The 57,671-nt window shown below is 58.4% G+C and carries 44 protein-coding genes and 1 tRNA gene (2 of these 45 only partly in view); 20 read left to right on the top strand and 25 right to left on the bottom strand.

What is annotated here, in order from left to right:
• On the bottom strand, positions 1-522 hold the 5' portion of the coding sequence (locus tag GEI7407_RS05925) for a metal ABC transporter solute-binding protein, Zn/Mn family (protein ID WP_015171231.1). Its footprint begins 492 nt before the window's first position; 522 of the gene's 1,014 nt are visible here — the first part of the coding sequence; its start codon is at positions 520-522; the stop codon falls past the left edge of the window.
• A gap of 407 nt (positions 523-929) precedes the next feature.
• Between GEI7407_RS05925 and GEI7407_RS05920 the strand changes: the two genes are divergently transcribed.
• Complete coding sequence (locus GEI7407_RS05920; protein ID WP_081587351.1) at positions 930-2,450, top strand: iron uptake porin; 1,521 nt, start codon at positions 930-932, stop codon at positions 2,448-2,450.
• Here GEI7407_RS05920 and GEI7407_RS21315 read toward each other — a convergent pair.
• Entirely contained in the window at positions 2,440-2,586 is a 147-nt protein-coding gene (locus tag GEI7407_RS21315) for a hypothetical protein (RefSeq protein WP_190274178.1), read from the bottom strand. The two genes, GEI7407_RS05920 and GEI7407_RS21315, sit on opposite strands and share 11 nt — an antisense overlap.
• Before the next feature lie 174 nt (positions 2,587-2,760).
• Between GEI7407_RS21315 and GEI7407_RS05915 the strand changes: the two genes are divergently transcribed.
• Complete coding sequence (locus GEI7407_RS05915) at positions 2,761-3,663, top strand: phosphate/phosphite/phosphonate ABC transporter substrate-binding protein (protein WP_015171229.1); 903 nt, start codon at positions 2,761-2,763, stop codon at positions 3,661-3,663.
• A complete protein-coding gene (locus tag GEI7407_RS05910; RefSeq protein WP_051030692.1) occupies positions 3,626-5,518 on the top strand; it encodes a sensor histidine kinase in 1,893 nt (630 codons plus the stop codon). The genes GEI7407_RS05915 and GEI7407_RS05910 overlap by 38 nt, the downstream gene beginning before the upstream one ends.
• A gap of 272 nt (positions 5,519-5,790) precedes the next feature.
• Here GEI7407_RS05910 and GEI7407_RS05905 read toward each other — a convergent pair whose 3' ends face one another.
• Positions 5,791-7,530, bottom strand: coding sequence for an NFACT family protein (locus GEI7407_RS05905; protein WP_015171227.1), 1,740 nt, complete (start codon positions 7,528-7,530; stop codon positions 5,791-5,793).
• A gap of 483 nt (positions 7,531-8,013) precedes the next feature.
• On the opposite strand from GEI7407_RS05905, the gene remA reads away from it, so the two are divergent.
• Positions 8,014-8,280: an extracellular matrix/biofilm regulator RemA gene (gene remA, locus GEI7407_RS05900; protein ID WP_015171226.1), complete on the top strand. Its 267-nt coding sequence runs from the start codon at positions 8,014-8,016 to the stop codon at positions 8,278-8,280.
• A 124-nt stretch (positions 8,281-8,404) separates the two neighbouring features.
• Complete coding sequence (gene gmk, locus GEI7407_RS05895) at positions 8,405-9,001, top strand: guanylate kinase (protein ID WP_041268287.1); 597 nt, start codon at positions 8,405-8,407, stop codon at positions 8,999-9,001.
• 269 nt (positions 9,002-9,270) lie between these two features.
• Here gmk and GEI7407_RS05890 read toward each other — a convergent pair whose 3' ends face one another.
• The 3 genes from GEI7407_RS05890 to GEI7407_RS05880 are packed head-to-tail and all read right to left on the bottom strand — an operon-like array spanning position 9,271 to position 10,471.
• Positions 9,271-9,753, bottom strand: a complete 483-nt coding sequence (locus tag GEI7407_RS05890) for a photosystem I reaction center subunit XI (protein WP_015171224.1) — start codon at positions 9,751-9,753, stop codon at positions 9,271-9,273.
• Positions 9,754-9,807: 54 nt separating this feature from the next.
• On the bottom strand, positions 9,808-9,936 hold the full coding sequence (gene psaJ / locus GEI7407_RS05885) for a photosystem I reaction center subunit IX (RefSeq protein ID WP_015171223.1): 129 nt from the start codon (positions 9,934-9,936) through the stop codon (positions 9,808-9,810).
• A gap of 49 nt (positions 9,937-9,985) precedes the next feature.
• Entirely contained in the window at positions 9,986-10,471 is a 486-nt protein-coding gene (locus GEI7407_RS05880; RefSeq protein WP_015171222.1) for a photosystem I reaction center protein PsaF subunit III, read from the bottom strand.
• Positions 10,472-10,735: 264 nt separating this feature from the next.
• On the opposite strand from GEI7407_RS05880, the gene tsaD reads away from it, so the two are divergent.
• Positions 10,736-11,776 carry a tRNA (adenosine(37)-N6)-threonylcarbamoyltransferase complex transferase subunit TsaD gene (gene tsaD, locus GEI7407_RS05875; RefSeq protein ID WP_015171221.1) on the top strand — a complete coding sequence of 347 codons (1,041 nt, stop codon included), beginning with the start codon at positions 10,736-10,738 and terminating at the stop codon, positions 11,774-11,776.
• Here the strand turns inward: tsaD and GEI7407_RS05870 are convergent.
• Entirely contained in the window at positions 11,764-12,702 is a 939-nt protein-coding gene (locus tag GEI7407_RS05870) for an alpha/beta fold hydrolase (RefSeq protein ID WP_015171220.1), read from the bottom strand. The genes tsaD and GEI7407_RS05870 overlap by 13 nt on opposite strands.
• 90 nt (positions 12,703-12,792) lie before the next feature.
• Complete coding sequence (locus GEI7407_RS05865) at positions 12,793-13,518, bottom strand: hypothetical protein (RefSeq protein WP_015171219.1); 726 nt, start codon at positions 13,516-13,518, stop codon at positions 12,793-12,795.
• Between the two features lie 73 nt (positions 13,519-13,591).
• Here GEI7407_RS05865 and GEI7407_RS05860 point away from each other — a divergent pair, with 73 nt between their 5' ends.
• Positions 13,592-14,116 (top strand): GNAT family N-acetyltransferase, encoded by a 525-nt coding sequence (locus GEI7407_RS05860; RefSeq protein WP_041268286.1) that lies wholly within the window; start codon positions 13,592-13,594, stop codon positions 14,114-14,116.
• A 564-nt stretch (positions 14,117-14,680) separates the two neighbouring features.
• Here GEI7407_RS05860 and GEI7407_RS05855 read toward each other — a convergent pair.
• Entirely contained in the window at positions 14,681-15,121 is a 441-nt protein-coding gene (locus GEI7407_RS05855) for a DUF4332 domain-containing protein (protein ID WP_015171217.1), read from the bottom strand.
• A gap of 278 nt (positions 15,122-15,399) precedes the next feature.
• Between GEI7407_RS05855 and GEI7407_RS05850 the strand changes: the two genes are divergently transcribed.
• A tRNA-Pro gene (locus GEI7407_RS05850) sits at positions 15,400-15,473 on the top strand.
• 71 nt (positions 15,474-15,544) lie between these two features.
• On the opposite strand, the gene GEI7407_RS05845 is transcribed toward GEI7407_RS05850, so the two are convergent.
• Positions 15,545-16,876 (bottom strand): ABC transporter substrate-binding protein, encoded by a 1,332-nt coding sequence (locus GEI7407_RS05845; protein ID WP_015171216.1) that lies wholly within the window; start codon positions 16,874-16,876, stop codon positions 15,545-15,547.
• A 584-nt stretch (positions 16,877-17,460) separates the two neighbouring features.
• Between GEI7407_RS05845 and GEI7407_RS05840 the strand changes: the two genes are divergently transcribed.
• From GEI7407_RS05840 to GEI7407_RS05830, 3 genes are all read left to right on the top strand, one after another.
• The gene (locus GEI7407_RS05840) at positions 17,461-18,243 is read left to right on the top strand and encodes a Tic22 family protein (RefSeq protein ID WP_015171215.1); all 783 of its coding nucleotides are present in this window, start codon (positions 17,461-17,463) and stop codon (positions 18,241-18,243) included.
• Positions 18,244-18,425: 182 nt separating this feature from the next.
• Entirely contained in the window at positions 18,426-19,376 is a 951-nt protein-coding gene (gene prmC, locus GEI7407_RS05835) for a peptide chain release factor N(5)-glutamine methyltransferase (protein ID WP_015171214.1), read from the top strand.
• 77 nt (positions 19,377-19,453) lie between these two features.
• Positions 19,454-20,287: a carbohydrate ABC transporter permease gene (locus GEI7407_RS05830; RefSeq protein WP_015171213.1), complete on the top strand. Its 834-nt coding sequence runs from the start codon at positions 19,454-19,456 to the stop codon at positions 20,285-20,287.
• Between the two features lie 9 nt (positions 20,288-20,296).
• Here the strand turns inward: GEI7407_RS05830 and GEI7407_RS05825 are convergent, their stop codons facing one another.
• Together GEI7407_RS05825 and GEI7407_RS05820 are read right to left on the bottom strand one after the other, a co-directional pair.
• Complete coding sequence (locus GEI7407_RS05825; RefSeq protein ID WP_015171212.1) at positions 20,297-22,870, bottom strand: HD family phosphohydrolase; 2,574 nt, start codon at positions 22,868-22,870, stop codon at positions 20,297-20,299.
• A gap of 389 nt (positions 22,871-23,259) precedes the next feature.
• The gene (locus tag GEI7407_RS05820) at positions 23,260-24,210 is read right to left on the bottom strand and encodes an ADP-ribosylglycohydrolase family protein (protein WP_015171211.1); all 951 of its coding nucleotides are present in this window, start codon (positions 24,208-24,210) and stop codon (positions 23,260-23,262) included.
• Between the two features lie 240 nt (positions 24,211-24,450).
• On the opposite strand from GEI7407_RS05820, the gene GEI7407_RS05815 reads away from it, so the two are divergent.
• Positions 24,451-25,260, top strand: a complete 810-nt coding sequence (locus GEI7407_RS05815; RefSeq protein WP_015171210.1) for a peptidoglycan-binding protein — start codon at positions 24,451-24,453, stop codon at positions 25,258-25,260.
• Positions 25,261-26,057: 797 nt separating this feature from the next.
• On the opposite strand, the gene GEI7407_RS05810 is transcribed toward GEI7407_RS05815, so the two are convergent.
• The 6 genes from GEI7407_RS05810 to dnaK form a co-directional block, all read right to left on the bottom strand.
• Positions 26,058-27,281: an aspartate aminotransferase gene (locus GEI7407_RS05810; RefSeq protein WP_015171209.1), complete on the bottom strand. Its 1,224-nt coding sequence runs from the start codon at positions 27,279-27,281 to the stop codon at positions 26,058-26,060.
• On the bottom strand, positions 27,278-28,510 hold the full coding sequence (locus tag GEI7407_RS05805; RefSeq protein WP_015171208.1) for an iron-containing alcohol dehydrogenase family protein: 1,233 nt from the start codon (positions 28,508-28,510) through the stop codon (positions 27,278-27,280). Before GEI7407_RS05805 ends, GEI7407_RS05810 begins: the two co-directional genes overlap by 4 nt.
• 141 nt (positions 28,511-28,651) lie before the next feature.
• Positions 28,652-29,170, bottom strand: a complete 519-nt coding sequence (locus tag GEI7407_RS05800) for a Ycf51 family protein (protein WP_015171207.1) — start codon at positions 29,168-29,170, stop codon at positions 28,652-28,654.
• A gap of 14 nt (positions 29,171-29,184) precedes the next feature.
• Entirely contained in the window at positions 29,185-29,667 is a 483-nt protein-coding gene (sufU, locus tag GEI7407_RS05795; RefSeq protein WP_015171206.1) for a Fe-S cluster assembly sulfur transfer protein SufU, read from the bottom strand.
• 93 nt (positions 29,668-29,760) lie between these two features.
• Positions 29,761-30,744: a J domain-containing protein gene (locus GEI7407_RS05790; protein WP_015171205.1), complete on the bottom strand. Its 984-nt coding sequence runs from the start codon at positions 30,742-30,744 to the stop codon at positions 29,761-29,763.
• A 93-nt stretch (positions 30,745-30,837) separates the two neighbouring features.
• Positions 30,838-32,832 carry a molecular chaperone DnaK gene (gene dnaK / locus GEI7407_RS05785; protein WP_015171204.1) on the bottom strand — a complete coding sequence of 665 codons (1,995 nt, stop codon included), beginning with the start codon at positions 32,830-32,832 and terminating at the stop codon, positions 30,838-30,840.
• Between the two features lie 409 nt (positions 32,833-33,241).
• Between dnaK and pds the strand changes: the two genes are divergently transcribed.
• Genes pds through GEI7407_RS05770 form a run of 3 tightly spaced genes read left to right on the top strand, consistent with a single transcriptional unit; the run spans position 33,242 to position 36,022 of the window.
• The gene (pds, locus tag GEI7407_RS05780; RefSeq protein WP_015171203.1) at positions 33,242-34,690 is read left to right on the top strand and encodes a 15-cis-phytoene desaturase; all 1,449 of its coding nucleotides are present in this window, start codon (positions 33,242-33,244) and stop codon (positions 34,688-34,690) included.
• Positions 34,674-35,624, top strand: coding sequence for a 15-cis-phytoene synthase CrtB (crtB, locus tag GEI7407_RS05775; RefSeq protein ID WP_015171202.1), 951 nt, complete (start codon positions 34,674-34,676; stop codon positions 35,622-35,624). Before pds ends, crtB begins: the two co-directional genes overlap by 17 nt.
• Before the next feature lie 11 nt (positions 35,625-35,635).
• A complete protein-coding gene (locus GEI7407_RS05770) occupies positions 35,636-36,022 on the top strand; it encodes a hypothetical protein (protein ID WP_015171201.1) in 387 nt (128 codons plus the stop codon).
• 309 nt (positions 36,023-36,331) lie between these two features.
• Here GEI7407_RS05770 and GEI7407_RS05765 read toward each other — a convergent pair whose 3' ends face one another.
• The 3 genes from GEI7407_RS05765 to prfC form a co-directional block, all read right to left on the bottom strand.
• Entirely contained in the window at positions 36,332-36,784 is a 453-nt protein-coding gene (locus GEI7407_RS05765; protein WP_015171200.1) for an RNA-binding protein, read from the bottom strand.
• Positions 36,785-37,509: 725 nt separating this feature from the next.
• Positions 37,510-40,032 (bottom strand): M48 family metallopeptidase, encoded by a 2,523-nt coding sequence (locus tag GEI7407_RS05760; RefSeq protein WP_015171198.1) that lies wholly within the window; start codon positions 40,030-40,032, stop codon positions 37,510-37,512.
• A 38-nt stretch (positions 40,033-40,070) separates the two neighbouring features.
• Complete coding sequence (gene prfC / locus GEI7407_RS05755; protein ID WP_015171197.1) at positions 40,071-41,699, bottom strand: peptide chain release factor 3; 1,629 nt, start codon at positions 41,697-41,699, stop codon at positions 40,071-40,073.
• Positions 41,700-42,144: 445 nt separating this feature from the next.
• Here prfC and GEI7407_RS05750 point away from each other — a divergent pair, with 445 nt between their 5' ends.
• Complete coding sequence (locus GEI7407_RS05750; protein WP_081587289.1) at positions 42,145-44,757, top strand: EAL domain-containing protein; 2,613 nt, start codon at positions 42,145-42,147, stop codon at positions 44,755-44,757.
• 7 nt (positions 44,758-44,764) lie between these two features.
• Here GEI7407_RS05750 and GEI7407_RS05745 read toward each other — a convergent pair whose 3' ends face one another.
• A complete protein-coding gene (locus GEI7407_RS05745; protein WP_015171195.1) occupies positions 44,765-45,235 on the bottom strand; it encodes a pentapeptide repeat-containing protein in 471 nt (156 codons plus the stop codon).
• A gap of 968 nt (positions 45,236-46,203) precedes the next feature.
• Between GEI7407_RS05745 and GEI7407_RS20670 the strand changes: the two genes are divergently transcribed.
• Complete coding sequence (locus GEI7407_RS20670) at positions 46,204-46,812, top strand: SH3 domain-containing protein (RefSeq protein ID WP_015171194.1); 609 nt, start codon at positions 46,204-46,206, stop codon at positions 46,810-46,812.
• 142 nt (positions 46,813-46,954) lie between these two features.
• Here GEI7407_RS20670 and GEI7407_RS05735 read toward each other — a convergent pair whose 3' ends face one another.
• The gene (locus GEI7407_RS05735) at positions 46,955-50,950 is read right to left on the bottom strand and encodes a magnesium chelatase subunit H (RefSeq protein WP_015171193.1); all 3,996 of its coding nucleotides are present in this window, start codon (positions 50,948-50,950) and stop codon (positions 46,955-46,957) included.
• 756 nt (positions 50,951-51,706) lie between these two features.
• Here GEI7407_RS05735 and GEI7407_RS05730 point away from each other — a divergent pair.
• Positions 51,707-53,626: an ABC-F family ATP-binding cassette domain-containing protein gene (locus tag GEI7407_RS05730; protein WP_015171192.1), complete on the top strand. Its 1,920-nt coding sequence runs from the start codon at positions 51,707-51,709 to the stop codon at positions 53,624-53,626.
• Between the two features lie 149 nt (positions 53,627-53,775).
• Here GEI7407_RS05730 and ilvN read toward each other — a convergent pair whose 3' ends face one another.
• Both ilvN and GEI7407_RS05720 read right to left on the bottom strand, forming a co-directional pair.
• Positions 53,776-54,294, bottom strand: a complete 519-nt coding sequence (ilvN, locus tag GEI7407_RS05725) for an acetolactate synthase small subunit (protein WP_015171191.1) — start codon at positions 54,292-54,294, stop codon at positions 53,776-53,778.
• A gap of 96 nt (positions 54,295-54,390) precedes the next feature.
• Positions 54,391-55,347: an alpha/beta fold hydrolase gene (locus tag GEI7407_RS05720; RefSeq protein ID WP_015171190.1), complete on the bottom strand. Its 957-nt coding sequence runs from the start codon at positions 55,345-55,347 to the stop codon at positions 54,391-54,393.
• A 339-nt stretch (positions 55,348-55,686) separates the two neighbouring features.
• Here GEI7407_RS05720 and infC point away from each other — a divergent pair, with 339 nt between their 5' ends.
• Both infC and GEI7407_RS05710 read left to right on the top strand, forming a co-directional pair.
• On the top strand, positions 55,687-56,220 hold the full coding sequence (gene infC / locus GEI7407_RS05715) for a translation initiation factor IF-3 (RefSeq protein WP_015171189.1): 534 nt from the start codon (positions 55,687-55,689) through the stop codon (positions 56,218-56,220).
• A 358-nt stretch (positions 56,221-56,578) separates the two neighbouring features.
• Positions 56,579-57,671, top strand: partial view of a HEAT repeat domain-containing protein gene (locus GEI7407_RS05710; RefSeq protein WP_015171188.1) — the start only. The gene runs 1,937 nt beyond the window's last position; the window shows 1,093 of its 3,030 coding nt (coding positions 1-1,093); it begins with the start codon at positions 56,579-56,581; the stop codon falls past the right edge of the window.

Raw genomic sequence — 57,671 nt, 5'->3', positions numbered from 1 at the left:
GTGGGGGTTGCCTGCCGTGTGGGAATGGGCTTCCGCCGTGGCCTCCCCTTCATGGTCATGGTCATGAGCTCCAGAACTGGCATCAGCCACTAGCACTGTCGGCGATATCTCGCCGAGGGCCTGGATGCCTTCGCTGGCCACCACCGTTTTGAGGTTGGCGTTTTGGGCATTGCGCAGGGTGGTTTCCAAAAATTCCTCTAGGCCGAGACCGTTGGTCACCAGCACATCGGCCTGGGCGATCGCCTGGACGGCGGCCGGGGTGGCCTGATACTCGTGGACTTCGGCTCCCGGCGGCACGATCACTTCGACCTCCGCCGCATCGCCAGCCACGGCCTTGGTGAACCAGTACATGGGCGGAAAGGTGGTCACGACCTTGAGGCGATCGCCCGCTGCGGATGCCTGAGTCTCAGACTGAGCTTCTGGGGTGCCGGTGCTGGCTGAAGGGGGAGTCGCCTGGCTACAGCCGACAGCAGTCAGCGCTAGGCCCAGGGAAATCAGCGGCAAAAGTCGAGAGCAGGTCATGGCAGAGCAGCAAGAAAGGGGTGCAGACGCGTCAACCCAGCGATCGACTCTAGGAAGCATTCGCAAGGTGACCAGAAACAAAATTCAGAAAAATTTTGAGAACAAGTCTCATTCTAATAGAATCATTCTCATTGCACGATGAGAATCCTGAGAATTTTCTGATTTGGCGGGTCATCGGGCAGCGATCGCCGCTGCCAAAAAGCTTCAAAACGCCGCAGAAAGAGCTTTTCAAAGGGCTCAAGACGCGATCGCTAGGCAGCTCGTTTGATCTCAGATTCACAACTCGACAAATATTTATTGCAACTCAATTGCAATAAGACCTAAACTTTGAACTTTGTGTGTGAGGAACTTTGACCGTGGAACACTCCTATCCACTGCGTCGGCAGCTCGTGGGATCTGCCGTCTTGATGACACTGGGTCTCGCCAGTGGGGCGATCGCCGCTGAACCCCCCGCCCTCGAGGCAGAGAGCGCCGCCCTCGAGCAGGTCACCTCTGTCTCGCAGCTTTCGGACGTGCAGCCCACCGACTGGGCCTTTCAGGCGCTGCAATCGCTGGTTGAGCGCTACGGCTGCATCGCGGGCTACCCGGACGGCACCTATCGCGGCAACCGGGCCATGACCCGCTACGAGTTTGCGGCCGGTCTCAACGCCTGTCTCGATCGCGTCAACGAACTGATCGCCGCCGGGACCGCCGACCTGGCCACGCGCGAAGATTTGGCAACCTTGCAGCGCCTCCAAGAAGAATTTGCCGCTGAGCTGGCGACGCTGCGGGGCCGCGTGGACTCCCTGGAGGCGCGCACCGCTGAGCTGGAGGCCAACCAGTTTTCCACCACGACGCGCCTAGAAGGGGAAGCCATCTTCGCGCTGACCAGCGCCTTCGACGGGGAGGACGCCTTTGGCAACTCCCTGAGCGACAACCCAACCTTCAGCGATCGCCTCCGCCTGAATCTCGAAACCAGCTTCACAGGCCGCGACAACCTGCGCACGCGTCTGTCCACCGGCAACACCCAGGGCCGGGGCGATCTCCTCGAGGGCGCCTTGGCCTTTGAGCAAGACGAAGCGAATGACATTGGCCTAGAAGTCCTGCTCTATACCTTCCCGCTGGGCGACAGCACCGAAGTCACCGTGGCCGCAGCTGGCGGCGCTTCGGACGACTTCGCCAGCACGGTCAACGCCCTTGACGGGGACGGGGCTTCGGGCGCTATTTCGGCCTTTGGGACCCGCCACCCCATCTACTACCCCGTGGCCGGAGCCGGAGTTGGGGTGCGGCACGCCTTCGGAGACAAGCTAGAGCTGAGCCTGGGCTATTTGGCCGGCGACGCCAACAGTCCCGCTTCGGGCAGCGGCTTGTTTGACGGCTCCTACGGCGCGCTGGCCCAGCTCGTGGTCAAGCCCCTCGATCGCCTGGACATCGGCCTGACCTACGTCAATGCCTACAGCAACAACCCGGACGCACCGGCGGAAACGGGCACCGGCAGCTTTTTATCTAACTACGCCAGCTTGCTAGACGTGCCGGTGGTGACCAACTCCTACGGGGTTGAGCTGTCGTGGCGCCTGAGCGATCGCTTTGTGGTGGGCGGCTGGGCTGGCTACACCAACAGCCGCAACCTTTCGACTCTGAATGGAGCCATCGATCGCGGGGCGCTGGACATCTGGAACTGGGCCGTCACCCTTGGCTTCCCGGACCTCGGCAAGGAAGGCAACCTGGGCGGCATCATCGTGGGGATGGAGCCCAAAGTGACAGACAGCAGCATTGAGGGCTTCGGCGAAGACCCGGATACATCGCTGCACCTAGAGGCTTTCTATCAGTATCAGCTCAACGAAAATCTCTCGATCACGCCGGGGGTCATCTGGCTGACAGCGCCCAATCACAACAGCGACAACCAAGACGCGGTGATTGGCACTTTGCGCACCACCTTTAGTTTCTAGGCGTTGCGCACCGCAGCAGCTCGCTGCTGACAGCAGCCATCCCCGGGGCGATCGCGCGATCGCCCCGGGGATGGTTGCTTTTGGGCCTTTCACCCCGGATGGCCAAAGGGCGATCGCCCCTGATGTCAGCTAGCAAACATTAACAATTCCCTTTCAGCGATTAGTCTAGGAGCAACCACTCTCCCGCGCAGGTTTGATTCCCCCAAGTCTACGCACCGCATCCTCAAGGTGCCCCCGACCTGCCTCGCTTCAGTACCCTGCCCTTGCAAAGTTTCAGCCCCCATTCAATTCTTGAATCTCTGAACACGCCATGCAGCGGCGCAATTTTTTAGCCTACTTGTTGCTCTTTTTGGGCGGATGCAGCGCAGCCCGCACCGCCTCCGATCGCCCTAGCGCTTTGGCGGGACCAGAGACGATTCAGTTTGCCGTCACCGACATCCAGGGGCTGGAGAATCTCGAAGAAAACTACGGAGCCTTCCGAGATGCGCTCGCCCAAGCAACCGGCAAGAAAATTCAGTTTTTCCCGGTCGAGAGCTACACCGCAGCGGCGATCGCCCTCCGACAGGGAGACGTGGATCTGGCCCTGACCGGCCCCGCAGAATATGTCTTGATCCGCGCTCGCACCAACGCCCAGCCCGTCATCGCCATCACCCGGCCCAACTATCACTCGGTGATCGTGGTGCCTGCGGGGTCGGGCATTCAGAACGTGAGCGACCTGCGCGGCAAAACCCTCGCCCTCTCGAGCATTGGCTCGACCAGCGGTCACCTCGGGCCGACCAAACTACTCATGGAGGCAGGTCTGGACCCCCGCCGCGATCTCACCTTGGCCATGCTGGGAGACGAGGGCGTCGAGGCGCTCCAGGCTGGTCGGGTCGATGCGTGGGGCGGATCGGCTGTCGACTACCAAACGTTTTTGGCCCCCGAGGCTTCTCAGTTTTCCACGATCGCCCAAGGCCCGCCGCTGCCCAGCGATGTCTTTGTGGCCGCCAGTGGCCTGGAGCTGGCTTGGGTCGAGGCTCTGCGCGATCGCATGGTGGCCGCCCAAACCCCGCTCATCGCAGCACTCGTGCGGGGAGAGGAAACCCAAAAGTATCAGGGCTCGCAGCTTGTGACCGCTGACGACACCGACTACAACATGATTCGGGATGTGTATGAAGCCATTGGACAGGGGAATTTTGTCTCACAACGAATCTCCTCTCAAGGAGGGGCTTAGACGCTTCAAGCAGACAAAGCTTTCACTTCTCAAGCTGCTGGCCCAGCGCAGTATTCGCCAAAAAATTAGCCATAGCTATGCCTTGGTGATCGGCGTGGCGATTTTGGGCACTTCGACGGGGCTGTGGGTGGGGGACGTGCTGCAAGGCCAGGCCCGCCAGCAGTTGCTGCTCGCCAACCAGCAAAAAGATTTGCTCAAAAATCTTGAGCTGACGGTCCTGGAGGTGCGCTCCCATCCCCAGCGCCTGATTACGGTGTTGGGCGACTCGATTTGGTTTAACTACGAGCGCGAAAAGTTTTTGAGTGATGCGGCGCAGATTAGGGCGATCGCCGCGGACCTCCAGGCCTTTGCCCAGGATCACCCCGAGCACCTGGCCATGAATGTCGACACGCTCCAAGACCTCATGGAGCAATACACGGTCGCCGCTGACTCCTATCGCCAGCTGATGGAAACCCTGTGGCAAGACATTGACCCAGGCAACGTAGCGACCTCAGACATCGCGGCGGCTCAGCAGGAGGTCTTGAGCAAAGGAGCCCAAGGCACAGCAACCCGCCATAGTGTCGAGTTTGAGCGCTTGGCCGAGCGTCTCGAGCAGGGTATCCGGGCGGCCCAGAGCCAAGAGAGTGATGCCGTTGTGCGTCTAGACTGGGCTGAGAGTTTGCGGCTTCATCTCATTTTGGTGGGAATGGTGCTCTCAGGGGCGATCGCTGCTCGATTGGCCGCGGTTCTGGGGCAGGCGATCGCCCAGCCCATCGAGGCCGTTACCGACGTCGCCCAGCGCGTCACCCGAGACTCCAACTTCGAGCTGCGCGCCCCCGTCACCTCCCGCGACGAAATCGGGTCCCTGGCCCAGTCCCTGAACCACCTGATCGAGCGCACCGGCGACGACACCCGTCGCCTCGAGCAGGCCCGCGAAACCCTGGAGCAGCGCGTAGAGGAGCGGACCCAAGCCCTGAGCGCTACGCTGCATCACCTCCAGCAAACCCAGGCCCAGCTGATCCAGAGCGAAAAAATGTCGAGCCTTGGCCAGCTGGTGGCGGGAGTTGCCCACGAAATTAACAACCCCATCAACTTCATTTTTGGCAATCTGGAGCACGCCAATACCTATACCCGGAGCCTGTTGCAGCTGCTGGAGCGCTACCAAACCCACTACCCCGACCCGCCCCAAGACCTGATCGCCGAGATTGAGGAGATGGACCTGGAATTTTTGCAGACGGATCTGCCCAAGCTGCTGGCCTCGATGAGGGTCGGGGCCGATCGCATTCGCGAAATTGTTCAGTCCCTGCGCACCTTTTCGCGGCTCGACGAGGCCGAGGTCAAGGCCGTTGATCTGCATGAGGGCATCGACAGCACGCTGATGATTTTGCACAATCGCCTCAAGCCCAAGGGCGATCGCCCCGAAATTCGCGTCGTCAAAGACTACGGGGCTCTGCCGCGGGTGGAATGCTACTCTGGGCAGCTCAATCAGGTCGTTATGAACATCCTCAGCAACGCCATTGATGCCCTCGACAGTCAGCGAACCTGGACCGCAGCTCGGTCTGGCTACGGGGCGATCGCCCTTCAGAGTGCGCCGCCCACCCTCAAGATCACCACGACGCAGCTTGACCCGCGCTGGGTGCGCCTGGCGATCGCCGACAACGGTCCCGGCATGGCGCCGTCGGTCCTCGAGCGGATCTTCGACCCCTTTTTCACCACCAAAGAGGTTGGCAAAGGCACAGGACTCGGCCTCTCGATCAGCCACCAAATCGTCGTGGAGCGCCACGGGGGGCGGCTGCACTGCCACTCTGTCCTGGGCTCAGGCACCGAGTTTGTGATCGAGATTCCCGTCCAGCAACAGGGCGGGCGATCGCGCTAGCCCAGCCCCCAGCGCCCAGCACCCAAAGACAAAAAAGCCAGCCTTCGAGGGGCTGGCATTTTACCTATTTAATTCGTTGTGATACTCGAACAGGGGAGGAAGACCCGGTCTGCGCATTCCCAGTTTGCAGTGGGCTTCGTCATTATTAATCCCTTTCTGTGGCTCATTGTAACAACGGACACGATTTTTTCTTTATAAAACTTCACGCCGAAACCAGGTTCCTCCAATAACCGCTGCTAATCACCCCAGCGTCCCCAAAACGAGGAAAAGCACTAGGGCGATCGCCGCTCATAGGTCGCGCCGATCTGCGATCGCCCCCACAGAATGCGCTCCCGCTTGTAGATTACCGTTCCCGGCTTGGCGCCCCTAGGCTTGTAGACATTTTTCGGCTCGGTGTAGACCACCGGCGCTTGGTCGCTTTGGCGGGCGCGGCTGTGGTAGGCGGCCACATCCGCCACAAACTGGAGGTCCGCCTCCTCGGGCGAGGTTCCTGGCTCTAGGCGCAGCAGCACGTGGCTCCCAGGAATTTCCTGGGTGTGAAACCACAGGTCATAGTCCCCCGCCACCCGAAAGGTCAGCTGATCGTTCTGGCGATTGTTGCGGCCCACGAGCACTTCGCAGCCGCTGGGCGTCGTGTAGCGGTGGTAGTCCGTCCCCTCGCCCCCATCGGTGCGGCTGCGGTATTCCGTATCGGCCATGTAGCCTTGCTGGATCAGCTCTTCGCGAATCTCCTCCAGGGCTTGCAGATCGGCGGCGCTGGCATAGCTCTCGATTTGGGCGATCGCCGTTTCGACTTCTTCTAGATAGGCGATTTCTGCGTACACCTCCGCCAGCAGGGGCTCCACTGCCGCTCGGGCACGCCGCAGTTTCTGGTGCTTTTTATAGAGTGCCTGGGCGTTTTGGACGGCATTTTTCTCAGGGTCTAGGGGAATAGTGACCGGCTCCCCCGTCTCAAAATCTGCCAGGGCGATCGCCTTTAGGCCGGGAGTCCACTCGTGGAGGTGGGCCATCAGCAGATCCGCCTGAGCCCGAAACGTATCCGCACCGTCCGACTGCGCCAGACGATCCTCAAAGGTTTGGCGCTTGGTGCCGAGCTTGGCCAGCACGACCTTGAGGCGCTGGCTGATCTGGTGGCGCAGGGCCTGGAAGACCTGCTGGTTGAGCCGATCGCCGTAGTAGCGCTGGAGCAGGTGCTGGACGCTGTCCACCGGGGCGATCGCCTGCCAGCCCATCACCGTGTAGCCCGTCGCCGTCCAGCCCGGCAAAAAAGTCCCTGTTTCTAGACACTTTAGCCAGCCCAGCCACTGCTGAAACAGGCGATCCCAGTCGGCGGGGGCCAGGGCCTCGGTAGACTGGTCTGGGTCGAGGCCTGCCTGGTGAACCATGCTGGCCACCAGCGCCGAACTCAGGCCCTGGTAGGCCCGGAGGAGATTGCGGCCCACCGGCCCCGGAATCAGCGCAATGCGCTCTCGCCAGCGCTCTGGGGATTCCTCCAGGTTGGGCATCGGATCGGTCAGGCGCGGCGGCGCTTCGTAGGGCTGACCGGTCTGGACCGGGCGCACGCTGGACTGCTGCGGGCTCACCTGATAGGCCGCCGTGACAATGAGTCCCTCCTGGTTCACCAAAATCACGTTGCTGCGCTTGCCCATGATCTCGACGTAGAGGTGCGCAAGGGGCGCGTCTCCGGGCCGCTGGGCAAACTGGAGGTCCAGCACTCGCTCCCAGGGCGCGGGATTGGCGATCGCCACCAGCGCCAGCCCCCCCACCTGGTGCCGCAGCTGCTGGCTAAAGGTGAAGGTGTCTGGGGTTCGGGGCGGCGGGCTCTCCAGGCACACCCGCGCCGCCTGGGGATGCCAAGACACCGTCAGCCAACCCCGCCCGCTCAGGGTTCGCAGCGCCAGCTGCACCGTGTGGCGATCGCGCTGATAGACCTGCTCTAGGCGAGCCGGCAGCCAGCGATCGCGAATCTCGTGACACGCCGCAGTGAGAGTCGTAAAGTCAACCGGTTGCACAATCTAGTCGCCATCCAAAAAAACAAAGCCCAACGACCTAGGCCTGAACCTAGGCGATCGCGGAACAAACCCTCGCACGCTGCCATCATTTTTCTAGCAGCGCGATTTTTTAGGTCTAGGATTGTTCGGGAAGCCGCAATCGATTATCGCTCTGGCAGGACACTCTAGTCCTCCGAACAGACTCATTTTCAAGTTTCCACGACTGAGCCCGAGCCAATCTCGCTTCATCTTGACAAAAAATATCGCGCCTCAACCACTTGCCAGGAAATCTCCGAAGCAGGCGATCGCCCATTACCCACCCGCCCAAAGGAGGGTTCATCTCAGATCTCTACCAAAAGTTAGAAAAATGGCCTTAGAACGCTGAAAATGCTGTTTTTGCAAGATTTCAGCCTTGTTAGCCAGATTTTTTGTCGATACCATGAAAGCAAATCATTTGACACAAACTCTTACAAGTGCTTTGCACAGTTAAAGTGTTGCCCTCCTATGGACATTAAGCTCATTAATATCGGCTTCGGGAATATCGTTTCGGCCAGTCGGGTCGTTGCCATCGTCAGCCCGGAGTCCGCCCCCATCAAGCGCATCATCACCGACGCCCGCGATCGCGGTCAGCTCATCGACGCCACCTACGGCCGCCGTACCCGCGCCGTCATCGTCACCGACTCCGGCCACATCGTGCTCTCTGCCATCCAGCCCGAGACCGTCGCCAACCGCTTTGTGATCAGCAAAGACGGTCAGCACGCAGAAGACTAATCCTCCACCAAGCTGCCGATCCCCCTAAGCGCCGTGTCATTTCCGAGCCCGAACCTCTGTGATTCCCGCAATTTGCGCGACGCCATCAAACGATAGACTGGATGGACTGGCAACCAAGCATCCAATGGAAGAGCGCATGGGACACGGCAAACTCATTGTTTTCACAGGACCGAGCGGCGTCGGCAAAGGAACTCTGCTGCGGGTCCTCCTCCGGTCTCATCCAGATTTGTACTTCTCAGTGTCTGCAACCACTCGCGCTCCGAGGCCGGGCGAGGTCGATGGCAAACACTACTACTTTGTTGAGCGGTCTGCTTTCGAGCGCATGGCCGCCGAAGGCGAGCTCCTCGAATGGGCCGAATTTGCGGGCAACTACTATGGCACCCCGCGCCAGCCAGTGCTTGAGCAGATTCGCCAGGGTCGCTCAGTCATCCTCGAGATCGAGCTTGAAGGCGCGCGCCAAGTTCGTCAGACCTTCCCCGAAGCGATCCAGGTCTTCATTTTGCCGCCATCCGTGGATGAGCTAGAGACGCGCATTCGCGGCCGCGGCCAGGATTCCGAAAGCGCCATCGTCCGGCGACTGGCTCGGGCCCAGGAAGAAATTGAAGCGGCAGACGAATTCGATATTCAGATCGTCAATGATGATTTTGACCAAGCTCTAGCCGAGCTCGAGGCCGCGCTGTTTAACTCAAACTGCCGCGAGCCTGATCTAGCGGCGACCTAGGGTCAGCATCGCCAGAATGCCCTTGTGCCGACGGTTTTGGGCGTCTAGCGACAATTCAGCACCCCACCTAGAGTTCGGGGCTCCCTTCACCCAAGGGAGCCCCGACTTTTGTGCTTAGTAAGACACGCTAGCGTACGTTATTAAGCCAAGGTGCTTTGAACCGGTATTTGTTAGCTCAAAAGCGCGATCGCCAGTCACGGTAGGACCGGAGATCAAAAGCAGCCCAAACGCCAAAATCTGGAGCCTTGAGCCGCCACAAAATTCAAACGTTAGTTAAATAGGTTGCCAGAGATGTTTTGCAGCAGACCCAAGTTCGCGGTCAAGGCATACGCAAACAGCGCACCGCCGATGCCGCCGATCAAGAAGCCGCTCGCAAACTCGCTCCAGCCTTCGCTGCTGCCCAGATCCGCCGGGGGATTGGGGGTGGTCACGGTGGCGATGGGCTTGCCCACGCCAACGCTGCCGTACAGCGACAGGCAGATGGTGAGGATCACCACCAAGCCGATCGCGCCCAGCAAACCAGCCAGGTAGGGCACATCAGAGTCCCGCAGCGGTCCCAGGAGCGCAAAGGGGCCAAACAGCAGGTAGCCGTGGGCCATGCCAACTTCTAGACCCCGACGGTTGGGCGAAAGGCCAGCCCGGTAAGCAGGCAGGTTATTGATGAGGGCTTTGGTGAAGCCAGAAGCGCTGATGGGGGTGGCCAGATGACCAACCTGGGGATCACCAGCGGGCTTGACAACATCAATCGTCATGTCAGTTTATCTCCAGTCCAAACACTTGCAAGCAAAGACAGAAAACACCCAGGCCTAGGGCATGGGGTGGAAGAGCAAGTCAGGGAAGAAACGATTGAACTCAATCAGGATCCCGGCGGCGATAAACACCACGATGGTTCCAGCAACCGGCGCGCTCGATAGATATCTCAGCAAGCCATCCATGGAATAATTCCTCCAAAAGTTCGGAAATGGGTCGGTTCAGCTCGCCAAACTAGCGAGGAGAAACGGTGATTTCTTCGTTCTTCGCCGCAATCTCGCCAGAGAGGATCTCTTTGAGAGCGGTAGCAGGCCACGCCAGAGCAGCGAGGGAAAGCTTCAGAGCCAGAGGAATATCGATGATGATTTCCTTCTCTTCAGGGTTGCCTTCCTTGCGAATGGCGATGATGTAGGAACGGCCAGCCCAGCCGATCCAACCTGCAATGTAGAGGAACAGGAGTCCCGGAATCAGAAACTCACCTGCGTGGTCGAGGCGACCATCAACGATGAGGTGGGGCAGGCCTTCGGGGCCACAGAGGACCTGAGACTCTGCATAACGCTCGAACCGCGCTTTGGCTCCTGGAGTGGTTGCGTTTTTGGCCCGCTGAAGGAAGGCAGGGGAGTCACCACAGGGGGTCAGTCCGGCCACGTCAGCCGAAGCGGGCGGCGCAAACCCGATCCAGAGGAAAACGACTAGAACGAGAGCAAACAATCGCCGCATAGAATTGTTTCCCTTTATTACGAAACACAAAGTTTGTTGTACAAATGAAGTGGCTGCAATGGCAAACCAAACTGATTTTACTAACACACTTTTGCTATGCTAAATGTAATCATTTACATAGCTTAAGCTGAATAGTTTATCAGCCTGGGAGTCCCATGGGAGCAGCCAATGGGGTGTACTAGGAAGCAATCATACTCTTCTAAGTAAACTCAGTAAAGTTTAAGTTTTTCAACGTAGTTTATTAATTGAAAACGTAATTTTTGAATGGCGACTGTTTTAGCTCTTGAAACTAGCTGTGATGAGACATCGGTGGCGATCGTTCGCGATCGCAGCGTTTGCAGTAATGTTGTCTCATCTCAGATCGCGGTGCATCAACCCTACGGTGGGGTGGTGCCGGAGGTGGCCTCTCGGCGGCACGTGGAGCTGATCAATCCGGCGATCGCCCAAGCGTTTCAAGAGGCGGGGCTAGGCTGGTCCGACATTGATGGGATCGCCGCCACCTGCGCGCCCGGCCTGGTGGGTGCCCTCTTGGTGGGCCTGACCGCCGCCAAAACTCTCTCCATGGTTCATAACAAGCCATTTATTGGCGTTCATCACCTGGAGGGGCACATTTATGCATCCTATCTCACAGAACCGACCCTAGAGCCGCCGTTTCTCTGTCTCTTGGTCTCGGGCGGCCACACTAGCTTGATCCACGTCAAGGACTGTGGCGTCTACACTCAGCTCGGCCAAACGCGGGATGATGCGGCCGGGGAAGCTTTTGATAAGGTGGCGCGTCTGCTGAAGCTGGGCTATCCCGGCGGGCCTGTGATTGACCGGTTGGCCAAGGAGGGCGATCCGCGAGCTTTTCCGCTGCCGGAGGGCCAAATTTCGCTGCCGGAGGGGGGATACCATCCCTACGACTCCAGCTTTAGCGGCCTCAAGACAGCGGTGCTGCGCCTGACCCAAAAGCTCCAGGACGAGGGCCCGCTGCCCGTGGCAGATTTGGCGGCGAGTTTCCAGCGGACGGTGGCGCGATCGCTCACCAAGCGGGCGATCGCCTGCGCCCAAGACTTTGGGCTCAGCACCATCGCCGTCGGCGGGGGCGTCGCGGCCAACAGCGGCCTGCGGCAACACCTCCAGGAGGCGGCCGCAGCGCGGGGCATTCGCGTCTTGTTCCCACCCATGGGCTTCTGTACCGATAACGCAGCCATGATCGCCTGTGCCGCCGCAGATCACCTCCAGCGGGGACACCGATCGTCCCTCAGCCTGGGCGCTCAGTCGCGCCTGTCGATCGCCGAGGTGATGCAGCTTTACGTTTCTTGAGCGTCAGCCACCATCGAAGGCTCGACCTCGTGGTAGGCCACAACCTCGCGAATCGCCGTCGCCACCGCATCCGGCTGCTCGATCATCGCCATGTGGCCACACTGCGGGATTTCCACCACATTCACCCCTGTTTCTTGGAACAAGGGATGGAAGCTGGCCAGGTGACGCACATACTGCGGCTCCATGATCGGGTCTTCTGCGCCAGCAATGAAATGCACCGGCTGTCGCAGCTGCGAGACAATTTTCGGCAGGTGGTGCACCTCGGCCTCAGTAGTCGAGTCTAGAAGCGTTCCTAGGGCAGCGGCGGTGTCGGCCACCAAAAAGTCCACGAGACGCTGGCGACCCCAGCGGCGAGAAATTGGCTGGGCAACGCTGGCTCGGCTAAACATCAAGTCCATAAAAGGCAGTTGCTGAAACCAGCGGGGGCGGAACTTGACGATTTGCTGACCCGCTTTGCGAAATTTCTCAAACTCTTCTTTGAGGTAAATGCCGCCTCCCGCGTTGAGGCAGATCACCCCCTGAACGCGATCGCTCAGCTGGTGGGCTCCCCACAGGGCGATCGTCCCTCCCAGAGAGTGCCCCACTAGCCAGGCCCGCCGGATATTCAGCTTGTCCAGCAGCAATCCCAGCTCGTAGGCGTAGGCGCGCGGCGAATAGCCTGAGAGGCCAAGCAGCGGCACCTCAGCGTTGACAGAGTACTCTAAAGCCAGATTATCTAGCTGGGGACCCGCTCCGGGCTGAGAATCCCCAAATCCCCGCAAGTCATAGACCAAACACTGGTAGTGGGGAGAAAGACGTTCAGTAATCGGAGACCAGTAGTTTCGGCTCAGGAGCCAACCGTGAATAAAAACGAGGGCGGAGGGAGAAGTGGTAGACGCCGTAAGTTCGTAGGCGTGGTGGACTCCCTGGATATCGATCATTGCCATAGATCTATCGTATCCTGAAGACTCGCCATCGTAGGAAATCCTGAACGCGAAGCGGGCGATCGCCTTCTATTCCAGCACTCTTGGCCGCCCCTAAGCCCGCCGCCCCAGCAAGCGCTGGCGCACCCCCTCTGCAATCTTTTGGCCCAGATACTCCGGAATCAAGCTTTCATTGGGACCCAGCAAATACAAAATCAGCCGGGTACGCCCCCGCCAGACCAGCAGGTTGGCATTCACCACCAGCAGATCCTCTTGCCAGATGGCATACATGACTTTGTAGAACAGGCCCGGCTGGTTATCCGCCTCAATCAGCAGCGCGGGCAAGTGAAACACAGGGTCCACATAAAATTCCGTTTCGACCTGCTCCAAGCCTGAATCGAGGTTGAACTCCACAGCCAGCATTTCCTCTACTTCGAAATGCCCGGCTAAGGCTTCTCGCACCGCCCGACAGACGTTTTCCGCCGTTTTGTCCGTGAGGGCTTTGCCGCCCCGCGAGACCACCAGCTTGATAAACACCAGCATCGGCGGGTAGATCTGCCCGTACAGGCTCAGGCTGTGAATGGTCAGGCCATAGGCCGCCAGCACCCCGAAAATATCGCTGAGCAGGAAGGACTGGTTTCGATAGGCAAACTGAAGCGCGCTTTTGTTGCCCTCGGGTTTGAGTTCAATTACGGCTTGCTGGGTTTTGTAGAGTTGATAGGCGAGCCTCAGATTCTGGAGCTGGATTTCGCTACTGACAAACTGCTCATAGAACTGCGGAAACGCCCGATTGAAGCGTTTGAGCAATTCCAGGGTAGAGGATTTCAGACCCGAAGCCATAATTGGGAAAAGAGTACGGGAGATATACTATCTAGTACTGTCGATTAACTTCTACTACCTTAGTCAAGCCTGCATGGGTTTTTGGAAAAGCTGGTTCACTTCAGACTCCGCCGCAACGGCCAGGACGACTCCAATGGAAGAAAAGGCGCTCGAAGTGCTGGGCGATCGCGCTGAGAATGCTTCGAGAATTTTCTTCAGCACCGATCGAGAAATTGATCTCTACGAGCTCGAAGAGCTGTGTGATGCGGTAGGTTGGGCGCGCCGGCCCCTGCGGAAGGTCAAAAAGGCGATCGAACACAGCTTCCTCGTCGTTTCAATGTGGGAACAGCGGGGGGAACGGCGGCGCTTGATTGGGTTTTCCAGGGCAACGTCTGATCACGCGTTCAACGCCACGATTTGGGATGTGGTTATTCATCCCAACTTCCAGGGCAAAGGCCTGGGCAAGGCATTGATGCGGCACATGATTAAAAAGTTGCGCAACGAAGATATCAGCAACATTACCCTATTTGCCGATCCCCACGTGGTGGATTTTTACCGCACGTTGGGCTTTATGCCCGACCCGGAAGGTATCAAAGGAATGTTTTGGTATCCAGACTGATTCTGACGTTAGCCAAAGCAGCCGAAGCCTCACGCCATCATCTTTGATTTGGCGTTGAGATGAATGCGAGCGAGCGAACGACACTCCTCTGACCTATGCCGCAGGCGCGAGGAGGGGAGAGGGAAGAAACGAGCAAATCTCTCATGATGCAAAACGGGTGTGAGATAATCAGGCTAAGGGTTTGAGCCAATCGCCGCCCTGAAACTTGAACCTTGACAACCTGGAATAGGGGGTTCTGCCTAGAAACAGACGATTCGTCGTCGCATCTGTGGGCAGGTAAAATTCCAGCAGTACAAAGGAGAGAACAACACTCTTTGTATTGTTCCGGTGCGGTGGGGCATCCCGTATCGTCAATAAAGCTCAGGAAACGCCCGATGGGATACCAGGGGTCACTGAGAAGCCTACGCTGCATACGTCAGTATCAGCGTAGGAGTATATCACCAACCCTGACGTTTCTTCAGTATTCCCTATTTCGAGCGATCGCATGCGTTCTTATTCCTCAGAAGGCGGCTTTTGCGATCGGTAGGCTCTATTCCCTTGTTCAGAGTTCGAGTTCAGCCGGAGTCATCGCACGGGAGAGAGCGATCGCGCCTGTTGGACCCAGCGGGTGACCTCGTTGACCGATGGGCACAGATCGCGGCGCTGCATCATCGCCACCTGGAGCCGCAGAATTTGCTGGGTCAGGCGATGGGGAGGCGTTTGGGCCAGCTGGGTGACGGAGGCAATGCCGGCGTGGAGCAGCAAGCCACAGAAGACGCAGCCGACGTCGGGCACCCGCGCCAAATCTGCCAGAGCAACCCATTTGATGACAGCGTTCACGGGTACTCGCGCTATCTGGGCCAGCTGAATTTTTTGGGGTGAGGTCTGGGCGGCCTTCAGCAGCTGTAGCGTGGTGAGGATGCCGCGATCGCGCAGCAGGGCTTGGGCCTGGGCATCGAGGCCCGGCAGCTGATCGAGGGACCAATCCAGCGATCGCACAGAGCGAGCAGAAGAAGATTGCGTCATCGGAGTTTTGCAGCGAAATTAACAGGAAACACTGACACATCAGGGCAGCACCCAAGAGCGTTGGACGCCGTCGAAAAGCACGAGGGAAAGCTTCAGAAAATCAATATTTGGATCAATATTTAGGAAATCTCGCTCCGCGCCAAACCCAGCGCTGTTCACCCTCAGAGACAGAACAGTTGCGAGAATTGCTCACCCACTTTTTCACCCACACACGCTACCCAATTCTCCAGAAGGGCGCACAGATCGCTCCCAAAGCAAGCTATACTATGTTAGCGAAACGGGATGTAGCGCAGCTTGGTAGCGCGCCTGCTTTGGGAGCAGGATGCCGCAGGTTCAAATCCTGTCATCCCGATTGACAAACAACTTGCTTGATAGACCGCCGAGGCCCGACAGACAAAGGGGCCTCGGCTTTTGCATTTGTGGCTAGGACTCGCCGCCGACCACGACCTGGTCGGTCACCGTCAGACGGCCCTGATCGGTCACGCTCCACACGTCATAGGTGCCGGTCACGTCCCCCTGGGCATCAAAGTCGACCACACCGCTGGCCCCTTGATAGTTGACGTCCTGGCCTTCCCGCACCAGTCGGAGCGCTTCGCAGACGTCCGAGACTTCTTGGCCCGGCGCGTTGGCGACTTCTGCAACCTTGTCTTTGATGGCCGAGCCTTCGGTTGACTTTGCGGCCTCGGCAGCCAAAACAATCAAGGCACCCGCGTCCCAAGTATTTGGGTCGTAGACGCTGGGCTGACGGCTGTACTTTTGCTGATAGCGATCGCGAAAGGCCTGGAGCGCAGGCCCGCCAGCGCTGGGCGCCGTCCCGCTCAGGCCCGCGGCGATCAGCTTACCATCAGAGCCAGCCCCGACCAGCTCGGCAATATTATTGTCTTTCATGCCATCGGTTGCGATCACCGGGGTCTCGCCGTTCAAGAGGCCCTGCTGATAGGCCGTCTTGAGGATCAGGCTGCCCGTCTCGGGGTAGGCAACCAATAAGACAGCATCGGGGTCGCCCTGAAACGCAGCGCTCACCTCAGAGGTAAAGCTGGCCGTGTCGGGAGCGTAGCGGGTCGGCTGCCCCTGGAGCTTGCCGTCGATGGCCTGGAAAGAGGACACAAAGGAATCTACGAGACCGTTGCCATAGTCATTATTGATAGCCAGTACCGAAACTCGCTGATAGTTGCGCTTTTTAGCCAACTGGGCGATCGCCTCTCCCTGGAAGGTGTCCGGCGGCGCAGTGCGGAACCAGTAGCCCTGGAAGTCGCCTTTTTGAGCCCGCTCTGTGAAGACAGGACTCGTGCTGGCCGGAGAAATTTGGAGCACTCGGTTGCGGACCGCGATATCCACCGTGGCGCTAGACACCGCGCTAGAGGCCGCCCCAATCACGGCCGCCACCCGATCGACCTCCGCCAGCTTGGCCATGGCCGTCGTGCCCCGTGCCGGATCCGTCTCGTCATCCGCCGTAATTAGAGTGATGGGCTGCTCTAGCACCCCGCCACAGGCATTGACCGTTTCGACCAGGAGACGAGCGCTGTCTTCCATAGGCTGGCCATACTGGGCGAGGTCCCCCGTAATGGGCAGCAGTGTACCAATTTTGAGACCGCCACCAGAGCCCGTGCCGCCTTCGCAACCCGCTACCATAATGGCTAGGGTCGCGATCGCCCCCAGACGTGTCCAGCGCGATCGCCCGCCCCGTGCGCGCGACATCCAGCCCGCCGCCAAAACCATCCAAAGGTTGAATCTACCAATCCTTGCGCGCGTCATCTCATCCTCCACCTACTTCCAGTTAAGTCAAAGTTAGCCTGTCTCCTGCCCCCTGAAAACGCCCTTCCGCGTCCCGCTCTTCTCCAAGTGCCCATGTCCGAAATATTGCGGATTTGCCTGTACCCAAGGAACCTAAAGCTTGAGCCGCCAGTCCTTCCCTTAGCAGAGGCCCGACGCTAACCGACACCTTGATCCTTCTGCGAAAGCTTAAAAAGCCAAGACCCAAAGCAGAAATGATCTCAAAAAGTTCGCTAACTTTTATCAGGAATCCGGCTGTTGATTACAGTCAAAGATACTACCAAGGATCATTCTTCAAGCTCTGGACTTTCAGGCGATCGCGCATACAAAATCTATCATTTTCAGCTTTCTGGGGCTTTTATTTACATCAGCCGAATGATTTGCAAATGAGAAGATGATGGTCCAGAATTGTCAGTTGAATCAGCGCCTCAAAGCAGATTTGTCAAATCAAGACGAGAAGGAATGCTCGCTCACCAAAATAGGGAAATGAGTCCGATCTAAGCGTTCATTACTGTTGAGCGCTCTTCCCATCTTTGATTGCTGTTTTATTGATGCTAGGAGCATTTATGAAATCACTCGTTCGTTGGACTACAACCTTAGGACTCATCGGAGCGACGGTGATGGGTTCAGCCCTCAGCTTCGCAACGCAAGTTTTGGCACTGACCGACGATGAGATTGTCGAAAAGCTTCAGAGCGCGGTCGCTTACACGATCGCCGACGGGAATCTGACGCCGCTAGTGGCTTCTGTGCCCGCCGAAGGTGGCAGCGGCGGTGCGGCGAAGAATGTTGAGGTGATGGGCATTTTTATCAGCCGCCAAGATGCCGAAGCGTTTCTCAATCGCCTCAAGACCGACAATCCTCAAGTGGGTAACCAAACGCGCGTTATTCCTATTTTCCTCAGCGATGTTTATCAGCTGGCAATGGAGCAAAAAGATAACCCTCAGCCGGTTGCCTTCCGCTTTATTCCGACCAAGAGTCAGACCGATGCTGCTGCATCGATCCTGCGCCAAAGTGGTCAGGAGTCCAATCCGGATGCAGTGCCTCTTTTTGCAGTGCGCTACGGCCCCAATAAGGGTCTGATTCCGATGAGCTTTAAGCAGGGCGAGCCGGAGGTGATTCCGCTGTTCTTTAGCGCTCAGGAAGCTCAGAGCGTGCTGAATGTCGTCAAGCAAAAACAGCCAGAAGCTGACATTCAAGTGCTCAGCATTGATGGCGTTTTGCAGGAGTTGCGCAGCAAGAATGACGAGTGGCTCGAGAAGGTGGTGTTTGTGATGACGCCGGAGTCACGTCAGTATGTGCAGTCCCAGGAGTTCAAGAACTTTGTGCAGTCGGTGCAGCAGCAGCGATAGGCGATCGCCCGTAGTCGGCCGCGATCGCGGCGTCCTGTCAGCTCGACAGCGCCCTCATCTGGCGATCGGACAAACCGGCTAGAAATCTGCAAAAATTCTGCGTAAGCAAGAGTTGCAGCCTTACCTTGGGTAAAGCTGCAACTTTTGTTGTTGATGGGAGCACGGGGCGACGGCAAACTACTATGGCGAACCAGCAGCGTTCTTCACACCCAGCTTCTGGGGGCGGCTTGGGCGGTGAGGATTGGCAGCATCAAATTTCGGGCCAAGCGCTGGCAGCGTGGCGATCGCAGGCCCAGCAGGCGGCCGCAGCGGCGGGCGTCCCGACTGGAGAGGTTGACTGGTTTTTGCAGGCGATCGCCCGCGTCGATCCGTTGGCGCTGCGCCTGGGGACCCTGGGCGATCGCGCGGCCATTGCCGCCAAGTTTTCCCTGGAGGAGCTAGAGCAGCGATGGAAGCAGCGGGTCCAAGAGCGGGTACCGGTGCAGTATTTGGTCGGTTTGGCGCCGTGGCGGCACTTTTGGCTGGAGGTGTCGCCGGCTGTGCTGATTCCTCGTCCCGAGACCGAGCTGATCATTGATCTGGTGGTGCAGGCGGTGGAGGGGACTGCGGCGACGCGCGGGCACTGGGCAGACCTGGGAACGGGCAGCGGGGCGATCGCCCTCGGTTTGGCAGAGGCACTTCCCCAGGCTCACATTCACGCAGTGGACACGAGTCCCGCAGCGATCGCGATCGCCCAGCGCAACGCAGAGCGGTATTTTATGGGCGATCGCGTGCAGTTTCATCAGGGGTCTTGGCTGGAACCGCTGGGGCCGGGGCGGGGCCAGCTCGCAGGCGTCGTCTCCAATCCTCCCTACATTCCCAGCGCCATCGTGCCGACGCTCCAGCCCGAGGTCGTACAGCATGAGCCTTCCCTGGCCCTCGATGGAGGGCCTGACGGTCTCGACTGCATTCGCCATTTGGCCGAGAGCGCTCCGGCCTATCTCGAACCCGGCGGTCTCTGGGTCGTGGAGATGATGGCGGGCCAGGGAGAGGCGATCGCCGCGCTGCTGGCAGACTTGGGAACCTACCGGGATATTCGGATCGAACGGGACCTCGCGGGGCATGACCGATTTGCGATCGCCCGGCGAGTTTGAGCCCAGACAGTTTGAGATGGCGGGCTTTCGTGGCAAGATAGCAACCGAGAAATCCTTGGCCCACGGGCGCTCTTGCCATGATTCGCAACGGTACCGGAAAAACGCTAGTGACCTATGGCCTGCTGCTGGCGATCGCCTTCGTCATGCTCTTGCCCCTGCTGTGGCTGGTGAGCACCTCCCTCAAAGCGCCCACCGAGGACATCTTCCAGTACCCGCCCCAGCTTCTGCCGCAGCAGCCAACCCTCGAAAACTACGCCCAGGTGTGGCAGCTGGCCCCCTTTGGTCGCTACCTCATCAACAGCACCATCGTTGCGGTCCTGACAGTCACCCTGAATCTGCTGTTTTGTTCCCTGGCAGCCTATCCTTTGGCACGGCTCAGTTTTCGCGGGCGAGACTGGATCTTGACCTCGATCATTGCGACGATTTTGATTCCCTTTCAGATCGTCATGATTCCGCTGTACGTGCTCACCGTCCAGCTCGGCCTGCGCAACAGCTATCTAGGCCTGATTTTTCCGGCGATCGCCTCGGCCTTTGGCATCTTTCTGCTGCGGCAGGCGTTTTTGGGCGTCCCCAAGGAGCTCGAAGAAGCAGCCCGCATCGATGGCTGCTCTGAGCTGGGGCTGTGGTGGCACGTCATGCTGCCTGCTATTCGCCCAGCGCTGATTACCCTGGCAATTTTTGTGTTTATCGGCTCCTGGAGCGACTTTCTGTGGCCACTGATCGTTCTAGATCCGGGCTCAGACTACTACACCCTGCCCCTAGGTGTTGCCTCCCTAGAGGGCGTATTTTCCCCCGACTGGCGAATCATCGCTGCCGGGTCGGTGCTGTCAATCTTGCCGATTTTGCTGCTGTTCGCCTTTCTCCAGCGCTACATCGTCCCCTCGGAGGCCGGCAGCGGCGTCAAAGGCTGATCTTGGGCCTCAGTTCGCCGACTGGGGAGACAGGACCGCCTTAGGATAGGCGATGCGCTGGTGGTTAAACTGCTGCCAAACCTGGACAAACACCTCGGCGATCGTAGACATTTCGGCTCGAGTTAGCCCCGATTCCGACAGCTGCTGATCTTGCCAGCGAGCGCGCAAAATTTTGTTGACCATGACCAGGGCTTCCTCGTAGGTGGCGTCCTTGAGCGATCGCAGAGCCGCCTCACAGGAATCCGCCAGCATCACGATTCCAGTCTCGCGAGACTGGGGAATCGGACCGCTGTAGCGAAACTCTCCCTCATCCACCACCAGCGTGGGATCTGCCTCAGCCCGCTGCTTCGCCTGGTGATAGAAGTAGGCGATCAGCATCGTGCCCTGGTGCTCAGGAATGAAGGCCTGAATCGCACAGGGCAGCCGGTACTTGCGGGCCATCACCAGCCCCTCGGTCACGTGCTTTTTGATCAAGGCCGCACTGATCCAGGGGTCGTTGATGGCGTCGTGCTTGTTGGGCCCGCCCATCTGGTTTTCGATGAAGCCCAGCGGGTCGTGCATCTTGCCAATGTCATGGTAGAGGGTGCCAGCCCGAATCAGCTCGACGTTGCAGCGCAGGGCGCGGGCCGCCGCCTCCGCCAAGCTCGCCACAAACAGCGTGTGCTGAAAGGTGCCGGGAGCCTCGGACGCGAGGCGCTTCAGCAAGGGCCGGTTCGGGTTGGCCAGCTCGGCCAAGCGAATCGGCGTGACTAGATCAAAGAAATGCTCGAGGTAGGGACTCAGGCCCAGGGCAACCACGCTCCAGGCGGACCCTATCATCGCCTGAAGGCCCGCCGCCTTGAGGGCTAGATACCAGACCGGTCCAGCTGTCCCGCTCAAGACGGCGCTAGCGAGGAGATAGACCACGGCTTCGGTGGCTCCTACGGTGAGGCCAAGCAGCGCAAACTCTTCGCGCGATCGCAGTCGACCGGCCATCAGGCCCCCCACCAGCCCCCCAGCCGCACTCGACAGGAGACTGCCCCAGGCCAAATCTAGACCCACGGGCAACAGGAGTGCCAAAGCGCCCACCCCCGTCACGGCTAGCGCCGAACCGTAAAAGCCACCAATCAACATACCCACGAGAGGCAAGTTGGTGGAGGGAGCGCGCAGGGCAATCAGCAGAGGCGTACTGAGAACCAGTAACAGGACCAAAATGCGATCGCGCCGCCGCAGTCCCGGATGAAAACGTCGCTCCACAAACCAAAACAAACCGACAGCGCCTCCCGACAGCGCCATAAAGCCGATTAGGCCCACCCAGTTTACGCTGCGGCGACTGAGGCGGAAGTAGTCCAGCAGCGCAAAATCCGACGCCGTGATTTCTTCGCCCTCGCGGACGATGACTTCTCCCTGGCGCACACGGAGGATCACCGGCTCGACCGCCAAGGCCGCTTGCTCTGCCTGTTGCTTGGTCCGCTCATTGTCCTTAACTAGGTTCGAGCGCTGGTGCAGAACATCGAACAGCAGGTCAAGGGCGATCGCCTCGGTCCCCGACGGAACCGTTGCGGCTATCTGCATCCGAATCGCGTTCTTGAGCAAGTTATCGGGCAGACCTGGTGGCAGCCCCTGGGCCAGGATGCGGCTGAGCGCCTGCTGGGTCGATCGCTGCACCTGGGTCCACTCGTCATCTGAAAGATCCAGCAAAACCACCGAGTAGGCCGCATCAATGCGGTTTTCGGGACTCGACAGGGCGGCGATCGCCCGCGGATAGCGGCGCCGCACCTCATTGATCGTCTCTATCAAACTCGCAAAAGCCTGAGGCGACGTCGCTTGACGATAGTTTTGCAGCTCCGCCACCACCATCTGCTGCGTCTCATTTAGGGGCAGCTGGGGCATCGCCAGAGCAGCACCGCCATTGCCGGGACTATCACTGGCAGTGGCCGTGCGATTAATGGCCTCCAAGATCGTTCGCCATTCCCACTCCTGAGCCTGACGAATAAATAGCTGGGACTCCAGAGACACCAAACTAATGGGCGCAAAGGGAAACGCACCGCCCAACTCTCGCAGTCGGTTAATTTCATCAAGCTGGTTCTGGAGATCGGCAGTCAGCTGCCGCGTCACCTCCTGATCCAGCATCAAAACCGGCACTGCACCGGTTCGAGCCGCTTTTCGGCGCTCCTCCGTCGTCCGAGTATCTTCGACATTGGCATCCCTAGGCACTTCGATGGTCTGGGGCGCCCGCGTCCCGATGTTCAGCTCTGGTTCATTGTAGAAGCGATAGCCAATGGCACTGGTCAGAGACACCACCGCGATTAGAAACATCGTGGGCGTTTGGGGACGCCGACGGCAGGGTAAGCAGGTCGCCTCTCTAGCGTCCTGCGGCAAGGTTTCGGTCCTAGATGGCTGAGGAGATGCGTCAGGAGAGAGCGGGTCTGTGCCGGTCTCTTGCGTCGAAGGAGAGCGATTCACAGGAGTCACTGACAGCTTTTGGGGATGGGGTGAGCAGACAGGGAGGGACACGTCGGCCCGTCGAAGCTCGGGAAGCTGATTGATCGCACGCCGACACCAACGATCCACTTGCCGCGTGAAGGTATGAAGCGTTCTCATAGTGGCTCTAACTGCGGCAACACCAAGGAAGACTAGAGACCGTCATGGAGCAAACTGGCATAGGTACTAATCGTTACCTATTGGAGAAATCCGTATCAACTTTCGCGAGTATGGGGTGAATTGATGGATTTGTCTATCTCAACTCACCGTTTTCGCAGGGTCAATCCCCCGGATGAAAGATCATCGTGGTGAAGGTTGCTGGCAATGGCGTTAGATTCCGAAAATTTACGGAGATTTTTTCGAGCTTACTTCACCTTGCAGAAAATGACCAAAAGCTAGCGATCGAGAAGCGTTTAACCGTTTTCGACCGATTCACGCCAGCTGAGAAGGGATGAGCCTGTCTCCAGTCTATCGAATGGATTTGGGAGCGGGGCATTTTGGGGGCGGGTTCAGCGAGGCCGAATCACCCGCGCAGCGGCGATCGCCAGTCCCGATTGTCCTGCCGCCGCAAACTCGGTGGGGTCCATGGCCCCAGCCCAGACTCCCGCTAGGGCGGCACCAGCCGTTTTCAGCGTTGATAGCTGATCTGTTGGGCCAGACGGCGACGCGGCAAGGGCCAGGCGGCTCAGGATTGGTAGACCAGACAGACCATTGTAGAGGCCGCTCAAGCCTCCCGCGAGAGCGCCTACGGCTCGCGGATCGGCCGTTGGGGGCTGGAGCCGCCCGAGAAGCAGGGCTGGGTTGTCTGGCGCACTGAGAAAGTGAGCGGCGGCGAGGGCGATCGCCTTCGCAGTGCCGCCGGTCGGCCCGAGATTCAGGGCCGTTAAGGCGCGTTCTGTTTGGTTGAGAGGCTTTTGGGTGCTGAGGCAGATTTGCGCCTGGTTCAGGGCCTGGCGCAAGGGGGCAAGCGACGCTGAATCTGGCGAGTCTGGCAGCGCTTCGAGGCCGTGGGCCAGCAGGGTCGGGGGTTCTAGGCGATCGGTGAGTCCCAGGGCGATCGCCTCCAGCCAAACCGTAGCTCCCACCAAAAACTCGGGGTCTGGCCGAGCCGCCGCGATCGCCTCAAGGGCGCTACTGCGCTCGTAGGGACTGCCATGGAACACCAGGAACACGGGCAGGGCGAGGGCGATCGCCAAGGCCGCGCTGGGCGGCTCATTTTCCCCGGGCAGGGGCTCCGCCAGCAGCGATCGCCACACGTCGGGAATCACCGTTCGTCCTTCCACCAAGGCCTGGGCACCCCGGGTTAGCCGATCGGCGATCGCGCTAATCGGCTCTGGCTGAGCCTGCAAGCCAGAGCGCTGCTCACCCTTCAGCGGGCGATCGCCCCCAGCCCTCGCTCGCTCTCCCAACACCGTGCCAACCAACGCGCCCTGAAAGCGGCTTACCAGCGAATAGCGCATCTCTCTCTCTTGTCGCAAGTCCCGAACGTCCTGCACCTTTAGCTCAAGCAGCAGAAGCCTCACACCATCATCTTTGATTTGGTGTTGAGATGAATAGAAGCGAGATGATGACCTTGCTTCAGCCAGCAGGTTAGGCCCCCAGACCCGCCAGGCTAGCTGCCCGAAAAGCATGAATGCAAAGGGGTTTGATAAAATGTGCTGCGGCTAGACGTGAGTTCACGATGAGGAGGCAAAATCTAAATGCAAGCGAAATTGTGGCTCCCTCTCCGGGCAGCGCGATGGGCTTTGCTGCTGCTCATCGGCAGTCTGAGCAGCGCAGGCGCGATCGCCCAAAGCGAACCGCCCTCCGAGGCGTCTGAGGCGATCGCGCCCCGATCCTCCTCTGCCCCCCTGCCCCAGATCGACCGTCCCTTCCTGAAGCTAGGCAGCCAGGGGGCTGATGTCTCCGAAGTGCAGGCTTTGCTGCGACTGTTGGGGTACTACACCGGCGCTGTGGACGGAGTCTACAGCGAAGGCACCGCCGCCGCCGTCGCCAACTTCCAGAAAGCTGCCGGGCTCACCGCCGATGGCATCGTCGGCCCTGCCACCTGGAGGCGTCTCTTGCCCAGCAGTTCCGAGGCGATCGCCCCCACAGATACCCGCACTTCTGCCGGCGCCACCAGCTTTCCGCGACCTGCCCCGAGCGATCGCGGCCCCACCACGCCCCAGGCAACTCCCCCAGCGACTCCCCAGCCCGCTGCCCCTGATGCCAATCCCACTGCGAGTGCCGCCGCCCCCGCGCCCCCGGAGACTTCTGAGGGCTCAGCGCCTGCTCCAGAGGCAGCCCCCGCAGAAGTCACCCTTCCCATTTTGCGGCGGGGCGATCGCGGCCCCGCCGTCACCCAACTCCAAGAGCGCCTGAAAGCCATCAAGCTATACCAAGGCGAGGTTGACGGCATCTTCGGAGAAGGAACCGAAGTCGCTGTCGAAGCAGCCCAAAAAGACGCGGGCCTAACCGCAGATGGTGTCGTCGGTCCCGCCACCTGGCAGGCGCTCCTGCGTCGCCAGTAGCTCTGCCCCCCTTAGAGCACCGAAACAGCTACGGCAAACCGATAAAGTCTCGCTTGCCGTAGCTGCCCAAGCAATTAGGAAAGCCCTCATCAATTCGAGCGTTTCCCAAGCAAATTCCTAGAGCCCATTTCTCTATTTCCCACAAGTTTTCGAAATATTGCAGCTAATATTGCAACGTATCACAGCCTATCAAGTTTCTTAAATTGGGGATCACACCACCGACCTTGGTGTTATTTTGATATTAGGCACAGCGAAGGAAAGAGCCTCAACACAACCCCCTTCGAAACTGGTCGGTCTTAGAGCTTGTGCCTCCCGCTCTAAACCGGATGCTACTCCTTATTTTTCTTAGACAACAGTCAGTTTGTTAGCAATGTGGTAAGGCGTTCAGGACTTTGTCTCACTAACAGTCGCTTCAATTTCGTTACGTTTTCAAGCGCCTGAACGCCAAGCCAAACCTACAGTCTGGATAGACGATAGCTGACTCAGTCCTAGTGATTTCTAAGGTTGGCATTTCGAGCAAACATTACTTTTACCTCATTGCTGATTCTGTCTAGTTTGGTTTGTGTTTCATTTCGTTCCGCATTGTTTTTGTTAGTTCCAAGTTCCGTTACTTCGTCTGAATTGAACCAAGTCCCTAGAGCCTAGTTGATTCCAACTAGGCTCCCTTATTGGGACAATTCTTGAGTGCAAGACCGCGAAATCGGCGCACTTTCTATCACTTTCCCTACACACAAAAAGGGGCTACAAACATAGCCCCTTTTTTGATCAATTCAAATGTGTCAATCAGCGCGAGCGCATCAGTCTAGACCAGAGGCGATCGCCGTTGAAGGGCTAAAAGAGCGGTAGGTAATGTTGTGCTGCTTGAGGCGGCGAAGCGCTTCGCCCAGGCGCTCCTGCTCGGCAATCAAGCTAACGCGCACGTAGCCTTCACCGCCGCGCCCAAAGGCATTTCCTGGCGTCACGACAATTCCGGTTTTCTCGAGCACGGTCAGCGCGAAGTCCGTGGACGTGCTGCCAGGCGGGCAGGGCACCCAGAGGTACATCGTCGCTCGCGTTTTGGGCACGTCCCAGCCGAGCTCAGCCAGACCCTCGATCAAGAAGTCCCGGCGGCTGCGATAGCGAGCCTGGACTTCATGCACATAGACATCCGGGAGGCGCAGGGCGGTCTCGGCCGCTGTCTGCAGCGCCGCAAAAATGCCGTAGTCCAGGTTGGTCTTGAGGGTGCGCAGCCCCTGGATAATATGGCGGTTGCCCACCACGAATCCAACCCGCCAGCCTGCCATGTTGTAGGTCTTGGACAGGGTGTGGAACTCGACGCTGATGTCCTTGGCGCCCGGAATTTCGAGCAGGCTGGTCGGTTGATATCCGTCAAAGGCCAGCTCGGCGTAGCACAAATCGTGCACCAGCATGATTTCGTGCTTGCGGGCAAACGCAACCACCTCTTCGAAGAACTCCCGAGGCGCGGTGGCCGCAGTGGGGTTGCTGGGGTAGTTGAAATAGAGGATTTTGGCGCGCTGGGCAACTTCGTCTGGAATGGTTGCCAGATCAATCAGCCAGCCATTGTCAGGCTTGAGGAGAATGTCGTAAATTTCGCCGCCTGCAATCACAGGACCGCGAAAGTGCGCTGGATAGGCGGGGCTAGGGACCAGGATCAGGTCCCCGGGATTGATGTAGGCGATCGCCAGGTGAGCAAGACCTTCCTTTGAGCCGAGCAGGGGCAGCGCTTCGCCTTCCGGGTCGAGGGTGACGCCATAGCGGCGGTGGTACCACTCGGTAATGGTGCGCCGAAAGCTCGCAGTCCCTTCGAAGGGGGGATAGCCGTGGTTGCGCGTGTCCTGGAGCGCAGCCATCGCAGCTTCGACCACGGGCTGGGGCGTCGGCCCGTCGGGGTTGCCCATGCCCAGGTCGATCAGGTCGACTCCCTGCTCTCGCACCCGAGCTTTCAGCTCGTCGAGGCGGGCAAACACGTAAGGAGGTAGCGATTTGAGGCGATCGGCAGGGGTGATCCAGTCCAGGCTCATTTCGTTACCTCACTTTCGTTCAGGGATACCATCGAGACATCAGAAACCATCACGGCGCTACCGATTTCCGCAGCGTTTCGAGCGTCCGCGGGCGATCGCCGGCCCAGTTCTGTCGGCGCAGTGGTTGACACCATCGCCGCCATCAGCTGCGTCGGCACGACCGGGAAAGGCAGCCGGTGAATATCAGAATTGGGTGAGCAGGCAACTTCGGCTGCCCGAGTCAGCTCAGCCAGGGTTACATCGGCCAGGCCCAGATCCTCGAGGCTGCGGGGCAGGCCGATCGCTTCATAAAACTTGAGGAGCTGGTGGCGCGCAGTGGCCGCTAGCTGGTTGCCCTGGACTAGCTCTTCGAGGCGCAGCTGGACCAAAATTCCGTAGGCCACTTTTTCGCCGTGGAGCATGGAGTGGCTGGCCTCCAGGTGAGTTAGGCCGTTGTGGACAGCGTGGGCCGCCACGGTCCGGCACTGAGCACCACCAATACCGCCAATCACGCCCGCCAGCAGCACCGTGGCGTCCACCACTTCTTGCCACACTGGGCTGCCGGGCGATCGCAGGGCCAAGGCAGACTTCTGGAACAGGAGATCGCGCAAAACCCGCGCTTGCTGCACAGCAGCGATGATCAGGGTCTGGTCAGAGTCTCCGCTGCTGACGGAGGCTTCGTACCATTTGGCGATCGCATCGCCAATGCCCGCCACTAGAGTCCGCTGGGGTGCCGTTTGGATCAGGTCATAATCGAGCACCAGAACTTCGGGGCAGTGGGGCAGCGCCACATCGTACAAGAACGCGCCCTGCTCTGAATAAATATTGGACAGCGCCGTCCAAGCCGCGCAGGTGGCGCCCGAGGTGGGAATGGTCACAATCGGCAACTGGCACTGATGGGCCAAGAGCTTGGCCGTATCCAGCGCTTTACCGCCGCCAACTCCGATGATGATGTCGGCCTGGTGATCAGCGACGGCCTGGCGCAGGGCCGCCAAGCTGGATTCACTGCAATCTGGGCCATAGGTGGCTTGGGCGGCGGTCAACGTTTGCAGGACAGGCGCCAAGAAAGGCTCAACCGCAGCGAGCGTGCGATCGCCCCCCACGATTAGGGGACGCTGCCCCAACCGGGCAATGACTTCACCTAGGGTAGCCACCACGCCCGCACCTCGCACCACCTGCGCTGGGGCGATCGCCAACGACGGGAGCAAACCAGAAGGCATGGGCACAGCAGATTGCGGCGAATTGACCATAAAGTCTCAGAAAGATGTGACGACAGTTAATGACAAAACCGGCGGCATATGTAGTGTACTTAACACTAGCATTTCCGACCCAATTGCGACTCAGCCCCACCGAGATCTCGCCTCGGTCAGATGACGGAAATCCCAAGCCTGCTAAGCGCGATCGCTCGGGAGCTCAGCAAAATTTTGGCGGAACAGCTCGACCTGCATATTTTCGTCTTCCCGCACCGCCAGCGATCGCTTCACTTGGCCCAAGAAAAGGGGCTTCGAGAGACCCTCCGACGGATGAATGATCGTGCGGGCGCGGATCATAAACTGATTGTCCTGGCCGCCATAGCGCCCCAGGGAAAACAGATCGCCCGCAGCCTGACGCAAAGTCGCCTCGAGCTCTGTCTCAGTAATCTCGGGCGCGACCGCTACCACCGCCTGATTGGCTCCATTGTCGTAGACGACCGTGTAGCGCACCGCTCCCGGAATCGACGTCCGCATAATCGGCACCAAGCTGAGGGCAAACAGGCCGCTGGTCAACACCCCCATAAAGCCTGTCGCGCCCACCAGTCGGAAGCGAATGCCCCACTGGAGCACAAACGCCAAAACCGTCAGAGCCGCCAGCACCAGGGTCAAAATCCCCCCCCAGCCCGCAGCTTTTGCAAACTCGGCAGTTGTAATCATGAGTTGTAATCGCTTTATTCGTTTTCGTTGCTGACAAAGCCTTCGGCCACTTCGCCCGACGGCTGCTCCAGGGCAGCTTTGAGGGTGTGCCAGGTCAGCGTCGCGCACTTGATGCGCACCGGAAATTGGGAGACGCCTTGCATGACATTGAGTTTGCGCAGCTCCCGCGGAAATTCGGCTTCGCCCTTCATCATGTCCTGGAAGCGCTGCACCATCTCTGCCGCTTCGGCCAGGGTTTTGCCCCGCAGCGCCTCTGCCATCAAATCCGCAGACGCCATGGCGATCGCGCAGCCCTCTCCCTCAAACTTCACCGACTCAATGCGATCGCCCGCCTCAGCCAGCTGCACCGTCAGCTCGATCGTGTCGCCGCAGGAGGGATTGTGTCCTCGCTGGCGCCGATGAACCGGATCGGTCTGGCCTTTGTGCCGAGGCTTTTTGTAGTGCTCGAGAATCACCTGCTGATAAAGATCGCGCAGATTTCCCAGGGAAGAGGTCATGGTTGCGTTCGCTATCGTGATAGTTCATCAAACCGTCCCTTCGATCCTATCAGGGCCGATTCGTTTGCCGAGGATTTCGGCCCGCAAGATTGCCTAGCCGAGCAAATTTGCTCGGGGATTGAAGGTCTCTACGCTGCGGAGTCTTTCGTAGCAGTCGCGCTCTTCCGGGGTCAGCGTCTTGGGCAGCACGAGCTGAATTTCAACAATTTGATCGCCGCGCCCCTCTTCTGAGGGATAGCCCTTGCCAGCCAGGCGCAAACGCTGGCCAGAGGACACGCTCGGCGGAATATTGATACTCACTGGGCCGTCCAGGGTCGGCACCTCAATCGGCCCTCCCAGCACTGCTTCACTCGGGGTCACCGGGATCACACACACCACATCGGTCCCTTCGAGGCGGAACAGGGGATGGGGCAAGACGGTGATCTTGAGGTACAGGTCTCCGCCGCCGATGCCTTGACCCTTGAGGCGGATCCGCTGATCGGTGAACATTCCCGGGGGCATGTCCACTTCGAGCGATCGCCCGTCTTCGAGGCGGACCCGCTCTCGTCCGCCAGTGTAGGCCTTCTCTAGAGGCATGCTCAAAAACGCCTCAGCATCTCGGCGCTCGACTCGGGGGGGCACCGTGTAGGACGTTCGGCTGGTCCCCGGCTCGTAGGGGTTGGGCGCAGCGGCGGCGCGGCGGGCAGCAGCGGCCCGAGCAGCAGGCGCCGTCGTCGCGGTGCGCGTTTGGGCTCGCCGTCCCAGCAGCTGATCGACAAAACTATTGAAGTCCGAGAACTGGCTATAGTCCGTATCGGGCCCCCGCCGCCCCATCCAGCCACCGGCAGGCGCAGTGCGCTTGAAGCCGCGCTGCTTCCAAAAACGACTGTATTTGTCGTATTCGGCCCGCTTGGTCGTATCCGACAGCACCTCGTAGGCCTCGGTGATGTCTTTGAATTTTTCTTCCGCCGCTTTGTCTCCTGGGTTCAGGTCGGGGTGATACTGACGGGCCAGCCGGCGATAGACTTGCTTGATTTCGTCAAGGGAAGCCTCTCTGGCAACACCCAGAAGCTCGTAATAGTTGCGGAAGTTCTGCATGAACGTAGGAGGCAGGTGAAAAAGCTAGAACAGGGAAAAAGGAGAGCAGCCGACAGGCCGATGACTCAACTGGGCGATCGCCCAGGAGCCAGACTAGAGCCAGTCGTCGTCATCATCCCACTCATCGTTATCGTAATTGTAGGTGCTGGTCCCGGAGCGACTGCCGGAGCTGCCCCCGTACAAGGGGCGATCGTCTCGTCGGCGATCGCGATCGCGATCGCCCGAAAACGTCCGGCGCAGCGGCTCAAAGAAGCCCTCTTCTTCTTCGTCCTGGATGCTGATTCGCACCTCGCGGTCTAGCTCGTAGAGAGCATCCTGGAGATCGGCTTGGGCCAGATCCACGCCGCGATCGTCCTCTTGATCGAGGCACTCGCGCAGCTCTCGGATCAGCCCTTCGATTTTCTTGCGGCGATCGCTAGCAAAGTACATGCCAAAGTCCAGGGCCACCTCCCGCAGCTTGCGCTCCGCCTTGAGGGCGATCGCCTCTGCCTTGTTGCGCTTGTCAACGCGGGCCTTCTTGAGGCGATCGCTCTCAGCGAACTCCTCCGCCTCCCGGATCATCTGCTCGACCTCTTCCGTCGACAGCGTCGAAGCGCCCTGAATGGTCAGGCCTTGCTCCCGCCCCGTCGTCTTGTCCAGGGCCATCACCTGCAAGATGCCGTTCGCATCGATGTCGAAGGAAATCTGGACCTGAGGCACCCCGCGCGGCGCCGGCGGAATCCCCGTCAGCTTGAAGCGGCCCAGGGACTTGTTGCCCGAGGCAATATCCCGCTCTCCCTGGAGGACATGGACTTCCACCACGCTTTGGTTATTTTCGGACGTCGAGAAAATATCCGAGCGGCGCACCGGAATCGTCGTATTGCGCGGAATGATTTTCTTCATGACGCCGCCGATCGTCTCCAGACCCATCGACAGCGGTGTCACATCGAGCAGCAAAATATCTTTTACTTCACCGCCCAGAATCCCCGCCTGGATCGCAGCGCCCACCGCCACCACCTCGTCGGGGTTGACGTTCTGATTGGGCTCTAGGTCCACCAGCGATCGCACCAAGTCTTGCACCATCGGCATCCGGGTCGAGCCCCCCACCAGCACCACCTCATCGATGGCGTTGGGCGACAGGCCCGCATCGGCGAGCGCCTGCTTTACGGGATAGCGCAGTCGCTCCACCAGATCGCGGCACAGATCCTCAAACTGCACCCGCGTGAGCCGCGTCTCCAAATGCTTGGGACCGTCCGCCGTCGCCGTGATGAACGGCAGGTTAATGTCAGTAACGTTGACGCCAGAGAGCTCAATCTTGGCCTTCTCCGAGGCCTCGGTCAGACGCTGGAGCGCCTGGCGATCGCGCCGCAGATCGACCCCCTCTGCCTCCAAAAACTGGTCCGCCAGCCAGTCGACAATCTTCTCATCAAAGTCATTGCCCCCCAGCTGCGTATCGCCGCTTGTGGCCTTGACCTCGAACACCCCATCACCGACCTCCAGCACCGACACATCAAAGGTGCCGCCGCCCAAATCAAACACCAAGATCGTTTGGTTATTCGCCCGATCAAGACCGTAGGCCAAGGACGCCGCCGTGGGCTCATTGAGAATCCGCTTCACCTCCAGCCCCGCAATCCGGCCCGCGTCCCGCGTTGCCTGCCGCTGAGAGTCATTAAAATAGGCCGGCACCGTAATGACCGCCCCCGTCACCGGCTGCCCCAGGTAGCGACTCGCCTCATCGGCCAGCTTCCGCAGGACCATGGCGGAAATTTCCTCTGGCGCAAAGTCGCGCTCTAGCCGAGGGCACTTGATGCGAATATTGGCGTTTTCGTCACGGCGAATGGTGTACGGAACGCGCTTGGAGGCCGGGGTCAGCTCAGAATACTTGCGACCCATGAAGCGCTTGACGCCGTAGAAAGTATTCTGAGGGTTGAGCACGGTCTGGCGACGCGCCATTTGGCCAACCAAACGCTCCCCTTCTTTACTGAAACCCACCACGGAGGGAGTCGTGCGCATTCCTTCAGCGTTGGCAATGACAACGGGTTTCCCGCCTTCCATTACGGCGACGACTGAGTTCGTGGTCCCCAAGTCAATGCCGACTACTTTACCCATCGCGTTGCTATTCCTTCTCCGTATATTCGGCTTTTAGATTCTTCCCGTCGCTGGAATCGAAAACCGCCCTGAATCGGGCTATCTCCAGGGCTATTAACAAAGAAACGTTAACATTGTCTAGCTAATATTATCGCGCTCTCTTTTGAGCCTTGTAGATCCCTGGCAGAGTCGTTTTTTGTCTGCCCTCGCCCAAGCAAATCAAAAAATGATGAAGGCGATCGCGCCCGAAGTGCCCTTACTTCCACGCTAACAGATCCTTGTTGAGCCCCCAATCAACCGCGTTTTAGCAAAAAAATTTACGCGAAGGCGCAAATTCAAGGTGAATCTCCAAGCTTCCGTAAAATGTAACGGATTGCAACGGTATAATGATCACTGTTTAGAACATTAGGACTGAGGGCAGCACTGTTACATGCGAGTTGCGATCGCTGGGGCGGGTCTGGCCGGTCTTGCGTGTGCGAAATATCTAGCGGACGCAGGCCATACTCCCATTGTCATCGAGCGTCGAGACGTGCTGGGCGGCAAAGTCGCTGCCTGGAAGGACGAAGACGGAGATTGGTATGAGACCGGGCTGCACATCTTCTTTGGGGCCTATCCCAATATGCTGCAGCTATTCAAAGAGTTGGACATCGAAGATCGGCTCCAGTGGAAGGAGCACACCATGATCTTCAATCAGCCGGAGAAGCCTGGGACTTACTCTCGCTTCGACTTCCCAGATATGCCGGCGCCTTTCAATGGGGTCTGGGCCATCCTTCGCAACAATGACATGTTGACGTGGGAGGAAAAAATTCGCTTCGGATTGGGCCTGATTCCAGCGATGCTGCAAGGGCAATCCTATGTCGAAGAAATGGACAAATACTCCTTCTCGGAGTGGCTCAAGCGTCAAAACGTGCCGCCACGGGTTGAGAAAGAAGTATTTATTGCCATGGCCAAGGCGCTGAATTTTATCGATCCAGATGAGATTTCGGCGACGGTGGTTTTGACGGCTCTCAACCGCTTTTTGCAGGAGAAGAACGGCTCCAAGATGGCGTTCTTGGACGGTGCGCCGCCCGAGCGCCTGTGCCAGCCTGTGGTGGACTATGTGACGGAGCGGGGCGGCGAGGTTCGCCTGAACGCACCGCTCAAAGAGATTCGCCTCAATCCGGACGGCACGGTCAAGGATTTCGTGATTCGGGGCCTCGATGGCGCGCCGGAAGAGGTGCTGGAGGCAGATGTCTACGTCTCGGCCATGCCGGTCGATCTGCTCAAGCTGATGCTGCCGGATGCCTGGAAGCAGGAAGCCTATTTCCAGCAGCTCAATGGCCTGGAAGGGGTGCCGGTGATCAACTTGCACCTGTGGTTCGATCGCAAGCTGACGGATATTGATCACCTTCTCTTCTCGCGATCGCCCCTCCTCAGCGTTTATGCTGACATGAGCAATACCTGCCGAGAATATGCCAACCCCGACCGTTCGATGTTGGAGTTGGTCTTGGCCCCTGCCAAAGACTGGATTGGGCGCTCCGATGAAGACATCGTGGCGGCCACCATGGCTGAACTGGAAAAACTCTTCCCTCAGCACTTTGGCACTGACAACCCTGCCAAGCTTTTGAAGTACAAGGTTGTCAAAACCCCACGCTCTGTCTACAAAGCGACTCCAGGTCGACAGCAACATCGGCCTTCGCAGGTAACCCCCATCAGTAACTTCTACCTGACGGGCGATTACACAATGCAGCGCTATCTAGCAAGCATGGAAGGGGCAGTTTTGTCTGGTAAGCTGACGGCGCAGGCTATTGCTGCGGCGAATCCCGAAGCCCAATCCCCAAGCGGTCAGCCTGGGAAGTCAACGTCCTCCACGCCCGCCACGAATGCTGCAACTGCCTGATTCTCCCCAATCTCTTTCGACGCGCGACATGCCTCGCTCCGGTTTGGCGTCTGTTGACGGTGCCTATGAGCTCTGCCGTCAGGTAACGGCTGAGTACGCGAAAACGTTCTACCTAGGAACGTTGCTGATGCCGGAGGAGAAACGTCGGGCCATCTGGGCCATTTACGTTTGGTGTCGCCGGACGGATGAGTTGGTGGACGGGCCGCAGGCTGCCCAGACCACAGCCGAGACGCTCAATCAGTGGGAGCACCACTTGGAGCGGATCTTTGCTGGGTATCCTGAGGATGATTACGATTTGGCGCTGGTGGATACGCTGTCGAAGTTTCCGCTAGATATCCAGCCATTTCGGGACATGATTGCGGGCCAGCACATGGATTTGGTCCGCAATCGCTACCAAACCTTTGATGAGCTGTATCTCTACTGTTATCGGGTTGCCAGCACGGTGGGCCTGATGTCGACGGCAGTGATGGGCACCGATGCCCGGCGATCGCCTGCTCCCTGGGACCCTGAGGCCACCTACATTCCCACGGAGGAAGCGATCGCCCTCGGCATCGCCAACCAGTTGACCAATATCCTGCGAGATGTGGGCGAAGATGCTCGGCGGGGGCGAATTTATTTGCCCCTTGATGAGCTAGCTCTCTTCAACTACACCGAAGAAGACCTGATGCAGGGCGTGGTGGACGATCGCTGGCGGGAGCTGATGCGCTTCCAGATTCAGCGCACCCGCAAGTACTACACTCAGGCGGAGCGCGGCATCACGGCCTTGAGCCCCGATGCTCGCTGGCCGGTTTGGTCAGCGCTGATGCTCTACAGCAAGATTTTGGACGCGATCGAGCGAAACAACTACGACGTGTTTCGCCAGCGAGCCTACGTCTCGAGGCTCAAGAAGATCTCCTATTTGCCCATCGCCTGGTTACGGGCGATCGCACTTTAAAATTGACGTTTATGCAGCTTGAGTTTATTCCGGTCGAGGAATTCTATTTTGCCTTGACCTTGGCAGTGCGGACCCTGACCGAGATCGATCAGCCAGAATTGACCCAGCAAGTGGGCGATCGCCTGAAAGAACTCTACGGCCAGCCATCCACCGTGGCCGCCGCGAGCCAGAACACCTTCAACTATGTTTTCCGGGTCTGTGACTACGACAACAGCCCCGCAGAGCAGCTTATTATCTCCGTCGCCGACTGGCAGAACAAGCTGCGCCTCAGCAGCGACTATGGATGGACCCTAGACAACGATCGCAAGCCTGTGCGCACCGATCGCTTCGCACAGCGGGACGCCTTCGCCCAGGAACTACAAGCTCACTTGCAAAGCTGGCTCAAGCTGAGCTGGTAAGACTCTACGGGCCTTTTTAGTTCTTTATTTTTGTCTTTAAAAGCATTGCCCGGCGCATGACTGCACGCCGGGCAATGCTTTAGGGCAATTTACTCGCTCTCGGCCTCAACGCTGCAGCTCCAGGACGCCAAGATTTTTGCAGCACTGCGTCCCAAAAATGGAACTAGAGCCTAGTCTTGCCAGCGGCTTCCTAGCCGCCCCGCAGAACCAAGCTCTAGCTCATCAGTTATGCCGATTCCGAGTCAGCTTGAAGCCATAGGCTAGCTGTCTAGACAGACCTTAGGCATCAAGCCGAAAGTAAAAAGCAACTTAGTTGGTCGTCGTTTGAGCGGCCAACAGTTCCTTCAACTTCTCTAGGTCTTGAGCCCAGCGCGGATCAGGCTGCACCGCATCCGACGTCGTAGAGGTCGTGCTGCGGCGGGCTTTGCCACCACCGCCACCGCTGCCGCCCTTGCGACGAGCACCGCCGCCAGCGTTCGAGGGTGCAGGTGCAGCGCCTTCTTCTTTGCCCTTCGAGCGAGGCAGCGCCTTCTCGATCTTGATTGCACAATCCTTGACTTGGTAGCCATTGAATTTCTCAATGACTTCATCAGCTTCCTCATCACTCTTGACGGTGATGAAGCCAAATCCCCGACACTTGTTGGTTTTACGGTCGGTAATTACCTTGATCGCCAGTAGTTCACCAGCTTCTGCAAATGCAGCTTCTAGCTCTTGGCGATCCAGGTCTTTGGGCAGATTGCCCACGTAGAGACGAATCGGCATACGAATCGATACCTCCAGGTGCTGATCTAGACAAACTTGATTAAAAACTTTGGCAAAGTATTAGTTAAAGGCTCAGCAGAATCAGCGGGTAACCTCCTTCCCATGGGCCTCTTCTGCACACGCCACTCAGGCATAAACCACGCTAGCTGCTTGCCATATTGCTCAACTTTTTTAGGACGAGGCGATGTCAAAGTCACTACTGGCCACTCCGGGCGATCGCGACATTAATCGCTTCGGTCAAGACTTTTTGGCTTTGCTAAATCGTGCTTTGATCTGCTGCAACTGCTTCATCTAAATTTTTGTGCCATTCAATAAGGTATCACGCCGTTTAGTACCGAGCTAGCTTTAGTTGCAGATTTCATCCTTAAGTTGGACAGGGCATCCTTAAACACTAGAATGGGCCTGGTTTTTAGAGGTCGAGAAAGGTAAGACATTTTGTCTTAAATGAAAATTGTGGAGACTACGGAGAATCGATTTTTTGTCAGGAAAATCGGATTCGATCGCGAAAATCTCTAGATTTCTGGAGGCTATTTGATACAAAAACCAGCCGAGGGTTCGGCTGGCTAAGCTTGCTGTGTTGGGAGGAGGAAAACCTGATACCAAGACGACCAATGGGCCGGTAAATGGCGCTGAATATTGAGCCACGTCAAGGTAAAGTGGATTCCTTTATGAAGGAATGTAACATCAAATTGCTCACAACGGCAACTTTTCGTTACATCTGGCGGCTATCCCCCTTGGTAGATGATGTAAATCCCCCAGAGGGCGATCGCGCTGCCAACCAGGGTCGACCAAACGGGGTGAAAGCTTTGGCTGTTGGTGCGATGCCCGCTGCGAATCATCTCAACATCGATCCAGGGGGTCAGGCCGCGGCGAAACCAGCCGGTAACCATCACGGGCTGATGCAGCAGGGGCTGCGGGCGCGTCACGGGCATCAGGGCAACTCCCAGGGGACCAAGGGGGGAGCAGCAGTGCAGACGAACTAGGCCCTGGGCGGTCTGGAGATAGAGGTCTTGACCCCAGGCATTGCTGAAGCCGGGGCGGCCCAAGAGCTGACCGGAGAGGCGCACAGGATGGCTGTCGATGGGCAAGGCGGGGGTGGAGCTGAGCAGGCTGGGGAGGGTCGCGCGATCGCCCGCTGAGGCCGGCGGCAAGTCGGGGAAAAATCGGTTGATGCGCAGAATGGTGCCCAGGCCAAACCCGAGCAGCGCGCAGCCCAGGAGCAAGGTGCGATCGCCCGCCATCCAGGCCAGGCCCGGATTGCCCAGCGAATCGCCCAGCCAGCCCACCAACCAGAGCGTGGCGGCAAAGCAGAAGCCCAAGAAGACGCCGAAGAATGGCATTCCTTGCTGGAGAAGGCGCTGCTGCTCTGCGGGCGAAAGCCCGGCTAGGAGGGCCATTTTGGCGGGGGCGGGTTTGGCCAGGGTTGGCCAGCGCAGCTCACTGTCGATCTGCCAAAACTGGGCGTAGAGAGCAAGCAACTGGAGGCGATCGCCGGTGGGAGGGTGAGCGTTGTTGAGGGCGAGCCAGTGGCGCTGGGGATTTTGTCGCTCCCACTCGAGAACCGTCTCAAAGGGGGCGATCGCGCCCAGGCTGCCGAGGGTCGCAGCAGTGCAGTACCCCAAAGGCGCCAGCAGCTCAAAGGCTTCGAGGGCGTAGGGGGTTTTTTGCTGCTGCTGGAGCGCCTGAGCGGTGCCCGAGGCAATCTTGAGCAGGGCGCGGGTGAGGCCGTTGGGGTTGCCGGTCAGTTCGGCTGCGGCGCGATCGCTGTAGTAGCTGCGGGTGCGGCTCAGCCACAGCAGGGGCCAGCGCAACAGCCAAAAGACGCCATAGCTCAGGCTGCTGCTGACGGCGGCAATGCCCTGGAAGAAAGACACCAGCGATCGCTGGCGCAAAAAGGCGGGAATGGGCGACTGGCGCAGCCAGGTCGGCAGGCGATCGCCCACTTGGGCAAATCCCCAGTACAGGCCATAGGGAATCTGAAGGAACAGCACCAGCCCCGAGAGAATCCCAAAGCTCCACTGCTCTACGTGGCCCATCTCCACAGCGTAGAGAGCGGCGATTTCATCGTCGCTGAGCTGACGCAGGAGCCCTTGACTGACGACAATGCGAGCCGTGCGCCGCAGATGACCATAGGTGAAAATTAGCGGCGCATCTAGGGGCAAAAGTCCCAGCTTCAGCGGATCGACTTTCCACTGGCGCGATCGCTGGCGCAGAAGCTTAGTCGCCTCAGGGCTGTAGTCGCTGAGGGCCTTGGGGGACAAGGGCTGGAGACCATAAATCAAGCGCAGCCAGACATCCATCAGCCACGGCAGGGCCAGCAGCACCAGACCCACTAGAGCCCAGGCAAATCGCCCCGGATTCTGGAGCACAGGGGACAAAAAGGTAAATCGGGGGAGAAGCGGGACCTGCCCTGACAGCCAGTACAGCCACTCCACGCTGAGGGAGAGCAGAAAGCGCGTGAGCCACAGAAAGGCAAGCGCGCTCAGAAGCTGAATCGCCCACAGCTGTCCCAGTTTTGCCTTGCGCAGCGATCGCCACTGTTGGGCGCGCCCCGCCTGCTGCCAGACGTGGGGCACAGCCGCCGGGACTGCTTCTTCGGGAGGCGTTGCGCGGGGCGATGGGGCAGCAGGGGCAGCGCTTTCGAGCGCTGAGTCTGGCGCCGGAGACACTGGCGCTTTCGCCGCAGGCTGAGAGGGGGCTGAGGCGGCCTGGGGGAGGGCTGTCGGCGGTAGCGTCGGGGAAGGACGCGAACGGCGGGGCTGGGGCGGAGCAGGCTGCACAGGCGTCGCTCCCGCCTCCAGGGGCACAAAGCCCGTAGCGTCTCCAGGAGGAGCTGGCGGATTCGCTGGGCGGATCGGCGCAAGAGAGGGCGAAGCATCGAGGGGCACGAACCCCGTCAGGTCGCCTGCCGCAGGTCCCGGCTGAGATTGAGCCAGTTCTGGGTAGCGCTCTAGCAAGCTAGCGACGGTGCGATCGCCCCAAGCCTTGAGGGGAGGCTGGGCGCTTTGGGCCAGAGACTGGGCATAGGGCAGGGCCTTCGCAGGCTGTCCTAGCCGGTCAAAGGCCACCGCCAAAGCCTGACGCGATCGCAGCACCACGGTCGGGTTGGGGTGCGATCGCTCTACTGCCATTAGCGGCGCGATCGACCCGGCATAGTCACCCTGCTTGAGGGCAGCAAGCCCTTGTTCAAGCTGCTGCGACAGCCCAGCAGTATCGGGCCCCTTGGCATCAGAACCGGGATGGACCATAACAGCGTGCCCCCTTCAAGCTCGCTTCAGCCTAGCATCTAGACCGAAATGGGTTCCTGGCCTGCCGTCACAGGCGCGATCGCCTTCAGGCTGAGCTTGGGATTGTCGGCCTGGAACTGCTGCAAATTCCACTCATTGCGGAACAGCAGCACTGGTCGGCCCCAGCTATCCTTGACCGTCGCCACGTTGAAAATGCGGCCCAGCTGCTCTAGGGCTGGCCAGCCCTCCTCGACCCAGCGTGCAAGGTTGTAGGGCAGCAGCTCCAGCTGCGTTTCGACGCCGTACTCGTTTTGCAGGCGGAACTGCACCACCTCAAACTGAAGCTGACCCACCGCCGCCAGGATCGGGTCGCGCTTGGCATCATCCATGGAGTACATGATTTGCACCGCGCCTTCTTCCCGCAGCTCCGAGACGCCCTTATGGAACTGCTTAAACTTCGAGGGATTAGGGTTTCTGAGATAGGCAAACAGCTCCGGCGAGAAGCACGGAATGCCGTCGTATTCCAGCTGAGGGCCGCTATAGATGGTGTCGCCAATGGCAAAAGCCCCCGGATTGTTCAGGCCGATCACGTCTCCGGGATAGGCCGTAATAATCGACTCGCGGTCTTGGCCAAACAGCTTTTGGGGGCGGGACAGACGCACCATTTTGCCCGATCGCGCGTGGTTGACCGTCATGTCTTTTTCGAACTTGCCCGAGCACACGCGAATGAAGGCAATGCGATCGCGGTGGCGCGTGTCCATGTTGGCCTGGAGCTTGAAGACAAAGCCCGAAAACTCCGGATAGCTGGGGTCTACTTCTCCGATCGAGCTGCGGCGCGGCCCCGGCTTGAGGGCGTAGTCCAGGAAGGCATCGAGGAACAGCTCCACGCCAAAGTTGGTCATGGCGCTGCCAAAGAAAACCGGGGTCATTTGGCCCGCGTGGACTTTTTCGATATCAAGTTCAGCGGCTGCCCCTTCGATCAGCTCCAGCTCCTCCTGGAACTGCCCATAGATGGCCGGCTCGATCAGATCCTTGAGGCGGGGGTCATTGGCGTCAAAGACGGTCTCTCCCGCAATGCGCTTACCGTGAGCCGTCCGCTCAAACAGGTGGACCTGGCGCGTGCGGCGATCGAATACGCCCTTGAAGCGATCGCCTGTGCCGATGGGCCAGTTCACCGCATAGGTCTGCAGCCCCAGCTCCTGCTCAATTTCGTCGAGCAGCTCTAGGGGATCGCGGGTGGGCCGGTCCATCTTGTTGAAGAAGGTGAAGATAGGCAGCGATCGCATTCGACAGACTTCAAACAGCTTGCGGGTCTGGGGCTCTAGGCCCTTGGCCCCGTCCTCCAGCATGACCGCGTTATCTGCCGCCGCCAGCGTCCGGTAGGTGTCTTCACTAAAATCCTGGTGTCCCGGCGTGTCCAGCAGGTTAATGTGATACCCCTGATACGCAAATTGCAAAACCGTCGATGTGATAGAAATGCCCCGCTGCTGCTCCATTTCCATCCAGTCCGAGGTAGCATGGCGCTGAGCTCGACGCGCTTTGACTGCCCCCGCCTCGTGAATCGCACCTCCGTACAGCAGCAGCTTTTCGGTCAGTGTCGTTTTACCAGCGTCTGGATGCGAGATGATAGCAAAGGTTCGCCGCCGATCGATGGCTTCCTGAATTTCTGTTTGCAATTCGCTGGACATGCTGCCTATCAAAAAAATCCTAGACGTCCATTATAGTGGCCCCCCTTCCCATCCCTTTGGCCTGGTTTGATGGGAGAAGCGCTATATTGACTCGGCAAGGTCAGAGCAGCTCATGACGTGCATTTGCCCCTGTCAGTCATCCGCTGAGCCGAACCAAAGCCTGTCTAGGCAGAGTCTGCGGAGTCTAGCATTTTCTAGCAAGGGCCATTTCGGCTGACGATTCGCACATTTCTAAGGGTGCTGGGACCGCCGCCGTCGCCGCTGAAAATTCCCGCAGGGCTTCTCCAAATCGCTATGGTTACAGCCCCCTTGCTCCCCAAGGGCTAGTCATGGGACATTGCGGTCATCTTGAGCTTGAGTGAAGTACGTATTCTGAGCCTCCCATTTTTTCCTTCTAGGCCACCGGTCCCAACTGCGTGGCCAACGGCAATCTGTGAAACGGTAGATGACCATGACATCGCAAGCGCCTAGATCCTCAGAGCCTAGGCTCGACCTATCTCCTTCCCAGCATTCAGTTCCAATTAATGAGGCGTTTGGCGATTTGGCGCGCTTGGTCGCCCACGCCTGTCAGACTCCCTTGGCCCTGGTGTATTTGGCGGATGGTACCCGTCAGTGGTTTCGCGCCAAGGCGGATTTGGAGATTCCCCAGATCGAAGCGAGCGATCGCCTGTGGCGATTCATGGCCTGCCAGCAGGATTTTTTTGTGGTGATCCAGAGCCAAGAGAGCGGGACGGCTCCTGGGCGATCGCCTTTGCCGGTGGGATCGCTGCTGCGCTTTCTGGTGGGGGTGCCGCTGCTGACAGCGGGCGGCCAGATTTTGGGGGCGATCTGCGCCCTCGACGAGGTCGTTCACGACGTCAGTGATGAGCAAGTCGAGATCCTGCGGGTGCTAGCGCGGCAGGCGATCGCCCAACTTGAGCTCCATCACAACCTGACAAACTTGGCCCAGGCGATCGCCGAGCGTCAGGCCGTCGAAGACGTCCTGCGCCAGACTGAGTCCAAGTATCGCAGCATCTTTGAAAACGCCGTCGAAGGCATCTTTCAGACCACTCCCGAGGGCCGCTTCCTGAGCGCCAACCCCGCTCTGGCGCGCCTCTACGGCTACGACTCCCCCGAAGCGCTGATTGCCAATCTGACCGACATCGAGACACAGCTCTACGTTGATCCTCATCGCCGTCAAGAATTCATCGACCGGATGGCCACCGAGGACGCCGTGACCGAATTTGAGTCTGCGGTCTATCAGCGCGATGGCTCCATCATCTGGATCACCGAAAACGCCCGCACCGTCCGTGATGCAGACGGCGCCATCCTCTACTACGAAGGATTTGTCGAAGACGTCACCCAGCACAAGCGCGCCGAAGACGCCCTGCGCGAGAGCGAACAGCGCTTTCGGGTCATCTTTGAGAAAGCGGCGATCGGCCTGTCGCTGACAGACATGCAGGGCCGGCTCATGGCCGCCAACCCAGCCATGCAGGCCATGCTGGGCTACTCCAATCTGGAGCTTCAGCAGTGCTCCTTTGACCACTACACCTATCCCGAGGATCTCTATCCGGACCTGACGCTGTATGAAGAGCTGAAGCTCGGCCAGCGAGACCAGTACGACATTGAAAAGCGCTACGTCCGCAAAGATGGTCGTATTCTCTGGGCGCGCCTGACCGTCTCGCTGGTGTGCAACGCTGAGGGGACGCCGCTGTTTAGCATCTGCATGATGCAGGACATTACCGAGCAGCGCCAGAGCGAGGCGAAGCTGCTGCGGGCAGCCCTCCATGACACCCTCACCGGCCTGCCCAACCGGACGTTCTTGATGGAGCGGCTCCAGGAAGCGGTGACCCTCACCCAGCACGATTCCCAGGCTCAGTTTGCAGTGCTGTTTCTCGATCTCGATCGCTTCAAGATCGTCAATGACAGTATCGGGCACTTGGCGGGCGATCGCCTTTTGGTCGAGATTGCCCAGCGCATCAGCGCCTGCGTCCGCGCCGAGGACACCGTGGCCCGCCTCGGAGGCGACGAGTTCGCGATCTTGCTCACCGACATCGGCTCGATCCAGGACGCTATCGACGTCGCCGATCGCATCCAGCAAACCCTCAAAACCCCCTTCAATCTGGGCAGTCAGGAAGTCTTCAGCAGCGTCAGCATCGGCATTGCCAGCAGCATGAGCGGCTACGAACAGCCTGAGCACCTGCTGCGCGACGCCGATAACGCCATGTATCGCGCCAAGGCCCAAGGAAAAGCCCGCTGCGTGGTCTTCGACACCCACATGCACGATCGCGCCTTGCAGCTGCTGCGCCTGGAAAATGATCTGCGGCGCGCCGTGGAGCGCCAGGAATTTCTGGTTTATTACCAGCCCATCGTCTCTCTGGACATGGGCCGGATCGCGGGCTTCGAGGCCCTAGTGCGCTGGCGTCACCCTGAGCGGGGCATGGTGTCTCCGGCGGATTTTGTGCCGATCGCCGAAGAAACGGGCCTGATTTTGCCCCTGGGCTACTGGGTGCTGCGGGAATCTTGTCGTCAGATTCGGGCCTGGCAGGAGGCCTTTCCCCAGTACCCGCCCCTGTTTATCAGCGTGAATTTGTCAGGGCGGCAGTTCACCCAACCGGGACTGGTGGAGTGCATCGAGCAGGTGCTCTCGGAAACGGGCCTCGAAGGCGGCAGTCTGCGCCTGGAGATTACCGAGAGCGTGCTGATCGAAAACGCTGATATGGTGACCAAGCTGCTCGAAAGATTGCGATCGCAGCGGATTCACCTGTGCATCGATGATTTCGGGACCGGCTACTCGTCCCTCAGCTATCTGCACCGCTTTCCCGTCAACGTGCTCAAAATCGATCGCTCCTTCATCAACAAAATGGGAGCAGAGGACGAAAACTCAGAAATTGTGCGGACAATCGTTTCCCTGGCCCACAATCTGGGCGTAGACGTGACCGCTGAGGGCGTAGAGACCGAAGCTCAGCTCGTCAAACTCTGGGCTTTGCAGTGCGAATATGCCCAAGGGCACTTTTTCTCAGCGGCGCTCAGCAGCGAGGCGGCCGAGGCGCTGCTGGCCGCAGCACCCCGATGGTAAGAAGGGCCTAGTGGCCGGACCAGGAAACCCAGCGCCTCGAAACGCCGTGGGAGGAGGCGGCTTTGCTGAGCTCGGCAGTCCGGAGATTCGTGCCGCTCAGATCTGCTCCACTGAGATCGACGTCTTCGAGATTCGCCCCGGTGAAGTCAGCATCGGTCAAGATGGCGCTGCGCAGGTCCGCCTGAAATAAATTCGCGCGTCCGAGTTTTGCGCCGCTCAGGTTGGCCCCAATCAGGTTGACTTCGCTCAGGTCGGCGCTGCGCAGGTCAGCGTTGGTGAGGTCGGCGTTGCTGAGGTTGGCTCGGCTCAGGTTGGCCCCAGACAAGTTGGCATGGCTCAGGTCGGCGCTGCTGAGATCAGCGCTGCTGAGGTTGGCCTGCTGGAGATTGACTTCTTCTAAATCAGCCTGGTGAAGGGCCGCCTGCTGAAAATCGCGCTGGCCGCTGGCGTAAGCTTGCAAAATTTGAAGTTTTTTCATGATTTAGATCCAGTAAAAGAGCAATAAATTCGGCGATCGCCCCCAAAATCCCTCCTAGGAAAGCAGTTTTAAAACGCTTTTAACTCTTTCTCAACAAAAAGGTTTTAGAGCTCAAGACTCACACCAGCACTCACACCAACGCTTATTAGAATTTCTGCACTTTCTGCTTACGAAAATTGCCTATTTCAGCTAATGGCTTAGCAGGCCATTTTAATAACGTGCAGAAACTCGCTCCTTGAAGCCTTCAAGCACGATCTAAAGAACATCAAGGAGGCCCTAAATTGCTTTAAGATTTTGGGGGGCGGCGATCGCCGCTGTCAGACGCTAGGGCTTTAGAAGATTCCAATCAGAATCACAGCCGTCAAGATACAAAAAGCCAGAAGGGCGAAAATCAAAAGGTCAGCCCTGCTCTCATCAGGCTTTTCAGGCGATTTTGACAGATGGTCCATAACGATCTCCTCAAAGAATGAAGCGGTAGAGATCAGCAAGCATTGGCTAGCTTGAGCTTTAGGATCAGCCGACAATCAAATCAGTCCCAAATTTAGGTTCGAGCGTGCACCAGTCGATGCTGCCAGTTGGCGCAGATAATTAAAATTCGCTATTTTTCAGCGATTTTTTATCTCGCGCCTAGCTTTAGCGATCGCCTTCGTCTGAACCACTGACATTTGCTTTTGATTCTAAGCAATCGTCTCCGTAATTTCACAGATTTAAAACAACAATTAATAAAAACTCGTGGATTCTGCGTGATTTTTTTGTGTTTTTAGCGCCGGAAAACAGGCAGAAGAAAACCCAGGCAGCATCCTAATGCACGATTCGCCATTCTGAGAAAGTCTTCAAGCTTTGTGACCGGCGATCGCAGACTTTCGGTACCCAAAATTATGAATTTTTGGCAAAAACCCTTAGGTTGAAAGGAAAAGCACGCTGCTCCAGTGAATCTATTGCCACATGCTTGCAACCTCACCTGTTCTATGAAATTCAAAATCGTCGCGATCGCCCTTTTGAGTGCCACCTCCCTCAGTGTCAGCAGCGGAATCGCCAACTTTCCCTTTTCGCAACCGGCTCTGGCCCAAAATAGCGAGGCGTTTTGCGGGGTCAGTGAACCCACCGCCACCTACGAAACGCGCAATTTCTGGATTTATATCTGCCGCGAACCGGATGGTTTTCGCTACGTTGGCGTCAACAAGAGTACCGGCGATATGCTGACCCAGACCGCTTATCCAATCAAGCGGGGCTACCAGATCACCAACGGCAACTACACCTACATCATCGACTCCCAAGACCTGATCGTGCTCGAGGATGGCACCCTGTTTTCGCGAGAGCCGGTGACTCGCTTCTGGTATGGCAACCAGCCCAGCTCGGACTGGGGAACCTTACGGGCCGCAGACCCCAACGCCCAAATCACGCTGCGCGCCAACCCCAACATCCGCGCCCGCAGTCTGGGCTACGGCCTGGTCGGCGATCGCGTCAGGATCATCGAGCAAACGAGCGATCGCGAAGGCTACATCTGGTACAAAGTCCGCTTCCCCAACTCTGGCTCTGTAGGCTGGGTGCGGGGCGATCTGCTGCGACTCCAATAAGCCCAAAACAACAAAAACCGGGCGCGCACCACAGTGACACACCCGGTTTCAGAGCACTATTTAGACCAGACTTAAACCAGACTTAGGCAATCAAAGAGGCCAGAGAGAGGGGCGATCGCCCCTCTCTCTGGCTCAGGCTGATTTAGTCGATACCCTCAATGCGGTCTTCCACTTCTTGGTAGAGCTCGCGGAGGCGATCGAGGTTTTCGTCACTGGTTTCCCAGTAGCCGCGACCATTTGCTTCCAGGAGCGTCGTCACCATCTTGCGGAAAGAGTTGGGGTTGAGGTCCAGCAAGCGCTTGCACATCTCTTCATCCTTGAAGAAGGTGGTGTTGGTGTCCTCATAGACCCAGTTATCCACCGCGCCCGCCGTTGCCGACCAGCCCATGGTGTTCACGAGACGCTTCGACAGCTCCCGCACCCCTTCGTAGCCGTGGCTGAGCATGCCCTCGTACCACTTCGGGTTGAGCAGCTTGGTCCGAGCGTCCAGGCGCACCGTCTCCGACAGCGTCCGAATCTGGGCATTGGCCGTCGTCGTGTCCGCCATGTAGGAAGCCGGCATTTTGCCGTCATCCCGCAGCCGAGCCACGATCTTGGTGGGATCGGAGTCGTAGTAGTGGGACACGTCGGTCAAGGAAATCTCCGACGAGTCGAGGTTTTGGAACGTCACCTCAGCCGTCTTGAGCGAGGACCGGAAGAGATCTTCGTTTTGCTCCATCACGCCGGGGTTATCCGACGAGAAGGCGAAGCCCTTGCGCGAGAGGTACATGTTTTGCAGTTCCTCTTCGCTCTCCCAGGTGCCGTTTTCCACCGCCAGGTTGATGTTGCTGGAGTAGGAGCCCGACGCGTTGGAGAAGACGCGGGTTGCCGCTTGGCGGACATTGATGCCCAGTTCTTCGGCCTGCTGAAGCGCGTGCTTGCGCACAAAGTTCATCTCCACGGGTTCATCAGCCTCAGCTGCCATCTTGACCGCGCGGTCGAGGAGGGCCATCTGGTTGATGAACAGGTCGCGGAACACGCCAGAGCAGTTGACCACCACGTCAATGCGGGGACGACCCAGCTCCTCTAGGGGAATCAGCTCCAGCTTGTTGATGCGGCCCAGGGAGTCGGGCTGGGGCTTGACGCCAACCATCCAGAGGATTTGGGCCAGGGACTCGCCGTAGGTCTTGATGTTGTCGGTGCCCCACAGCACGCAGGCGATCGTCTCGGGATAGTTGCCGCCGTTTTCGGCTGCCTGACGAGCCAGCAGGCGATCGACCACGATCTTGGCTGACTGAACCGCTGCCGCCGTCGGAATGGACTGCGGATCGAGGGCGTGGATGTTTTTGCCGGTGGGCAGCACATCGGGGTTGCGGATGGGGTCGCCGCCCGGGCCGGGCAGGATGTACTGACCGTCGAGGGCAGTCAGCAGCGCGCCCAGCTCGTTGTCTGCCACCACCTGCTTGAGGCAGAACTGGAGGTACTCAAACAGGGGCTTGAGGGCATCGGTGTCGATGCGGTTGTAGCCCAAGTTGTAGAGGGCGTCGAGCCAGGGTTCGCGCTTGTTGGAAAAGCCGCTAAACAGGTTCCCCAACATAGAGGTGCGAGAAACGCGGCCCTCTTCGTCCACTTGGGCGCGCACCATGGCGGCGACAGCGCCGCGGATGGCTTGGTTGATGTTGTTGAGGATGTTGACATCGGTGAGCACGCCGCGATCGCTGTTGGCGTAGATCTCGTCAATGTCGCGGTTGATGCTCTCGGCGATCAGGCGCTGGAGGCTCTTGATGCCTTCCTCTTCGCGATCGAGACCGGCGATGTTCACCAGGGTGGCGATCGCCTCTTCAGCGGTCGGGGGCTTGCCCACCACGTGCAGTCCGCAGGGCAGCAGGCGGGACTCGATTTCCATCAGCTTGATGTAGATCTTGCCCACGATGCGATCGCGCTCTTCCTGGCTCAGCTCTGCCGCGTTGCACTCGGGCAGGGCCACATCTTTATCCAGGTTGCAGATGCGGGCCTTGTCCATGATCGTGTCTACGATCTGCACGCCGCGCCCCGAGTCTTTGAGGGTCTGATAGGAGCCGATGAGCTCGCTCAGCTCCTTGAGGCCCTTGTAGAGACCCGCGTTCTCCGCCGGCGGCGTCAGGTAGCTGATGGTCTCAGCGTAGCTGCGGCGCTTAGCAATCGTGGCCTCCGAGGGGTTGTTGGCCGCGTAGTAGTAGAGGTTCGGGATGGTGCCGATCAGGCTATCGGGGTAGCACTCGCCCGACATCCCCATCTGCTTACCGGGCATGAACTCCAGCGAGCCGTGGGTGCCAAAGTGCAGCACAGCGTCCGCTTGCCAGATGCGCTCCAGGTAAGTGTAGTAGGCCGCGAAGCCGTGGTGCGGGCTGGCGGAGCGGGAAAACAGCAGGCGCATCGGGTCGCCCTCGTAGCCGAAGGTGGGCTGCACGCCGATGAAGACATTGCCGAAGGACTTCCCGTAAACCAGCAGGTTTTGGCCGTCGGTGTTGAGGTGTCCGGGCGGGGGACCCCAGGACTCGTGCAGGCGCTCGGAGTAGGGCGTCAGGCGCTCGTACTCCTCCACAGACATCTTGTAGGCGACGTTGAGCTCGGGGCTGTTGTACTGGGCGCGGGCGTCGTGGAGCACTTCCAGCATCAGCTTCTCAGCGTTCTCTGGCAGCTCTTGGACGTCATAGCCGTTGTCGCGCAGGGCCTCCATCACTTTGTAGATGGAGCCGAAGACGTCGAGGTAGGCAGCGGTTCCCACGTTGCCCTTATCCGGCGGGAAGCTAAAGACCGTGATGGCAACGCGCTTGTGAAGCTTGGGCTTGCGACGCAGGTTGGCCCACTTCATCGCGCGCTGGGCGATCGCCTCCACGCGGTCTTGCAGGGCGATCGCCTTACCTGTCGCGCCGTCGCGGCCCGACAAAATAATCGGCTCGATCGCGCCGTCCAGCTCCGGCAGGGCGATTTGCAGCGCCACCTGAATCGGGTGCAGACCCAGCTCGCTTTCTTCCCACTCCTCGGTCGTCTGGAAGACCAGAGGCAGCGCCACCATGTAGGGTCGGTTGAGACGCTTGAGAGCCTCGATCGCCTTGGGGTGGTCCTGACGAGCCGGACCGCCCACCAGGGCAAATCCCGTCAGCGACACCACCGCATCCACGATCGGCGTGCTCTTGTTGATGGGCTCGTAGAAATAGGCGTCCACCGGCTTGGAGAAGTCCAGGCCGCCCGCAAAAACCGGAATCACCCGCGAGCCCATGGCTTCGAGCTCGGAGACCATCGCCACATAGTGGGCATCATCGCCGGTCACCAGGTGCGTGCGCTGGAGCACCAGGCCCACCGAAGGCGCCAAGGGATCTTTGAGATCGGCAGGGATGTCCTGACGGGACTGGTGCCAGTTGAGGTACTCCTTGACATCCTCAAACATCTGAGGCGCCAGGGGGTGCCAGATTCCCATATCCGGATAGGTCACCGGCTCCTGGTACTGGAGGACGTTGGGGTCTTGACCTTCTTGGTTGAAGACATACCGATCCGCCAGCATCAGCAGGAAGTTCTCCAGGTTGTCCTGGGAGCCGCCCAGCCAGTACTGGAAGCTCAGCATGAAGTTGCGAGCGTCCTGGGCCTTATCGATGGGTAGATACTTCAGCACCTTGGGCAAGGTGTTCAGAAGCTTGAGCATGGCATCTTGGAAGCTGCTGCCAGACTGCTCCTTGCGCTTCTTCATAAACTGGGCGATCGCGCTCTTCGACTGGCCTAGCTGCGCCATCGAGAAGCTGCCCATCTTGTTAAGACGCATCACCTGAGGCATCGACGGGAAGACCACCGCCACATCCAGGCGATCGCGGTAGGGCTCAACAGCCGCCACCACCTTCTCCGCCAAATCCTCGAGGAAAATCAAGGACGCGATAAAAATATTGGCTTCTGAAACATCCCGCTTGAACTCCTCGTAGTTCTCAGGAGAACGGAGTTCTTCGATCAAGTAGCCACTGATCTCAACGGCCACATTGGGATTATTTTGGTTAATCGAGCGCACTGCCGCGGACAGCGAACTTTGATACTGCGGCTCTAGCACGACATAGACCACCTTCAGCAATGACCGCCCGTTGAGATCGTCGGGGGCTATGTGTCGAATGGTGGGCTTGACGTGTGTGAACATGCGGGTAGGCTCCTTTAATGCGTGTTCTCTGCGTGTCTCTGAGGTCGGGATTTTAGGGGCGATTGACTGGCAGGCAGGGGGGAAACTCCCCAGAGCAACTCGTCCTTAGCGCACGGCGTCGCGGGCGCAGGCGATCGCTCTCCCAGAGAGCATGGCACTGAAGCGACTTGAGTAACAAGCGCTAAGCTCACGGCCAGCAGCGATAGTCAAACAGTAGCTCATGGGTACTTTTACCAGAAAATGTCCCTTGAAATCAGGGTTTCAGGCTTATCTGAAACAATTTGATAAAAATTCTGAGACATTAGTTTACATTTGTTGACATACTTTAGAGTAAAAATCCACGGTATTCATTTACAAATTTTAATAAATTGCCTGATTCTGGTAGAATAGAGTCGCCTACTTGCGCCTTGATTGGCTAACTCACTATTGCTTACCCAAAGCCCTAATCCCGAGGCCAGGGTCTGTCGGCCTCTCCAGTGCGATCGCTATTTAGAGCCATGATCGATAAGCGTGAACTTAATAAAAGATTAATAAAATCATCTAAAAATTGGCTCAAAATCTCTATCTCTGAGGTTCATATTCACTTTTAAACTGACCAAAAGACCCAGACTTTAAATCCAAAATCAGGTAAATAAGTCGGCTTGGGGCACTTTAAAGGACTCAGAAATATTAGTTTTTATTATAATTTTACAGTCTACTCTTTGCGTCTTTTCTGATTTATCTCTGCCCTCTTCTCCTGCACCAACCTCCCGATCTATGAGTATTCTTACCCTGCAATCAGTCCGTAAAGACTTCGGGATTAAAGAGATCCTCAAAGACGCCAGCTTAAGCCTAGACGCAGCGGATAAAGTTGGCATTATCGGGACCAACGGCTCTGGAAAATCCACGTTCCTCAAAATGCTAGCGGGGCTAGAACCCATTGATGGCGGGCAGTTGAACGTTGATCCTGGGGCTCGCATCACTTATCTTCCCCAAGAGCCAAACCTCGACGAAAATCACACCGTTCTCGAGCAAATCTTTGCCGATAGCGGTGAAAAAATGGCCCTGGTTCGCGAGTACGAAGACCTCTCCAATCGCCTCGCCCACGGTCATCACAATGATTCGCAGTCCATGGCGCGCCTATCGGTCATTACTCAACAAATGGACGCCATTGGTGCTTGGGATTTGGAAACCCAGGCCAAGATTATTCTGACGAAGCTTGGCATCGAAGATTTTGATGCGCCTATTCAGACGCTATCGGGGGGCTATCGCAAGCGAATTGCCCTAGCAGCCGCGCTTTTGGCTGAGCCCGATGCGCTGCTGATGGATGAGCCGACCAACCATTTGGATGCGGAGGCGGTGGAGTGGCTCCAGGACTATCTCAAGGGATACCGGGGGGCGCTGCTGCTGATCACCCACGATCGCTATTTCCTCGATCGCGTCACGAATCGCATCCTGGAAATCGATCGCGGCGACCTGACGAGCTACAGCGGCAACTACGCCTACTACCTCGAGCAAAAGACCCAGTCTGAAGCGGTGGAGGTGGGTCGCCAGCGCAAGCACCTCAATCTGCTGCGGCGCGAACTCGAGTGGCTCAAGCGCGGTCCCAAGGCTCGAAGCACCAAACAAAAGGCGCGCATCGACCGAGCCGAGGCTTTGCAGGAGCAGGAATTTAAGCAGGCCCTGGGGCGGGTGGAGATCTCAGCCCCCAGTCGCCGCCTGGGCAAGAAGGTGATTGAGCTGACGGGTATTTCCAAGGGATACGGCGATCGCACCTTGATTCGCGACTTTACCCACACCTTCGGCCCCGAAGACCGGATCGGCATCATCGGCAGCAACGGCACCGGCAAGTCGACCTTGATGAATATCATCACGGGGCGAGTTGAGCCGGACGCCGGCAGCGTGGACATTGGCTCCACGGTCCATATTGGCTACTTTGACCAGCACTCCGAGGACCTGGTGACCGGAGCCAACGCAGAGCAGCGGGTCCTAGACTATCTCAAGGAAGTGGCGGAGTACGTGCAGACGGGCGACGGCACCCGCATCACGGCCTCCCAGATGCTGGAGCGCTTCCTGTTTCCGCCCAATCAGCAGTATCTGCCCCTGCACAAGCTCTCGGGGGGCGAGCGCCGCCGCCTCTTTTTGCTCAAGGTGCTGATGGAAGCGCCCAACGTGCTGATCTTGGATGAGCCGACCAACGACCTAGACGTGCAGACGCTGGGGGTGCTCGAGGAGTACCTCGAAGACTTTGGCGGCTGCGTGATCACGGTGTCCCACGATCGCTATTTCCTCGATCGCACCGTGGAAACGATTTTTGCCCTAGAAGAAGGGGGGAAGGTCCGCCAATATCCCGGCAACTATTCGGTGTATCAGGAGATCAAGCAGGCAGAGCTAGCGGCGGCGGAGCAGGCTGCCCCGGCTAAACAAGCCGCGTCTGAGCCAGAGGCCGGGGCGATCGCCCGCAGTAGCTCCCACCGCCGCAAGTTCTCCAACCGAGAGCGGGAGGAATTTCAGCGTCTGGAAAAGGAAATTCCGGCCATGGAGAGCGAAAAAGCCGCCCTCGAAAAGCAGATTTACAGCGCTCTCCCTGGCTCTGTCAGCGAGGTTCAGAAGCTCTACGAGCGCATCGAGACCCTGACCCAAGCCATTGATGCCGGGACAGAGCGCTGGCTTGAGCTCTCCGAGATGGCTAACTAGAAAACCGTTGGGGGCGATCGCCCCCAACGGTTCCCAAACTCTCCCCATAAAGCCGCTGCCTAGACGCTAGGCCTCGGCTTTAGCAGCGGGATTCGCAATCTAGGCAGCGCAAGTATTTCAAGTCTTTTTTGATGGGAAGGAGTTTTGGCCTAGAACTTAGCTTCCAGGGACTTGAGAAACTCCGTATTGACGCCAGATTCGCGGGTCAGGGCAACGCGGCCCGTGCGGGCAATTTCGCGAATGCCAAAGCGGTTGAGCACCTGCACGATCGCGACCATCTTGCCAGGGTCGCCCACGACCTCTAGGGTCAGGGAATCTTCTGCAATGTCGACGACTCGCGCCCGGAATACCTGAGCCAGCTCAATAATTTCGGAGCGGGTGCCGCTGTTGGCGTTGACCTTCAGCAGCATCAGCTCTCGCTCTACGCAGGGCACCTCGGTAATGTCCTGCACCTTGAGAACATTGATCAGCTTGTAGAGCTGCTTGGTCAGCTGCTCAATCACATGATCGTCTCCCGGTACGACCATGGTGATCCGGGAGATCCCAACCTGTTCTGCGGGACCTACGGCAAGACTTTCGATGTTGAAGCCACGGCGGGCAAAAAGTCCGGCAATGCGGGTTAAGACTCCGGCCTCATCCTCAACCAGAACAGACAGGGTGTGTTTCATAACGGAGTGACTCAACAAATGCTGTGCAGGGGCCTATTTAGCGCGGCGGCAAAGTGGCAGGCCCTTTGAGGTTAGTCTCCTATTTTAGCGGATCCCCTAGGCGGAAACCGAGAGAGTCGGGGAAGTCGAAGGGGAAGCTTGGGCCGCGAGGCGGTGATGGCGATCGACCCAGTCCAAAATCAGCGAGTTCACTTGGTCGGGGCACTCGTCCTGGGGGCAATGGCCCGCGTTCTCGAGCTCCACTAACTCCAGGCGATCGCTGTGCTTGACAAACTCCTGAGACAGCCCCGGCGGAATCATTCGATCCTGCTTGCCCCAGATCAGCAGCATCGGGATCTCTAGAGTGGGCAGCACGGCTTTCACTCGGGGACCAAAATCAGCCTGAGTCATGGCGCTGATAATGCGACAAAAGGCCTGGGCAGCTCCTTTGTCCCGCGCAGGATACGCCAATATTTCCACCAGCTCATCGGTCACGGCTTCGGCACTGGCGTAGGCGATCTTGGCCCAGGGCCGAACGACGCTGGGCCGCCGCACCCAATAGAACAAGGGCCGCAGCAGCAGGAATTTGACGGCGTTTTCGATCGCCGTAATGGCGGGCAGCAGCGCCCTCGGGATCATTTCTTCGCGAATGGACGGGTCGGGCAGGCTCAGCATGACCAGTCCTTCTACCATCTCAGGATGGGCGATCGCCGCTCCCAGACACACCAAGGAACCGATGGAGTTGCCCACCAGCACCATCGGCTTGCCCACAAAAGTTCGCCAAAAATCGTAGAGCTGCTCCACCCACAAAGACACGTTGTAGACCGTGATGGCTTTTTCGGAGCCCCCAAACCCCAGCAAATCCAGCGCATAGACCGAATGGCGATCGCCCAGGGCCTCAATATTGTGTCGCCAGTGGCCAATGGAGGCCCCGAAGCCGTGCAGCAGCATCAGCGGCGGTGCCTCTCCTTCTCGCTGGGCCGCCGGCAAAAAGGTGTAGCGCGTCTGCCAGCCGCGCCAAACCCAGTCCCGCTGATAGCCCACGCGATGATGCCAATGTAAGGAAGCCGTCACAGGTTATGCCTCGATGTAGATCGCTAGAGACTGTGGTTCCATTTTAGTGCGGCGTTTTCGGTGCCTTTGGGAGCCTCTTACTCAGCCCGCTTCAGTGGCCTTCATTGCCAAAATTCGATCGCATTCCTGGGTTTCAGCCAGCCATAGATTGCGCCATCCTATTCCCCCGAAAGCCACCCCAAAAAGTTTATATTTTTGCTAAAAAATCAGTAGCCCATCGTCCAAAAATCGAAGGATCATTCCACGTGGCCAGGAACCTCCTGGGTTCCCCATGTACACTTGGTTTAATGGATTGTTTAATTCACTCATCCCAACGAAAACGGTTCATAACTGTCCTTCATGCCTGTAACCCCAAGAAAACAGCAAAGAGATTTACCCCAAATCAACGAGCGTATCCGCTTTCCGACAATCCGTGTCATCGACAGCGGTGGTGAGCAGCTTGGCATTATGACGCCTCAAGAGGCGATGCGAGTCGCCGACGAGCGAGAATTGGACTTGGTCCTAGTCAGTGATAAAGCAGACCCGCCCGTTTGCCGCATCATGGACTATGGCAAGTATAAATTCGAGCAAGAGAAAAAAGCCCGCGAAGCGAAGAAAAAGCAGCATTCGGCTGGCGTCAAAGAAGTGAAGATGCGCTACAAAATCGAAGAGCACGATTATCGAGTGCGCATCAATCAAGCCATCAAATTCTTGAAGTCGGGCGATAAGGTCAAGGCAACTGTCATGTTCCGGGGCCGGGAAATCCAGCATACGGACCTAGCAGAAGATTTGCTGAAGCGGATGGCTACGGATTTGCAAGAGGTTGCAGAAATCCAGCAGTCCCCCAAGCGGGAAGGCCGCAACATGATGATGCTGTTGTCGCCGAAGAAATAAACCAAACCGCTTGCGGTAAGGAAAGAAGGACGGCCGAAGAGTCGTCCTTTTTTATTTTTTCTTTTATCAGGGGTTAGCGGGTTTTGCTGAGGCTCACTGCTAGGATTGGGCGAGTTGACTGGGGTCGTTGAGCAGGGGCCTTTGGCAAGACTACGAACGGGGGACTGAGGCCTGAGCGCTCTGGGGGCGATCGCGCCTTTGCCGCACAGGAAGAGAACGCTAGCCGGGTAGAATAGCGGTCAATCTGGGCATTCTGGGCTCAGGCGTCCAAATCGTTGTACCTTCTGTTGTACCTTCAATGTACCTTCGGCGATCTGAAGGGTTCAACGGCTAACTCCAATTCCGGCAGGATGACGGTATGCGAGTCAAACAAAAGCAGCTAGCTGAGACGGCCTGGGGTCAACGGCTGCTGCGCTGGGTGAATCTACGACCGGAAGAGAGCGATCGCACGTTCTCGATGTTTTTCTTCTATACGGTGACGTCCATCGGGTTGCTGTGGATGGAGGCCAGCACCGTTGCGCTGTTCCTCGATCGCTACGGCGCAAACTCTCTGCCCTGGATTTATGTCATTGGCGCAGGTATCGCCTCGGGATTGGGCCTGATGTACTCCTGGATGCAGCGAGTTTTTCCGCTGCGCAAGGTGATTGTCGTCATTGGCTTTTTGATGGCGCTGCCGCTACTGCTGTTTTGGTTTGGGCTCCAGTGGCCGGTCCTAGCGGCGATCACGGTCTTTGGGATGCGGCTCTGGCTAGAGGCGATCTACACCCTCAACGACCTGAATGCCTCAATCACGGCGAACCAGCTGTTCAATATTCGCGAAATTAAGCGGGCGTTTCCCCTCATTAGCAGCGGAGTGCTGGTGGCGGATGTGGTCAGCGGCTTTGCACTGCCGGTGCTGGTGGCGCTGTTGGGCTTGCCCAATGTGATTTTGGTGGCGTGCGTTTTTATGACGCTGGGGGCCTGTGTGCTGTTTTATCTCAGCCGCACCTATCAGTCTTTTTTCCCAGATACGCCCCAGAGCCGGGGAGAAGGGCGATCGCACTTTCGCAACCGGCGAATTCAAGGCCCTTTACAGCGGTACGTGATGCTGCTGTTTGGCTTTTTTATCATGCTTCAGGTGCTGTTTTTGCTGGTGGATTTCCAGTACCTGAGCCAGCTAGAGCTGAATCTGAGCGGCGGCAGCATTGCGAGCTTCCTGGGACTTTTTAGCGGCGTCCTGGGGATTTTTGAGCTGACGACGCAGTGGTTTGCGTCCAGCCGCACGATTGAGCAGGTGGGGGTTTTCCGGTCGGCGATGCTGCTGCCCGCGGCGATCGCCTTTACGGCGGCTTCGTCCTTCATTGCCCTGTGGGTGGGCCCCCTGTTCTTCTTCTTGATCGTGATTTTGATGAAGTTCCTGGACGAGCTGCTGCGCTATACCCTGGTGGCCAGCATTAGCCCCGTCCTGTTTC

Origin of the sequence: Geitlerinema sp. PCC 7407 (assembly GCF_000317045.1) — a bacterium.
Taxonomy (GTDB): Bacteria; Cyanobacteriota; Cyanobacteriia; order PCC-7407; family PCC-7407; genus PCC-7407.
The sequence above is the reverse complement of the archived record's forward strand: the minus strand, read 5'-3'. Positions and strand labels throughout refer to the sequence as shown.

Coding starts and splice junctions, on each gene's coding strand:
- GEI7407_RS05920 (WP_081587351.1), top strand. CDS start 930: ATGACACTGGGTCTCGCCAGTGGGGCGATCGCCGCTGAACCCCCCGCC.
- GEI7407_RS05915 (WP_015171229.1), top strand. CDS start 2,761: ATGCAGCGGCGCAATTTTTTAGCCTACTTGTTGCTCTTTTTGGGCGGA.
- remA (WP_015171226.1), top strand. CDS start 8,014: ATGGACATTAAGCTCATTAATATCGGCTTCGGGAATATCGTTTCGGCC.
- gmk (WP_041268287.1), top strand. CDS start 8,405: ATGGAAGAGCGCATGGGACACGGCAAACTCATTGTTTTCACAGGACCG.
- GEI7407_RS05890 (WP_015171224.1), bottom strand. CDS start 9,753: ATGACGATTGATGTTGTCAAGCCCGCTGGTGATCCCCAGGTTGGTCAT.
- psaJ (WP_015171223.1), bottom strand. CDS start 9,936: ATGGATGGCTTGCTGAGATATCTATCGAGCGCGCCGGTTGCTGGAACC.
- GEI7407_RS05880 (WP_015171222.1), bottom strand. CDS start 10,471: ATGCGGCGATTGTTTGCTCTCGTTCTAGTCGTTTTCCTCTGGATCGGG.
- tsaD (WP_015171221.1), top strand. CDS start 10,736: ATGGCGACTGTTTTAGCTCTTGAAACTAGCTGTGATGAGACATCGGTG.
- GEI7407_RS05870 (WP_015171220.1), bottom strand. CDS start 12,702: ATGGCAATGATCGATATCCAGGGAGTCCACCACGCCTACGAACTTACG.
- GEI7407_RS05865 (WP_015171219.1), bottom strand. CDS start 13,518: ATGGCTTCGGGTCTGAAATCCTCTACCCTGGAATTGCTCAAACGCTTC.
- GEI7407_RS05860 (WP_041268286.1), top strand. CDS start 13,592: ATGGGTTTTTGGAAAAGCTGGTTCACTTCAGACTCCGCCGCAACGGCC.
- GEI7407_RS05855 (WP_015171217.1), bottom strand. CDS start 15,121: ATGACGCAATCTTCTTCTGCTCGCTCTGTGCGATCGCTGGATTGGTCC.
- GEI7407_RS05845 (WP_015171216.1), bottom strand. CDS start 16,876: ATGACGCGCGCAAGGATTGGTAGATTCAACCTTTGGATGGTTTTGGCG.
- GEI7407_RS05840 (WP_015171215.1), top strand. CDS start 17,461: ATGAAATCACTCGTTCGTTGGACTACAACCTTAGGACTCATCGGAGCG.
- prmC (WP_015171214.1), top strand. CDS start 18,426: ATGGCGAACCAGCAGCGTTCTTCACACCCAGCTTCTGGGGGCGGCTTG.
- GEI7407_RS05830 (WP_015171213.1), top strand. CDS start 19,454: ATGATTCGCAACGGTACCGGAAAAACGCTAGTGACCTATGGCCTGCTG.
- GEI7407_RS05825 (WP_015171212.1), bottom strand. CDS start 22,870: ATGAGAACGCTTCATACCTTCACGCGGCAAGTGGATCGTTGGTGTCGG.
- GEI7407_RS05820 (WP_015171211.1), bottom strand. CDS start 24,210: ATGCGCTATTCGCTGGTAAGCCGCTTTCAGGGCGCGTTGGTTGGCACG.
- GEI7407_RS05815 (WP_015171210.1), top strand. CDS start 24,451: ATGCAAGCGAAATTGTGGCTCCCTCTCCGGGCAGCGCGATGGGCTTTG.
- GEI7407_RS05810 (WP_015171209.1), bottom strand. CDS start 27,281: ATGAGCCTGGACTGGATCACCCCTGCCGATCGCCTCAAATCGCTACCT.
- GEI7407_RS05805 (WP_015171208.1), bottom strand. CDS start 28,510: ATGGTCAATTCGCCGCAATCTGCTGTGCCCATGCCTTCTGGTTTGCTC.
- GEI7407_RS05800 (WP_015171207.1), bottom strand. CDS start 29,170: ATGATTACAACTGCCGAGTTTGCAAAAGCTGCGGGCTGGGGGGGGATT.
- sufU (WP_015171206.1), bottom strand. CDS start 29,667: ATGACCTCTTCCCTGGGAAATCTGCGCGATCTTTATCAGCAGGTGATT.
- GEI7407_RS05790 (WP_015171205.1), bottom strand. CDS start 30,744: ATGCAGAACTTCCGCAACTATTACGAGCTTCTGGGTGTTGCCAGAGAG.
- dnaK (WP_015171204.1), bottom strand. CDS start 32,832: ATGGGTAAAGTAGTCGGCATTGACTTGGGGACCACGAACTCAGTCGTC.
- pds (WP_015171203.1), top strand. CDS start 33,242: ATGCGAGTTGCGATCGCTGGGGCGGGTCTGGCCGGTCTTGCGTGTGCG.
- crtB (WP_015171202.1), top strand. CDS start 34,674: ATGCTGCAACTGCCTGATTCTCCCCAATCTCTTTCGACGCGCGACATG.
- GEI7407_RS05770 (WP_015171201.1), top strand. CDS start 35,636: ATGCAGCTTGAGTTTATTCCGGTCGAGGAATTCTATTTTGCCTTGACC.
- GEI7407_RS05765 (WP_015171200.1), bottom strand. CDS start 36,784: ATGCCGATTCGTCTCTACGTGGGCAATCTGCCCAAAGACCTGGATCGC.
- GEI7407_RS05760 (WP_015171198.1), bottom strand. CDS start 40,032: ATGGTCCATCCCGGTTCTGATGCCAAGGGGCCCGATACTGCTGGGCTG.
- prfC (WP_015171197.1), bottom strand. CDS start 41,699: ATGTCCAGCGAATTGCAAACAGAAATTCAGGAAGCCATCGATCGGCGG.
- GEI7407_RS05750 (WP_081587289.1), top strand. CDS start 42,145: ATGACCATGACATCGCAAGCGCCTAGATCCTCAGAGCCTAGGCTCGAC.
- GEI7407_RS05745 (WP_015171195.1), bottom strand. CDS start 45,235: ATGAAAAAACTTCAAATTTTGCAAGCTTACGCCAGCGGCCAGCGCGAT.
- GEI7407_RS20670 (WP_015171194.1), top strand. CDS start 46,204: ATGAAATTCAAAATCGTCGCGATCGCCCTTTTGAGTGCCACCTCCCTC.
- GEI7407_RS05735 (WP_015171193.1), bottom strand. CDS start 50,950: ATGTTCACACACGTCAAGCCCACCATTCGACACATAGCCCCCGACGAT.
- GEI7407_RS05730 (WP_015171192.1), top strand. CDS start 51,707: ATGAGTATTCTTACCCTGCAATCAGTCCGTAAAGACTTCGGGATTAAA.
- ilvN (WP_015171191.1), bottom strand. CDS start 54,294: ATGAAACACACCCTGTCTGTTCTGGTTGAGGATGAGGCCGGAGTCTTA.
- infC (WP_015171189.1), top strand. CDS start 55,687: ATGCCTGTAACCCCAAGAAAACAGCAAAGAGATTTACCCCAAATCAAC.